Here is a 57,671-nt window from a genome sequence, read left to right as displayed (position 1 = left end):
GAAGTAGCAGGGAGGACTGTAGAGAGTCTTCTGCTGGAATTGGAGTATGACTTTAGAACTATAGCTGTGGAGCTAAATGAGGAAATAATTCCTAAGGCAACACTTGATCAGGTGATACTGAAGGAGGGAGATGTGCTGGAGGTTGTTAGCTTTGTTGGAGGGGGCTGATAAATGGTTACAAAGGAAGAATTTTATCAGGCTCTGACTAATAGGCATGGTATAGAAAATCAAAAGAAATTTGATGATGCTACCGTGGCAATCTGCGGTCTGGGAGGACTTGGTTCAAACATAGCAATATGCCTTGCTAGAGTGGGTATAGGAAAACTGATTTTGATAGATTTCGATACTGTGGATGTGACTAATCTTCATCGTCAGCAATACAAATTTAATCAGGTGGGAACGCCAAAAACTGATGCACTAAAGGAAAATCTTTTGGAGATAAATCCCTTTATCAAAATAGAGACTCATCTGGTAAAGCTCACAGAGGAGAATACTCCATCACTCATTAAGGATGCTGATGTAATCTGTGAAGCATTTGATAAGCCAGAATGCAAAGCAATGCTGGCGGATATCGTATTTACGAATTATCCCGATAAATATCTGGTATCCAGCTCTGGTATGGCGGGCTTTGGAAGTGCAAATGAGATAGTGACAAAGAAAATTACATCCAGATTTTTCATCTCAGGTGATGGGGTAAGTGATGTGAATTCGGGCATTGGGCTTATATCATCAAGAGTGATGGCATGTGCGGCTCATGAGGCCCATATGGCTCTTAGGATATTGACGGGAGAGACTCAGCCTTAGTTTATACATAATGTGAAAGGATTAAAAATGGAAAACGACAAACTGGTAATCGGTGGAAAAGAATTTGATTCAAGATTTATTCTTGGCTCAGGAAAATATTCAATGAAGCTTATCGAAGCTGCAGTGAAGGATGCAGGAGCGCAGATTATTACTCTTGCAGTAAGACGTACAAACACTAAGGAGGAAGAAAATATTTTGGATTATATTCCAGATGGGGTAACACTTCTTCCAAACACAAGCGGAGCTAGAGATGCAAAGGAGGCTGTTAGAATCGCCCGCCTTGCAAGAGAGCTTGGCTGTGGTGACTTTGTAAAAATTGAAATTATGAGAGATAGCAAATATCTCCTTCCAGATAATTATGAAACAATCAAGGCTACAGAAATACTTGCAAAGGAAGGCTTTGTGGTAATGCCATATATGTACCCAGATTTAAATGTGGCAAGAGAATTACAAAATGTTGGTGCAGCTACAATCATGCCACTTGCTTCTCCAATCGGTTCAAACAAGGGACTTGCCACAAAGGAGTTTATCCAGATTTTGATAGATGAAATCGATCTTCCTATCATCGTGGATGCCGGAATAGGAAAGCCATCTCAGGCTTGTGAAGCAATGGAAATGGGAGCCGCTGCTATCATGGCAAACACAGCCCTTGCTACAGCAGGAGATTTGACAATGATGGCATCAGCCTTCAAGGATGCTATCGAGGCTGGACGAAAGGCATATCTTGCAGGTCTTGGACGCGTTCTAACAAGAGGTGCAGCAGCTTCAGATCCTCTTACTGGATTTTTACATTAGGAGGCAGTCATGGAGAATAATTTTTTGATTGACTCAGACCTTCTCACAAAGACAGGCTTAGAGCGAAAGCATCAGATAGAGACGGACCCATCCAGCAGAATTAATCACATGGAATATCTTCCAGGGATGGATGTAATAGAATCGGATGTTCGTAAATGCGTAATGGAGCATTTTGAATCCTATGATTACAGCAAATATACAGCCAAAGATGTAAGACGTGCCCTAGAGAGCGACAGATGTACTATAGAAGATTTTAAAGCTCTTCTTTCACCTGCAGCAGAACCTTATTTGGAGCAGATGGCACTGAAGGCTCAGAAGGAGACAAGCAAGCACTTCGGAAATACGGTATATCTTTTCACACCACTTTACATTGCAAATTATTGTGAGAATTATTGCGTGTACTGCGGCTTCAATTGCTACAACAAAATAAAAAGATTAAAGCTTTCTATGGAGCAGATTGAGCATGAGATGAAGGTCATTTCTGATAGCGGTATGGAGGAAATTCTCATTCTAACAGGTGAGAGTCCTACAAAATCCGATGTGAAATATATTGGTGAGGCATGCAAAATTGCCCGCAAATATTTCAAGATGGTGGGCATCGAAATCTACCCTGTAAATGTGGAGGATTACAAATATCTTCATGAATGCGGAGTGGATTATGTGACAGTTTTCCAGGAAACCTACGACAGCGATAAATACGAGACATTGCATCTCATGGGAAATAAGAGAATCTGGCCTTACAGATTTGACTCACAGGAGCGAGCCCTTATGGGGGGCATGAGAGGTGTGGCTTTTTCTGCACTTTTAGGTCTTTCAGATTTTAGAAAGGATGCTCTTGCATCAGCTCTTCATGTGTATTTCCTACAGAGAAAATATCCACATGCTGAGATGTCCCTTTCATGTCCGAGACTTCGTCCTATCATCAATAATGATACAATCAATCCTCTTGATGTAGGAGAAAAGCAGCTTTGCCAGATTATCTGCGCATACAGAATTTTCCTGCCATTCTGCGGAATCACAGTATCATCCAGAGAGACAGCAGAATTTAGAAATGGCATTGTGAAAATCGCAGCAACAAAGGTCTCAGCAGGAGTATCCACAGGAATTGGTGACCACGAGGAAAAATATACTGGTTCTCAGGAAGAGGAGTCAGGTGACGAGCAGTTTGAAATATCAGATGGACGAAGCCTTGATAGCATGTATATAGACATTACAGCAGAGGGGCTTCAGCCAGTATTTAATGACTACGTATATGTAGGATAAAATTAGATTTTTTTATAAAGGAGATTATAATGAGCAATTACACAACACAGATGGATGCAGCAAGACAGGGGATTATTACACCAGAGATGAAGCAGGTGGCTTTGAAGGAATATCGCACACCTGAGGAGATTCGTGATTTGGTAGCAAAGGGACAGGTTGCCATCCCTGCAAATAAGCATCACAAATGCATTAATCCAGAGGGCGTAGGCAGCATGCTTCGCACAAAGATTAATGTAAACCTTGGTGTTTCTCGCGATTGCAAGGATTACAATATAGAAATGGAAAAGGTTATGGCGGCAGTAGACATGGGTGCAGAAGCAATCATGGATTTATCCAGCCATGGCAACACACAGCCATTTAGACAGAAGCTTGTGGCAGAATGCTCAGCTATGCTTGGAACAGTTCCAATCTACGACAGTGTCATTCACTATCAGAGAGACCTTGCCACACTTACAGCAAAGGATTTCATTGATGTGGTTCGTCTTCACGCTGAGGATGGCGTGGATTTTGTTACACTTCACTGCGGAATTACAAGAAAGACAATTGAGCAGATCAAAAAGCATAAGCGTAAAATGAATATTGTCAGCCGTGGTGGTTCACTTGTGTTTGCATGGATGACAATGACTGGAGAGGAGAATCCTTTCTACGAATATTATGATGAGATTCTTGAAATCTGTCGTGAGCATGATGTCACAATTTCTCTTGGTGATGCCTGTCGCCCAGGATGTCTTGCAGATGCATCAGATGTATGTCAAATTGAGGAGCTTGTTCGCCTTGGAGAGCTTACAAAGCGAGCATGGGAGAAGGATGTTCAGGTAATGGTAGAAGGACCAGGACATATGCCGATGGATGAAATCGCTGCAAATATGAAGATTCAACAGAAGATTTGTATGGGGGCACCTTTCTATGTACTTGGACCTCTTGTTACTGATATTGCACCGGGCTACGATCACATCACATCCGCTATAGGTGGCGCAATTGCGGCTCAAAATGGTGCAGCTTTCCTCTGCTATGTCACTCCAGCGGAGCATCTTGCACTTCCAAATGTTGATGATGTTAAGCAGGGAATTATTGCTTCAAAGATTGCAGCTCATGCAGCAGATATTGCAAAAAAGATTCCACATGCCATGGACATTGATAATAAGATGGCAGAAGCTCGTCAGGTTTTTGATTGGGATATGCAGTGGGAGTGCTCGCTGGATCCAGAGACAGCCAAAGCTATCAGAGCAGACCGCTCACCAGAGTTTGATGACACCTGTTCTATGTGTGGCAAATTTTGCGCAGTTCGTAGCATGAATAAGGCTCTTTCAGGTGAGTACATTGATATTTTAGGATAGTGTTGTTATCATGGGTGCAGAGTATAAATTATATAGGGAGCACCCAATGGAACATTATAAGTTTATTCAAAATACAGAATGTGAATATTTTCCATGTCACAAAACTGATAAACCAGAGGACTTTAACTGCTTGTTCTGTTATTGTCCTCTTTATTGCCTTGGGGATAAGTGCGGTGGAAATTTTAAATTTACAGAGTCAGGTATAAAATCCTGTGTTGACTGTCTTCGTCCTCATATTCGTGAGAACTACAGCGAGATTACAGGACAGCTTGGTGATGTGATGAAGCTGATTGAAAAGGATAAATCAGACAATTTATAAACTAAATATTAAATAATTATAAAATATTAGCACTCTCTATTGACGAGTGCTAATAACGGGTGTATAACATAGTTACAACAAGGGAAGGAAAAAAGAAATGCTTCCCAAACCAACCTGGCTGAACAGGAGATAAGAATCCTGTGGCAGCAACGTAACCGGGATTAAAACTATATTTCATATATAAGAGGAGGTAGTAATTATGTTAATGCCTAGTATTTTATCAAATGATTTTATGGATGATTTCTTCGGAGTACCACGTATGACAGGATTTGGTCACCACTACGACAATGATTTCGCAAGAATGATGACCACAGATGTTAAAGAAAATGAGAATGACTACACTGTAGATATGAATCTTCCAGGATTTGCAAAAGAAGATATCAAGGCTGAGTTGAAGGATGGTTATCTTACAATTAAGGCTGAGACAAATCAGAACAATGATGAGCAGGATGATGATGGAAAATACATCCGCCGCGAGCGTTACACAGGTTCATGCTCAAGAAGCTTCTATGTAGGTGACAATGTAACACAGGAAGACATTCATGCAGCCTTTAAGGACGGTGTACTTACACTTAGCATTCCTAAGAAAGAAGCCTTACCTGAAAAAGAGGAGACAAAATATATAGCAATTGAGGGATAGTTAATCATTTCCCTGGATTTGAATAAAATTAAGGGCATCCAGATTTCTGGATGCCCGATTTTTTCTAACAATACTATCAAATATTTATTAAGTGATAAAGAATAAGTAAAAAGCCTGTGCCCAAAGTGCTACGATAACAGCAACACTTAAGATGATTGCACCAATTGCTCTTGTAAGGCAGTGAGAATCTTCAATCTCAGCTGATCTCTTTGCATATGCTACGCTTGATACAATGTAATTTAAGAAAAATAATGTAACTGCAGTAAAAATAACTAATACGATAAGGTTTAACATTTCTGATATCTCCTATAAAAAACAATTCCTTAAGTCCGAAAGGTATTTTACAGGGTCAGAGATGATTGCACAATAGTTATAATTACCATAAAATATTCAAAACGCACAAATTACTATAACGATTTTGTACAAGATTGCCAACAAGCCTTCCTATCATCTACTTATTCAGATAATCGAAAGTCCCTAAATCATAGTGTTTAGAGTACATATCCTCCAAAGACTCAATCGCAAGAGAACCGCTAAACAAAAGCTTATCAAAGGAATGATTAAACTCTCCCTTGAGGTAGTCGTGGTAACTCATGTATGCGAAGACTTCCATAATAGATGCATTTGACTTATAGATAGTACTCAAATCAATGATATCTATATTAGGAAGATAGGTGTTTGTGTTCAGAGAAAAGGCTCTGACAGAAACGATAGGTCTTTCTTCTGTACTGCTGGCATGCAGGGTGGCAGCAACTTTAACTGCCTCAGCATTTCCACCGCCTACGACACAGCTTCCAATTTCCTGGAAAGTGTTAGGGGTATCTGCTACAAAATAGTTGTCATAGTCCTGAAAGGACAAAACATTTCCTGCTTTTTTTTCATGATGTTCAGCAACACTCAAATTAAATTTTTCTGCGGCACTGGCAATTTTCTGAAGTTTGCTAAAGAGAGTCATATTGCCTATGGTGATTGCAGTGTGTTTAGCATAATCTATAAGCTCAGTGAAATCATATTTCTTACTTTCTGAGAAGTCTGCAGGAGCAGGTTTTACAGCATCGATTGTGAAATCGCTGTAATTATAATCAGGATAGTTCTCTCTGACATATATCATTGCTTTTTTAAAATCTGCAAACAGACATCTGCGAAGATCAATATGTTTTACATCTTCTATATTTAAGGAATCATCTTCTTGTTCGTCCATAGCCGCTTGTATGTGATAGTTTAGCTGAGTTTTAAACATAATATCATTAATAACCATATAAATTATCCTCCACTACTAACTGAATAATAGCATATTTTGTACTGCACTTACAGAATTATCACTATATTTAGTGATAATTTATTGAAAACTACTAAAATTGAAAGAGTTTTGTTATGCAGAAATGTGAAAAATTTGTGAATAACTACACAGATATGCCGAAAAAGTGTATTATAATGATTGCCTGCATTGATGGTCCCGAGATTACAGTTAATGGTAGAGATTTATTGATAGGAGGTAAGGATTCATGAATAAAGATGATATACAGAGTATTTCGAAGTTAATTAATGATTTGGATCAGAAAGCTGCAAAAGCAGTTGTAGATAAAGATTATGATGAAGCCTTTACCATTTATCAGGAGATTCTCGGTGCCTATGAAACCTTGAGACTTGAAAAGAGCTGTGGGCGTACATTATTAAATATGGCAAACGTTATGTTGCTTAAAGGTGATACCGAGAAGGCAAAGGAATATATAGACATTGCTGCTGATATAAATGATTTGCAGAATGATTATATGGATTGTGTAAACATTCAGATTCTCAGATCTAACATGTATCTGCCATCAGCATATCGTTGCGTAGAGGTATAGGGGAAGATTTATAATAAATATAAATTTGGTGCCACATCTATTATTGGATGTGGCATTTTTCTTTGTGAGCAAGAAACTGATTGAGTGAAATTTAGTTTATTGTTACAATACTATTTATCAATAAAAATAGTATTGGAGAAGGTTGTGAAAGACTTAAAGCATTTATATTATTTTGAAAAGTTATTGGAGGATTCCTATAACGACTTATGCAGACAGGCTCAGTCTGAAGGTAAGAAAGCAATCGGACATGTTTGTTTTCAGATACCAGAGCCACTTTTAAATCTGCCAGGTTGTTTCTCCACACGTCTACGTGCACCTCGCACAGGCTCCATTGAAATGGGAACCTATTATATGAGCTCGACTTTATGTGAAGCATGTCGAGCTTACCTCGAGAGAGCAATCGAGGGAGGCTTTAATTTTCTTGACTGCATTTTGGCACCTGACGCCTGCGCACAGATGAATCGTTGCGTGGAAAATATAGAAAGACTAAAGACTAATCCAAAGGATTCATTCTTTGTTACATATTCAGATGTGCCAATGAAGTCGGACGAATCTGCTCTTAAGCATTATGTAAAGCAGATGCGTATTAGAGTACTTGAGCCATTACATGAAAATTTTGGAATAGATGTTTCTGATGAGGCGCTTCGTAAAGCGGTAGAGGAGCAGAATGAGATAAGCAGATTGATTACTGCCATTGGAGAATATCGTAAATGCGATAATCCTGTTATTACAGGATATGAGTTTGCAGTATTATGTTTGGCTACCTATTGCTGCCCAAAGTATTTGATAAAGGAAAAACTAGAGGAGACTTTAGAGGAGCTTAAAACCCGCGAGCCAGACCCAGCAGGAAAATATCGCATTCGTGTAGTGATGGTTGGTTCTGAGATTGATGACCCAGAGTTTATCCAGCTGGCAGAGGAATGCGGAGCTCTTGTGGTAGCCGACAGATTCTGCTTCGGTTCCTTACCAGGCCGACAGGAAATTGTTTTAAATGATGAGGAAGATGTTCTTACTCAGATTTGTCGTACTTATTTGGAGTGGGGCAAGTGTCCTCGTTTCTTTAATCAGGATAAGATAATGGAACGCCGTGAATACGTTGACCAGCTGGCAAAGGAATATCATGCAGATGGTCTTATTTATGAGCAGATAAAATTCTGTGATTACTGGGGTTACGAAAGAGCTTCAGCTTTTCATGTTATGCAGGAGGAGTATGTCTGGCCTGTACTTTCCGTGGACAGACCATATTCAGTGCGTTCTTCCGGTCAGCTTCGCACACGAATTCAGGCTTTTGTAGAGCGTGTGGAAATGAAAAAGATTGCAGAGAAAAAGGCTGAAAGGAGCGCGAACTAATGGGAAAAGAATATGGAAGTGAGCCACTTGGCAAAGTGCTTTATTCAGGACGTCGCCCTCGCCGCTGCAGAGAATGGCGTGGTTTTAAAGATACCTGGTACGATTACACTCGCTGGCTTTATTACCTATCAGTGCTGGCTAGATTTATGATGAAGCCAAACAATTTCAAAGGCTTCTTTAGATATCGTTGGATGAGCAATTATCTGGCAGTACCTGATTTTATGGACAGACACACAGAAGGTCTTAGAGGTACAGCCCTTAGACTTGCTCATGAAGGAATCGGCCTTATTGTCATCGATATGACTCTTTCTCTTACGGATATGTTCAAGGCTGATCCTGAAATTGGAAATGATACAGAGCTTTCAAAGAAGATGGTTATCTTCGATGAAAATATGATGAGCACTATTATGGGGGGCTTCAGAAATCTTAAATGGGTCAGCTACGAGGTTCCTGCCATCTATGCCAGCTCCTTTATGTGTCAGGAAGGCGTAATGCATTATGTGGACAAGACTCACGAATATGGAGTCCCTACAGATGTTTGCCCAATGCCCGCTGCGGAGCTTGGAGCAGCCATTGATGACGATTTGCCTAAGATAGGTGCCTGTGCAGTTCAGTGTAATACTACCTGCGATGGCAGTCTTATGGGCGGTGGACTTATGGCAAGAAGTATGGGTATACCTACATTCCAATTGGCATCGCCAATCCGTCATCGCCAGGAGAGTGTGCAGGAATATGCAGGTGAGGAAATTTTAAATGCCATTCACTTTATCGAGGAGCAGACAGGTGAGAAATTCGATTGGGATTATCTTTTTGAAAATATGGCTCGCTTCAATGATGAAACAAAGGAATTTTTAGAGTGGCTGGAAATCAATAAGACACCATATCCACAGCTGCTGGGAGCCACACTTGGTTTCTATAGATATGGTGAATATATGGCAGCCGGTGGACGTAGTCCGCTCTTTTTAGAGACAAGTAAGAAGATTACAAAACTTGCAACTGAGGCTTATAGGAATAAGGAAATGGCCTGCAAAGAGTATCGCCATCGTGCAATCCTTTGGGGTGTTCAGGCTGCGTACTATACCGCATTTCCGAATTGGCTTATGAACTGCTGGGGAATCGTGCCAATCAATGACATGCTTTGCTGCGTTTCTACAGAGATGGTCAGCACCACAGACAAACATCAGGCACTTCTAGATTTAGGTTATCTCTACGAAAATATGATTATGAGAAGCCGCTCTAATGGTGGCTATGAAACAGGTGTGGAGGACCTTTTCAGAATCTGTGAGCAGATGAACGCAGATATGGTCATCATGTATGTGCACATTGGGTGCAAATCTATGGCAGGCTACCATGGCCTTTTTGAAGAAGAGGCCAGAAAGCGCGGCATTCACTGGATTTGGGTAAATCACAATCTGATGGTACCTTATGACGGCACCCGACGTGACATGCGCACCGAGGTAAATCGCTACATGCGCACCATCCTCAAGGAAGAGCCAGTGGACCCAAGCCTGGAGGACTTTGATGATTCACTCTGTTGGTAGTTTTTATAAAATATGGTGTTTGCTAAGGTCTAAGCTTTCGGCTTAGGCCTTTTTATCGCGATAAAGATATTCAAGCTGAACACTTTTTATACTTTGTGAATTATTTTTTTATAAAGTGAAACTTTTTCACTCACCACACGTCTAATGTATGTAAGAACAATTGAAGGACGCTTTGATTATTCTTAATACTGTGTGCACAACAGGAGGCTGCTATAAATGCAGAAGCGAGACATAAATGAACTTATAGTAAGAGCAAAAAGGCGTGATAAGGATGCTTTTACTGAACTAATAAATAGATATATGCAGGACATGTACAAGGTGGCACTGGCAATTCTTATGAATGATGAGGATGTGGCCGATGCCATTCAGGAGACAATCCTAAATTGTTGGGAGAAAATAGATACACTTAGGGTTAACAAATATTTTAAAACTTGGCTTACAAAGATTCTCATGAATAATTGTTATGACATCATTAGGAATGGGCAGAATCAGGCCGAGATTCATGAATGGGATGAACCTACCTATGAGGACGACTGTAACCTAGAGCTGAAAGAAGCTTTGAGTAAGCTTGAGGAGAAATACAGAGTTATCATAGTGATGTTTTATTGGCAGGGTTATTCCATCGATGAGATTTCAAAAGTATTAGATCTCCCGGCGAATACAGTCAAAACCAGATTAAAGCGTGGCCGAGAAAGATTGGCCAGATATTACGAGATAGTTGAGTAGAAAGGAAGACAGTGATATGGATAAAAAGAAGTTAATAATATCTGATGCTGAAATTCCTACAATAGTTCAGGAAAAAGTAGACCTTGCCTTTACTCAGATTTATGAGGAAGAGGAGAGGACAATGAAAAAGAGAAGCTTTAGAATTGTTAAGACAATAGTAGCAACAGCTGCAGCCCTTGGCGTAGTGATTCTATCAGGTGTATGTATTACAAATCCTTCTTTTGCAGAAGAGGTTCCTGTTGTTGGAAATGTATTTTCGAGTATTGGCCATAAACTTGGTTTTGGTGGGGATTATGAAAAATACGCAAAACCAATTGCATCAGATTCATTAAATGATGCTGTGGCATTAAGCCAGACTGTGGATGGCAATACTGTAACTTTGCAGGATATCTATTGCGATGAGAAAGCAATGTATATAAGTATGATTATTGAGTCAAAAGAGGCGTTCCCAATTAATCAGATGTATCCTGATTTGGATAACAAGGACATGTATATGTTTTATCTATTTGATTCAAAATTAAAATATAGCTTTGAGACAGAGGATAGTAGTTATAATAATAATTCTTTAGATTATTTAAATGGAGAATTTATTGATGATAATACATTCCAGGGAGTCGTAAAGGTCGATTTAGATTATGTGCTGAATTACTACTCAAAGGATGTACTTGATAGTAGTGATTATTATACAGACGCCAATACACCAGTTTCACATTATGAGTTGCCTGATTCCTTTACAGTAGATTTTGAACTAAATGATATTGTTACTGATATTAATAATCCAGAATTTAGTAAGTTGTCAACAGAAGAACAAGATTCTCTTGGCTTTAGGAATGAATATGAAAATTGGTGGATTGATGGTCCTTGGAAGTTTTCATTTGAAGTAAACGTTGATAGAGAAAATACTACATCAAGAACCATTGCCGTTGAAGGTGTATCCGGGCTTAGTGAGATAACAGTTAGCAAGACCCCATTTGAATTAGAGTTAGAATATGATGATCCAAATGCGGATTATATTGTTGTTGCCCTTGATAAGGATGGAAAACATATGTCGGCAGTTAATAATTTGGATATGGTTCCAGTGGATGGACATGATATCTCTGAAATAACGCTTTATGTTTGCGACTACTATGATTACATGGACGAAATAAAGGGGCTTCAGTTAGAAGGTGATGGAGCAAAAGATATTTTGGATGAAAAGGCTCTTTGGAGTGGAAAGATAGAATTCTAAAAAAGGCATAAATAAAGGCTTTTTATAGACAAAATATAAAATATTTATTAATTATTAGCACTCTCTCTTGTAGAGTGCTAATTTTTGTGTTAGAACATAATTAAGAAAAGAGAAGGTACATCATCTGCCACCCTGGCGAAGGGAAGGCTAGGGAGAAAGGAGAAGATTTATGAATATCCAGAAATTTACACAGAAATCTATAGAAGCCATAAATGGCTGTGAAAAGATAGCAATGGAGTATGGCAATCAGGAGCTGGAGCAGGAGCATCTTTTAATGGCGCTGATGCGTCAGGAGAATGGTCTGATTCCTTCATTGATTAGCAAGATGAATATCGACACTACTCAATTCGTAAATGCGATAGACGCAGCTCTTAGTGCCAGAGTGAAGGTGCAAGGAGGACAGCTAAGAGTTGGTCAGCAGCTTAATTATGTGCTTACCTATGCAGAGGATGAAGCAAAGGCTATGCGAGATAGCTATGTTTCGGTAGAGCACCTTATGCTTGCCATGATTAAAAAGCCAAGCACTCCAATAAAGAACATTTTCAAGCAGTTTGGCATTACAAGAGACAGCTTCCTTGCAGTACTAGCCACAGTAAGAGGAAATCAAACCGTAAATACGGATAATCCAGAGGCTACCTACGACACACTTGAGAAGTATGGCTACGACCTGGTAGAAAGAGCAAGAGATAACAAGCTTGATCCAGTAATTGGTCGTGATGAGGAAATACGAAATGTTATCCGAATCCTTAGCCGAAAGACAAAGAACAATCCAGTTCTTATCGGTGAGCCTGGTGTTGGTAAAACAGCAGTTGTAGAGGGTTTGGCACAGCGTATTGTCCGTGGTGATGTGCCAGATGCACTTAAGAATAAAAAGGTATTCTCACTTGAGATTGGTTCAATGATTGCAGGTGCAAAATACCAGGGCGAGTTTGAGGAGAGATTAAAGGCTGTCCTTGATGAGATTAAAAATTCAGATGGCGAAATCATCCTGTTTATTGATGAATTACACACAATCATCGGAGCAGGAAAGAATGGCAGCGGTGGACTTGATGCAGGCAACATGCTAAAGCCTATGCTTGCCCGTGGCGAGCTTCACTGTATCGGTGCTACTACACTTGATGAATACAGAGAATACATTGAAAAGGATGCTGCATTAGAGCGTCGTTTTCAGCCAGTTATGGTTGATGAGCCTACAGTCGAGGATACTATCTCAATCCTTCGTGGACTTAAAGAACGTTACGAGGTATTCCACGGAGTAAAGATTACAGATGGTGCATTAGTAAGTGCAGCTACACTTTCAAACAGATATATTTCAGACAGATTTTTACCAGATAAAGCAATCGATCTTGTGGATGAGGCTTGTGCCCTTATTAAGACAGAACTTGATTCAATGCCGGCAGAGCTTGATGAAATGAACCGACGAGTAATGCAGCTGGAAATTGAAGAGGCAGCTCTTAAGAAGGAGACAGATAAGCTTTCTCAGGATAGACTAGCTGACCTTCAGAAGGAACTGTCAGAACTTCGAGACGAGTACAATACAAAGAAGGCTGCATGGGATAACGAGAAAAAGCTAGTGGAGGATGTTACAAAAATCCGCGAGGAATTAGATGACGTCCAGGGCCAGATTAAGATTGCTCAGCAAAAATATGACCTTGAAGAGGCGGCAAAGCTACAGTATGGCAGACTTCCAGAACTTGAAGCACAGCTTGCCGACGCAGAAGAAAGACTTAAGAGTCGTGATGCAAATCTTGTTCATGAGAATGTTTCTGAGGATGAGATAGCAAGAATCATTTCCAGATGGACAGGCATTCCTGTGGCAAAGCTTAACGAGAGTGAGCGAAGCAAGACACTTCATCTTGATGAGGAATTGCACAAGAGAGTCATGGGACAGGACGATGCTGTAAAGCTTGTATCAGAAGCCATCATTCGTTCAAAGGCTGGTATCAAGGACCCAAGCAAGCCTATCGGTTCATTCCTATTCTTAGGACCTACTGGTGTAGGTAAGACAGAGCTTGCAAAGACACTTGCACAGGCACTTTTCGATGATGAAAATGCTATGGTCAGACTTGATATGTCTGAATATATGGAAAAGTTTAGCGTGAGCCGTCTTATAGGAGCGCCTCCAGGATATGTAGGATATGACGAGGGTGGTCAGCTGACAGAGGCAGTTCGTCGTAAACCATATTCGGTAGTACTTTTTGATGAGGTTGAAAAGGCACATCCAGATGTGTTCAACGTGCTTTTACAGGTGCTTGATGATGGTCGAATCACTGATTCCCAGGGACGTACAGTGGATTTCAAAAACACAATCATTATCATGACCTCAAATCTTGGTTCACAGTATCTACTTGATGGTATTGATGAAGCAACTGGCGAGATCACCGACGCGACAAATGAGCTGGTAATGAATGAGCTTAGAAATTCATTCCGACCAGAGTTTCTTAATAGACTTGATGAAATCATTATGTTCAAGCCTCTTACAAAGGATAACATTGGCGGTATTGTAGATCTTATTCTTGAAGAACTTAATAAGAGACTTGAAGATAGACAGCTTAAAATTGAGCTTACCTCAGCAGCTAAACAATTTGTAATAGATCAGGGCTATGATCCAGTATATGGTGCCCGTCCACTTCGTAGATTTATTCAAAAAAATGTGGAAACTATGGCTGCAAAAATCATCCTTGGTGGAGATATTCATGAGGGTAGTACCATTACAATTGATAGCGATGGAACTCAGCTAACAGCGAAATAGTGACAATTTGACAAATATAATCAATGGACTCTGTGGATATTTTACCACAGAGTCTATTTTTATGTAGATAAGGCAATAATTGATAAATAGACCGCAAGAATTGATAATGTGTGGAATTATTAAATATGTTACGATATTATTACAAGCAGGGGAGAGAGTTATAAATAATATTTCATGGGGGATAATGAAATGAAGAAAAAATTGTTAAAGAGTTTCGCATCGAAACTCCTTGCTGTCGCATGCGCTTTTACAATGCTTGCCACAGCACCAAGCCTTACTGCAAATGCAGCACAGGCAACACTCCTTAATACCTATGGAAGCACATATGGTTATTCAGGAACATGTATTAACCTGTATCAGCTTAGAGATGCAGGTCAGCTTAATTTCTTAAAGCAGCATTACAACAGTATTACTCTTGAAAACGAGATGAAGCCAGATGCATTACTTGGCGGTTCTGCAAGACTTATCTCAGTTTCACAGGCTAAGAATCAGGGCTACTATATCCCAGATAATTACAGAGAGCAGTACGTACCACAGATTAACTTCAGCACAGTTGATGAGGTTATGAAAATCTGTTACCAGAATGGTCTGAAGATGAGAGCTCATACATTAGTATGGCATTCACAGACACCTTCTTGGTTCTTCCGTAGCAACTATAGCGGTGGAGCAGGTTTTGTTAATTCATCTGTTATGGATGCACGTCTTGAAATGTATGTAAAGACAGTTATGAACCATGTATACACAAACCAGTATGGTAGTGTTGTTTATGCATGGGACGTAGCAAATGAGATTTTACATGCAAATAACTCAGGTTGGGAAGCAGTTTATGGAAATAACAGAAAGAATGCTTCTTATGTAAAGAAGGCTTTCAACTATGCTTACGACACACTTGAGTATTTCAAGCTTACAGATTCTGTAAAGCTTTTCTACAACGATTACAACACATATATGGAAGTTAATGATGTAATCACACTTGTGAACTATATCAACCAGGGCAGAAAGGTTTGTGCAGGTGTAGGTATGCAGTCTCACCTTGGAACAGGCTTCCCTTCAGTTGATTACTATACAACAGCACTTAACTCATTCTTAAGAGCAGGTTTTGAAGTTCAGATTACTGAGATGGATATTACTAACAAGGGCGATAATGATATGGCAAATTATGCTTATCAGCTCTTCAAAAATATCAATACAGCTAAGAAGAACGGTGGCAAGATTACAAGTATTACTTGGTGGGGACTTTCTGATCAGACAACATGGATTAGCAATTCTGCTCCATTATTGTTCTCTAGACCAGGCCAGGCTAAGCAGTCTTACAACAGCGTAATCAAGGCTTACACAGATGTAATTGGTCAGCCAGGTTCAAACCCAGGTACTAGACCAACACCAACACCAACTCCAAATCCACAGCCAACACCAACTCCATCACAGAATGTAGATAAGAACTCTACAGCAAACATTGCTGATGGTTGGTATTATCTTAAGAACACACTTTCACAGAAGTACCTTACAGTTGAAGGCAACTCAGCTAAGGCTGCTACAAATGTATGCATCAGCAAGGGTACAGGTGTTGATGGCCAGAAGTGGTATGTTCAGAATCTTGGAAATGGATACATCTCACTTAAGTCTGGTCTTGGCGATTTCATGCTTGATGTAGCTAATGGCAAGGATGAGGATGGTGCAAACCTTCAGATTTACAATGCTTACGCTCATGATCCACAGCAGTTTATCGTAAAGAATACAAACAAGAGCGGCGTATACACAATCGCTACAAAGACATCTAATGGTTCTAAGTATGTTGATGTTTACGAGCACAAGACAGCTGATGGCACAAACGTATGCCAGTGGACATATTACGGAAATCCAAATCAGCAGTGGCAGTTTGAGAAGGTAAATGGTGGATCACAGGCTCAGCCAACACCAACTCCACAGCCACAGCCAACACCAACTCCTACACCAGCTCCAACACAGGCACCAGCAGAGTCAGGCCTTAAGGCTACTGTAACAATCAACAGCTGGGGAAGTGGTTACACAGCTTCAGTAAAGGTTTCAAACAATACAGGAAAGACTGTAAATGGCTGGACAGTAAAGCTCAAGAAGAGCGAGGTTAAGATGGACTCAAGCTGGAGTGCAAATGTTAAAGAGTCTGGCGATTACTATGTAATCACTCCAATGGATTGGAACAAGACACTTGCAAATGGACAGAGCGCAGAGTTCGGCTTTAACGGAACAGGTAGTGTTTCAAACAACGTTAGCGTTGATGTTCAGTAATAAATAATAGTAACTAGATAATTAGTATCTTCCCTGCTTGTACTAACTATTAAATAATTGTGATATCGTGAGGGATATTGTATGAATAAATTTATTAAGAAGTTCTTTTGCCTTGCGATTACTGGAACAATGCTTTTCAGTACAGCGGTTAGTGCTGAAGCAGCTACTGTAATCAACGGCAGCTACGTTAAAGGAGATAATGAGAATAATCCTCTTGTAACTCAGAACTATGGAGCAGATCCAGCAGTTCTTGTTTACAACAACAGAGTGTATGTATATACAACAAATGATAGCCAGGAATATGAGGCTACTCATGCACAAAATTCATATGGAAAAATTAATCAGTTAAACTGCTATTCTTCATCAGATATGGTTAACTGGACTGATCACGGTCAGATTAATGTAGGTGGTAGCAATGGTGCTGCCAGATGGGCTAGCAATTCTTGGGCTCCTACAATTTGCTGCAAGAGAATTAATGGAAGAGATAAGTTTTTCCTTTATTTTGCAAACAATGCAAGCTCTATTGGCGTTCTTACAGCAGACAGCCCAACAGGTCCATGGCGTGATCCACTTGGACATGCTTTCATTACAAAAGCAACTCCAAACTGTAATGTAGAATGGCTTTTTGATCCAGCCGTTTTAGTAGACAGTGATGGAACAGGCTACCTATACTTTGGTGGTGGTGTTCCAAGAGGACAGGATGCAAATCCAAAGACAGCAAGAGTTATCAAGCTTGGAAACGATATGATTAGTACAGTAGGTACTGCTGCTATGATTGATGCTCCTTATCTTTTCGAGGATTCAGGAATTAACAAAATTGGCAACACATACTACTACTCATATTGCTCAAACTGGAACTGCAGAAACGGATTTAGAAATGCAACAATTCAGGTTATGACAAGCCGTAACCCTATGGGACCTTTCACATATCAGGGTGAAATTATGGCAAACCCAGGCTCATTCTTCAATGGTTCGGCTGGTAACAACCACCATCAGATTTTTGAGTTTAAGGGAAATTACTACATTGCTTATCATACAATGACAGTACAGAATGCCGTAATGAGCAATCTTGGTTACAGAACAACTCAGATTGACAGAGTTAACGTTTCTGGTGGAAGAATCCAGACAATCAAGCAGACAATGTCTGGTGTTCCTATGAATCCTTCAGTAAACCCATACGAGTGGGTACAGGCTGAGACAATGTTTACACAGGCTGGAATCAAGGTTCGCGGTAATGGCGATGGTTCTGCATGGGTAACAGATATTAACAATGGTGATTTCACAAAGGTTAAGGGTGTACAGTTCTCTAAGGGTGTTAAGTCTATCACAGCTACTGTTCAGAGTGGCGGAAATGGAAGCATCGAGGTAAGAGAGGGCTCACAGTCTGGTACATTACTTGGAACAATTAATGTTTCAAATACAAGTGGTTCCTTCAAGGATTTCACAGCTAACGTAAGAAATGTAAACGGAGCAAAGGATATTGTTCTTGTATTTCGTGGCTCATTTGCATTTGATAGATGGAAGGCAAACACAGATAATGGCGGAAGCGAAGCTCAGCCTACACCAACACCTACACCAACACCATCACAGAATGTAGATGCAAATACTACAGCAAACATTGCAGATGGTTGGTACTATCTCAAGAATACACTTTCACAGAAGTACCTTACAGTTGAGGGAAACTCAGCTAAGGCTGCTACAAACGTATGCATCGCTAAGGGTACAGGTGTTGATGGACAGAAGTGGTATGTTCAGAACTTAGGAAATGGTTACATTTCACTTAAGTCAGGTCTTGGCGATTTCATGCTTGATGTTGCAAATGGTAAGGATGAGGATGGCGCAAATCTTCAGATTTACAATGCGTATGCACATGACCCACAGCAGTTTGTAGTAAAGAATACAAACAAGAGTGGTGTATACACAATCGCTACAAAGACATCAGCTGGTACAAAGTATGTAGATGTTTACGAGCACAAGACAGCTGATGGCACAAACGTATGTCAGTGGACATATTATGGAAATCCAAATCAGCAGTGGCAGTTTGAGAAGGTAAATGGTGGTTCACAGGCTCAGCCAACACCTACACCAACTCCAGCTCCTACAGCACAGCCAACTACAACACCTACACCAGCTCCACAGCCATCTACAGAAAGTGGTCTTACAGCTAAGGCTACTGTTAACAGCTGGGGAAGCGGATACACCGCAAACATTAAGGTATCTAACAATACAGGTAAAACTGTAAATGGTTGGACACTTAAGATTAAGAAGAGCGAAGTAAAGATGGATTCTAGCTGGAACGTAAATGTAAAGGAATCAGGCGATTCTTATGTACTTACACCAGTAGATTGGAACTCATCTATTCCAAATGGCGGAAGCGTAGAATTTGGATTTAACGGCTCAGGCAATGTTGGAAGCAGCATTAGCGTTGAGGTTCAGTAAAATTGTTATCAAAGAGGCTCAAGTTTAAAGGCTTGAGCCTCTTTTTTGAACAAAAAATATAAAATGTTTCTTTACATGGCGTAACATAAATGATAAAGTGTCCTTCGGATGGTATTCGAAAGAAACTATACCTTTTAGCTTCTAAATTTTAAAAAGGTGCGCCCGATGGCATGCTCGTATCATTTTGAACGAGACTGTATCACCCCCGGATAAATAAGGAGGTGTTGCCCATGAAGGTTGGATTTGTAGGTGCTGGAAAAGTAGGCTGTTCTCTTGGCATGCTTTTTGAAACAACACAGCACAATCTTGCAGGCTATTACAGCCGCACGTCTTCATCCGCGGAAAGTGCAGCGGATTTTACCAAATCAAAACATTTTCAGAATTTAGAGACATTAATTGAAGAATGTGATACGGTGTTTATCACTGTTCCAGACGATTCTATTTCTACAGTTTGGGATAGCATAAAACACATGTCTATCGCTGGAAAAATGATATGTCATTGCAGCGGTTCTTTATCTTCGAACATCTTTAAGGATATTGAAGAGACTGGCGCATACGGTTTCTCGGTCCATCCATTACTGGCTGTATCAGATAGATACAGATCATACCAGGAGCTTCCAAAAGCATTATTTACAATTGAAGGAGATGCAGCCCACATCGCTGATATTAAGGCCCTATTAGAGAAAAGTGGTCTTAAATATTCAGTTATAAATGCAGATGTGAAAACACGTTACCATGGTGCAGCTGTTATGTGCTCAAATCTTGTTGTTGCACTGATTCAGGCTGCAGAAGATGAACTTCGTATATGCGGATTTTCAGAAGAACTATTAAGTGATGCTATAGCGCCACTTTTGACAGGTAACGTAAACAAGGTCCTAAAGGTGGGAACCAAGGATGCATTAACCGGTCCTATAGAGCGAAATGATATGAGGACAGTGGAAAAGCATCTTGATACCTTTGAGGGAATAGATAGGCAGGTGTATAAAACCCTGTCACTTAAGACCCTAGAGGTGGCAAAGCATAAGCATCCCGAAAGTGATTATAGTGATTTGGAGCTTCTATTAACAACCCAGGAGGATTAGGAGAATAATGAAAAACACAGTAACAACTCTTCAGCAGATGAAGAAAGACGGAGAAAAAATAAGCATGCTTACCTGCTATGATTACTCAACAGCATGTCTTATGGAGGAATCAGGTATTAATGCCATTCTTATCGGCGATTCCCTTGGAATGACAATGATGGGATATAGTGACACTCTTCCAGTTACAGTTGATGATATTATTCATCACTGTGCTTCGGTTTCAAGAGGTCTTAAGGATACATTTCTTGTGGCAGATATGCCATTCATGTCTTATCAGACATCAGTATACGATGCAGTAAAGAACGCAGGACGCCTCATCAAGGAAGGTCATGCACAGGCTGTAAAGCTTGAGGGTGGTGCCTCAGTTTGTGAGCAGATTCGTGCTATCGTAAATGCGGATATTCCAGTAGTTGCTCATATCGGTCTTACTCCACAGTCAATTAATGCCTTTGGTGGCTTCAAGGTACAGGGAAAGAATGTAGAGCGTGCAATCCAGATTCTTAAGGATGCAAAGGCAGTAGAGGAGGCTGGTGCATTCATGGTTACTCTTGAGTGCGTTCCAGAGGAGCTTGCAACACTTATTTCTCAGGAGCTTACAATTCCTACAATCGGTATTGGTGCAGGAAATGGCTGTGATGGTCAGGTTCTTGTATATCAGGACATGCTTGGAATGTTCTCAGGATTTAAGCCAAAGTTTGTAAAGCATTTTGCTAATATCGGTGAGGAAATGAAGCGTGCTTTCAAGGAGTATGATTCAGAGGTTAAGTCTAAGGCGTTCCCATCAACTGAGCACAATTTCAAGATTGATTCAGAGGTTATGGAAGAGGTTCGCAAGGCTGCAGCCACAAAGGAATTTACAGTAACACTTGAGGATGAAAGGGTAAAGGCATAATTATGATTAAGGCAGCAACAATTAAGGAAGTTAAGGATAATGTTAGAGAGTGGAAGAAGCAGGGCTTAACAATTGGTCTTGTTCCAACAATGGGGTATTTACATGAGGGCCATGCAAGCCTGATTAAACGCGCACGTGAGGAGTGTGATAAGGTAATAGTTTCTGATTTCGTAAATCCGATACAGTTTGGACCAAAGGAAGATTTAGCTACATATCCTAGGGATTTCGACGCTGATTGTGAATTATGCGAAGGTCTTGGTACTGATTTGATTTTCCATCCAGAACCATCTGAGATGTATCTTGAGGGATTCCATTCTTATGTTGGTGTGGATACATTATCAACAGAGCTCTGCGGAAAGAGCCGTCCTATCCACTTTAACGGAGTATGCACTGTTGTCAGCAAGCTTTTCAATATTACAGAGGCTGATAAGGCATACTTTGGTCAGAAGGATGCGCAGCAGCTTGCAATCGTAAAGCGTATGGTTCGTGATCTTAACTTCAACATCGAAATCGTAGGTTGTCCTATCATCCGTGAGGAAAGCGGTCTTGCAAAGAGCTCACGTAATACATATCTTTCTGAGGAAGAAAGAGAGAAGGCACTTGTTCTTCACAAGGCTCTTACAGTAGGTGAAGAGATGGTTCGCTCAGGTGAGAAGGATGCAAACGTAGTAAAGAAGGCCGTTACAGATATTATCGAATCAGAGCCACTTGCCAGAGTTGATTATGTGGAAATCGTAGACTGGAACGAGCTTCAAAAGGTGGATAAGATTGATGGTCCTATCCTTACAGCAGTGGCTGTTTATTTTGGAGACAAGGTACGTTTGATTGATAACTTCATTGTTGAAGAAGCTGTAAAGTAAGAAAGGTATTAAGATTATGAATTTGACAATGCTTAAAGGCAAAATACACAGAGCAACAGTAACACAGGCTGAGCTTGATTATGTGGGAAGTATTACTATTGACGAGGATTTGCTTGATGCAGCAGGTATCCTTGAATATGAGATGGTGCAGATTGTTGATGTAGAAAACGGAAATCGTTTTGAGACTTACACAATCGCAGGTGAGCGCGGAAGCGGTGTGATTTGCCTTAATGGTGCAGCGGCTCGTTGCGTATCAGTAAACGACCATGTAATCATCATGTGCTATTGCAGCATTCCTGCAGAAGAAGCCAAAGGCCACAAGCCTAAGGTAGTTTTTGTAGATGATGCAAATAAAGCAGCACGCATTACAAATTATGAAAAGCACGGTAAGCTTGGCGAGCAATAAAATAGCAATATAAATAATTAACGGCTTCTTGATATAGGTTATGTGATTGAGTAAAATTCTAATCATAAATAAATATATTAAGAAGTCGTTTTATTTATGTGCAAAAACGGCTATCTCATTTAGGAGAGTTAGATGAATTTATTTGATATTATTGGTCCAGTTATGGTAGGACCATCCAGCTCACACACTGCTGGCGCAGCCAAGATTGGAAATGTGTGCCACAAGCTTATGGGTGAGGAAATCAAAAAAGCAGATATATATTTGCATGGCTCCTTCGCAAAAACAGGAAAGGGTCACGGCACAGACAAGGCGCTAGTGGCAGGTCTTTTGGGACTTGATGTAGATGACATCAGAATTCCAGAGAGCTTTACAATTGCTAAAGAGCAGGGCTTAGAGTTTGCCATTAATACCATTGATTTAGGTGATGTACATCCTAATTCTGCGAAGGTTGTTATGCATGGCGTTAGCGGAGTAGTAGTTACTGTTGTTGCAGCATCCCTTGGCGGTGGAAGAATAGAGGTATGTCAGCTCGATGGAGTGGACGTAAGCTTTTCTGGTGAAAGCCCTACTCTTATCGTTCATAATGTTGACCAGCCAGGATATATTACTGAGGTTACAAGCCTTCTTGGAAAGCAGGGAATCAATATTGCCACCATGCAGCTTCATAGAAAAAATCGTGGTGGTGAGGCAGTTATGGTTATCGAATGTGATGATGAGGTTCCAGTTGAGACAAGACAGGAATTAGAGAAGCAGGAAGGCATTATGAAGGTGTCATATTATTCACCAAGATAGAGGTAGTTTATGTTTGATTCTATAGAAGAGATTTATAAAAAAGAGCAGGAGTCTGGCACTCCTTTTTGGAAGATAGTTCAGGCGGATGATTGCAGAGAACGTGCAGTATCTGAGGAAGAGTCTTTCGCAACCATGAAGAAAATGTACATGGCAATGAAGGAATCTGCTTTGAATTATGATTCGCATATACGAAGTAATAGCGGCTTGGTTGGCGGCGAAGCTGGCCAGCTGAGAAAATATTTGGATGAGGGACAGCCTCTTGTTGGAGAGTTTACAGGACGTGTCATGGAGCTAGCTCTTAGAGTAGCAGAGGGCAATGCCTGCATGAAGCGAATTGTTGCAGCTCCTACAGCAGGCTCCTGCGGAGTAGTTCCTGCAGTGTTTATTGCAACTCAGGAAAAGCTGGGATTATCTGACGACAAAATGACTGAGGCCCTTTTTGTGGCAGCAGGGGTAGGAGCTGTTATTGCAAAGCGAGCATCTCTTGCAGGAGCAGAAGGCGGTTGTCAGGCAGAGATTGGCTCGGCCTCATCAATGGCTGCAGCAGGTCTTGTTTATTTAAAGGGTGGTAATGGCAAGCAGAGCGCTAATGCAGCAGCATTAGCACTTAAGAATCTTCTTGGATTGGCCTGTGATCCTGTTGCAGGACTTGTGGAGGTTCCATGTGTTAAGAGAAATGTTTGTGGCGCCATGAATGCAGTCACATCAGCAGAGCTTACCATGGCAGGAATCGAAAGCAGAATTCCTGCAGATGAGGTATTCGATGCAATGAATTCCATTGGTAAGAGCATGAGCCCTGATATTAGGGAGACCGGAAACGGAGGTGTTGCAGCTACGCCTACTGGAATGAAAATAGCAAAGTCTATTTAAGCTCAGGTGCCGAAGCACGATATATAATATCAGTTTCTATGTAAGTCTTTTTAAAAGGTATATAAGGATTGGCGATGCGGGAAAGTAGTAATTCCGCAGCCGTGTAGCCCATGGAGCTGCTGTGAATCTTTACAGTGGTAAGGCTAGGCTCGGTGAGGGTTGACTCTGGAGCATCGTCGAATCCGCATATACGAACTTCTTCAGGTATTTTCTTGCCCAATAATCTAAGGGCCTTCAGCACGGACATTGCCAAAAAGTCGTTGGCACAGAAAAATAAATCAGGCATAGCAGGAAGCGCGGCAATCTGCTGGCTTAGCCACTGTGCATCTGAATAAGGAGAGCTATCCTCTGCTAGAATGCAGCTATTTGCATCAACAGAAAGGTGGTTATCTGCAAGTACAGAAACATAAGCCTGCCATCTTTCATAGAAGGATTGGCAATGATATCTGTCTCCTACAAAAGAAATCCTTTTATTTCCAGCTCCAATCATAGAATCAAGCATATGGTATACGCTTGAAAGATTTTCCATCAGCAAAACATCAGCATTAATATTGCATTTTTGCGCGATAGGTGTATCCACAAAAAGAAGTGGGATATCCTGTTTGCACAGAAATTCACTGTATTCAGTTGAAAATAATTCCATGCAGATGATGCCTGCAATGTTTTCTAAATTGATGTTTGCAGGAAAGCATAGGTTATTTATTTCGTAATCACGAATTATATTGATGGAAAGCTTGTAGCCAAGTGAATCTATTTTGTGATGAAAGGCTTCCAGCATTTTTGTTCCAGAATGGGAATTACCTGGAAATGCCTGTGTGAATAAAGCAATTTCAGATTTGGCACCAGGTGTAAGGCTTGGCGATTCTGAAAGTGGTGCAATTGAATCGGCTGATACAAACTGCTTGTAGCCCATAGCAAGTGCGGCCTGGCAGATTTTATTTCTGGTGTTGGCAGATACATTGCCTGTGTTATTTAAAGCTCTTGAAACAGTATTTCTTGATAGTCCAAGTGAATCTGCAATTTCCTGAAGGGTAACACGGTTACTCATTATATTCTCCTAAGTATTTTTAGTTACATTTATAGTACAGGAATATCAAAAATGTGTCAAATGCACCATTCTGAAAAATACTAGTGTGCATTTTATACAAAATCAAACCTTGAAAAATCAATGGTTTCTACAAAAATGTGATACATTTGCGCAAACTAATTGATACATATGCACCATAATGATAGTATAAATGTAACATTCGAAGGTGCAGTAGCACCAAAAGGAGGGTATATGAGGAGAATAATCGTTATGCTTTTGCTTGGCACCCTTAGCCTAAGCTGTATTGGCTGTTCTGCAGGGACATCAGAAGCAAAACAGGAAGCGGAGGAACAGTATTTGGGAGAGAGCATAGATAACCATGTAGTTTTTCCTGCATCAGTCGAGGGATTCGTAGGTGATACAATGCCATTTTATGATGATGGTACCTACAATATTTTTTACCTGGCAGATCAAAGAAATGGTAAGCAGGGATATCATCCTTGGGCAATGATGCAGACAAAGGATTTTGTTAATTATGATGACAAGGGAGTTGTAATTAATTACGGAGAGACTATTAAGGACCAGGATATTGCACTTGGTACAGGTAGTGTGATCAAAGATAAAAACGGAAAGTATCACGCTTTCTATACAGGTCACAATGATGCATATGAACCAAAGGAAGCTGTAATGCATGCCATTAGCGATGACCTTGAAAATTGGGAGAAGGTACCAGAGGATACTTTCTACGCAAACGAGAATTATGCAAAAAATGATTTCAGAGATCCATACGTTTTATATATGGAGAATGAGGATTGTTACTGGATGCTTGTTACTACCAGAAGCAACAATACTGGTGTAATTGCAAAGTACACTTCAAAGGATTTAAAGACCTGGAAGGATGACGGGGTATTCTTTGAAAACGATATGGATACAGATTCAAATATGGAGTGCCCAACACTTCTTAAGTATAAGAATAAATGGTATCTTTCATTCTCTGATCAGTGGCCAAACAGAATTGTTCACTACAGATTTACAGATGATTTAAAGGCTGGCTTTAAGAAGCCACAAAGAGATTTCTTTGATGGAAATGGTTTCTATGCTGGAAGAATGGAAACAGACGGAGAGAGACTTTTTATAGTAGGTTGGAACGGCACAAAGGTAGGACATGCTGATGATGCTGAATACGACTGGGGCGGCAACATGGTTACACATGAATTAATCCAGGCAAAGGACGGAAGCCTTAGCCCTGTGATGGTAAATGAAGTGGAAGCCAGCATGACAAATAGTCTTGCAGTAGCTCCTGAAAAGATGACTGAGTCAATAAAGTCTGATGATAATACTTTAAATTTTGCCGGAGAAGAATACGAGGTGGCAGGCTTCAAGAAGCTACTTGGAAGCTACATCGTTAGTGGTAAATTTAAGAACTTTGATGAAAACGGAATGTTTGGATTTGCCTTTAATTTAGATAGCGAAAATGTAGGCAAGCTTAATATCGTTTTCAATGCTGCAAACAAGCGTATCGAATTTTACAACACAGACAATATCATGGCCGAGGTTCCACAATCATATGTTGATTATGATTTTGGAAAAATGGATGAGCTTGATGTAAAAATGGTTATCGCCGATGGTGTTGTTTCAATGTATGTAAATAACGATATCGTATTTACGGAGCGCATGTATCTTTCACAGGGAATGGAATGGGGCATCTTTAGTGTAAAATCAAAGGTTTCTGTGGAGGATTTGAAGGTATATAAGTAAGGGGGAATTGAAATGGTTAATAATGTGGTTAAAAAGCTAATCACAAAAAAGGCTCTTATAGCTTTGGCTGGTGTTGCTGTTGTGGGAGGCGGCGCAGCAGCGGGAATACATTTGGCAGGGAATCTTAGCGAAGATGGAATGCTAGAGGAAAAAGGACTTACATTTTTATCTGCAAAATGGCCAGAGGTTTTTGATGTTGAAGGATATGTGGAGCCAGAATTTGTGGATGTTCCAAATCGTACAAATAACGCATTTAATGTAAGCGATTTTGGCGAGCAGGGAAAGAATGGCTGGTTTTATCGATATGGTTCTGCGCAAAATCCTAGTCGCTCACAGCGCCTGGAAAATTTTGATGGAGAGAAATATTCACAGCGCGGTGTAAGCGGTCTTGAGGTTAAAAATAATTTCATCCATACTTCTGAAGCTGCTGCTCCTATTTTAGAGTGGCGTGCTGCAAAGGATGGAAAAGTAAATGTTAGTCTTACATATGTAAAATCTGTAAATGGCGATAAGAATCCATCATATCCTGACGGCGTTACCGTATATGCGTATAAAGGTGACGAGATGTTGGGAAGATATGATGTGGATGTCAGTACAGAAACAGAAAAAGTTCTTGAGCAAAAGCTTGAGGCGCTGGATGTGAAAAAGCTAGAAAGTCTTTATTTTGTAGTAGATGCCAAGGCTAATAATGCTTATGATGGTGGTTCGCTTTATGTATCAATTAATGATGTTGACAATAAAGGACTTCAGGCAACAGTGGACCATGAGCGCAAAAACAACAATGCGAATAACTTCGAAGATTTTGGCGCGGAGGGACACAGAGGATGGACATATCTTCACGGCAAGAGCGTTAAAGATGCAAGCATTGTTTCTACATTTAACGGCAAGGAATACCTAAATGCCACATCACCAAATCTCACAATGAGCGAGGGGTTTATTCATCCATCTATAAATGATAATGCGATTCTTTGCTGGCAGCCAGCTGTGGATGGAAATATCGAGCTTAGAATGAAATATTCAAAGTTCGAGCAGAACGATGGAAATCCTAAGTATCCAGATGGTGTTACCGTCTCTGTTTATAAGAATGGGGAGAATTTATATACAAAGAAAGTAGCTGCTCCTTCAAAGGGAACCAATGAAATCAAGTTCCGTGATAAGGACATAAATGTAACGACTGCGGATAAGTTATATTTTATGGTGTCAGCTGATGGTAACGCATCCTATGATGGTGGCGCCTTTGATATTTCTATTTTAGATAGAAATGGTGCTACCACCGAGAAGGATGTAAAAATCGATGAGACCGAAACCAGACAGAATTTTGCGGATATAAAGTATGATTTTGGTGAGCAGGGCAACAATGGTTGGTTCTTCCAGGAGGGTTATGAGGACGACCCAACAGATACCCTGAATATGACAAACTTCGAAAAGGATGAAGACAGATATTTTGATGATAGCTATCTTGAAATAAAGCGTGATTTTGTAAACACAGGCAAGGGACGTTCTGCTGTAATCAAGTGGAAGGTGGCTCAGACAGGAAAGGTTAAAATCGATGCTTCTTATACAAAGTTTAAGAACGAGGATAAGAATCCTAGCTGGCCTGATGGAACAAAGGTAACTATTTTCCATAATGATACACCTCTTGTTTCAGAGGAATTTGCACCAGACCGTATAAACGAAGTGACAAAGCGTCTCGATGTTTCAGAGGTTGATGTTGCAAAAGATGATTTCATAACAATGGTTGTAAATCCTAAGGAAAACAATGCTTATGATGCTGGTAAGTTTGAATTTTCAATTAAGGGAATCACACCACTTACCGGTAAGACTGAAAAGGATGTTGTTTCTTATTCAGATAGCAGAAGCAACAACTGCTCAACAGTTGAAGATTTTGGCTCACAGGGAGCAAACGGATTGTGCTATCAGTCGGGCTATTATCTTGACCCACTCTACGCTGTTAATCTTGAAACCTATGCGAAGAATGAAAAATATACAACAAAAGATGGCGTAGAAATTAAGCGTGATTATATCATGCCTGGTAACAAGGGGCGTTCAGCAATTGTAAAATGGGTTGCCAAGGAAGAAGGCTGTGTGGACATCATGACCACATACACCAAGCATAAGAATCTTGATAAAAATCCAGATTGGCCAGATGGTGTTAATGTTTTCCTGATGAAGAATGGACAGGTTCTGAAAAAGGAAGAGTTTGCTCCAGAGGTTTCAAAGGAAGTAAAGAAAGAATTAAACTGCAATGGCGTTTATGTTAAGGCAGGTGATTGCATTTCACTTATGGTGGATGGTAAGGAAAACACAGCCTACGATGGTGGAAATTACACATTCGTTGTTGAGGATGCTGATTACAAGACCACAAAAATGGTGAACAATAGTGACAGCAACTATGCAAACCTCAAGGTTGATTTTGGTGAGCAGGGTAACAATGGCTGGTATTACTTAGAAGGTCCATCTATCAAAAAGGCAGAAATACTTACAAAGAAAACAGATGACGGAAGCGGTTATGTTTCGCGAAAGGCAAAATGGCTCGAAGTAAAGAGAGATTATGTACAGCCTAGATTAAACGCTCATGCAATGTACAAGTGGGTAGTAGCTGTTGATGGAAATATCGATATCAACGGAAGCTATGCAAAATTTGGTAACGAAGATCCAAACATGGATTGGCCAGATGGTGTTGTTGTTTCGGTATACAAAAATGACAGCGAGCTTCTCAAAGAGGTTGTGACCTGCCCAAGAGGTGAAAAGAATAAAACTGTTAAAAATATTCAGTTCAATAAGCTTGCTGTTAAGGCTGGAGATATTCTTACATTTGATATTGGCTGCAATAAAAACAGTGCATGGGACGGCGGATGTCTTGATATCGACATAGCAGATTCTGATGTGCTTAGAGTGTCAGTTGGCGATGAGGAGCGTTCAAACAACACATCACTTGGTGCGCTTACAACTCCACTTGCACAGGGCCAGGACGGCTGGTGGTTCCTTGAAGGAAAGAGCATTGATTCAGCCAGATGTTTGATGAAGACAAATGATGATTGCTCTGCATTCCTATCTTCAAAAAATGAAGGTCTTGAAATGAAGAAGGATTATGTACATCCAGCAAAGGATGCAGCAGCTATTTACCAGTGGGTTGTCTATGCAGATGGCAAAATTGATGTGCTCGGAAATTATGTGAAGTACGGCCAGAATGATGGAAATCCAAGCTGGCCAGACGGCGTAAAGGTACTGGTTTATGTAAACGATACTGTAGTTGTAACAGAGGATGTTGAAGCTCTCAGAGGCGACGGCAATGACAACTCTGTAAACTTCATGCTTGAGGGTGTAAATGTCTCAAGAGGAGACAAGATTTCCTTTGTAATTGATGCAAAGGATAACAACGCCTGGGACGCTGGTAGACTTTCAGTAAACATTTATGATGCAAGTGATGTTCCAGAAGAGGAAGCTAGAGAAAACAAGACAACTCTTGCAGATGATTTTAGCGGTGTTCAGGGAGAAAACGGCTGGTACTACGGTATGTGCGATTGGGATGGAAAGAACTTTGAAAGACTTCCATTCGATGAAGAAAATAATCGCTACTACAATGGTGGTAAGCCAGAGCTTAAGCCTGATTTTGTAGAGCCAGGAAATGGCAGAAATGCAGCATACATGTGGATGGCTGCCAAAAATGGAAGAATTGTTGTGGATGGAAGCTACACTAAATTCGCAAACAGTGCAGATCCTAATGCAAATGGTGTTTGCATGAGAATCTTCATTAATGGTGAAGAAAAGAAATGGATTGGTGGAGACATCCAGGGCAACTTTGGCGAGGACCGCACAGTTACATTCAAGGAAATATACACTGTTCACAAGGGCGATGCAGTAATGTTTGCAATCGATCCTGATGGTAATGATAGCTATGATGGTGGTCGACTCGAAGTAAAGATTTATGATGCAGACATACCTGAGGAATCAGAAGAAAATACTTCTGAGGAAAATGAACCAGGCACTCCTGATTCAGATGATTCTGATGCGAAGTCTGAGGAAGAATCTGAGGGTGAGTCAGACAGTGAGTCGGAGGAAGAATCTGAGGAAGAATCTGGCGAAAAAAACGATGATAGTATTAATGAGAATTCCGAGGATAAGCCAGAGGAAGAAATATAATTTATAGTAAAAGAAGTGTGGAAGTTGACGAGATAGTTAGCTTCCACATTTTTTTAAGTTTTAGTATTATTGTCCATAAAAATATAACGTCTATCCGTTATAGTGGTATTTGAATATATTACGAATAAGCGTTATAATATGTTTATCAGAAACCCAAAGAGGTAGATTTTATGAATGATAAGTTTATCGAGATTGTAAAATCAAGCGGGAAAACAGCATATAGAATTTCAAAAGAGACAGGGATTCCATACACGACTGTAAATGAGCTTTGTAATGGAAAAACGAACATAAACAATGCAATAGCTGAAACAGTATTAAAGTTAGCAATATATTTGGAATGTAATATTGATGAATTGCTAAATGATTTTAGTATTCTCGATGGTTATGCAGGGAAATATAAGGGATATTCTTTTAAGTGGAAGAGTTCAAGTGATGGAATAGAGCTTTTGGTTAAGGAAGATGGTCAGTATAGGGCTATTTACAAAGAAGACCGCATAATTATTGATAGCGATTACAATAAGACAAAAGAGATACTAACAAAAGTCATAATAGATGCCTATGATGAACAGGCTCAAGCGGAGAAACTATTATGGGAACATATTATTTAAAACATAAAAACGATATATGTGGCACCATTGTTATTGATGACTCTGGACGTGTTGTAGCTTATCAGGATAACAATAATGGTTTATCACCATATTTGGGAAACAGCACAGTAGAGAACATAAAAAAATGGTGGATGATGAGGGCTATTCCTGCCAGCAGAGATACTATAAAGTCTTTGATCAACAGTCTTGAAGTAACTACGTCAGAGGAATACCTGGCTAAGAATCTTGCTTTAAGTGTTACTGATACATATTGGATTTGTCCTGTAAATATGGATCTAAAGTATGAGGATATCAATTTCTTTAATCTGAAAGAGTATAACGAGGGTAAAATACCGTATCATAATAGCACATCATATGATCCAAATGCTTCTCTTGGTGGCCAGATGGAAAAGTATTGGGATTTGAGTGAATCTATTCCAAGACTTGTAAAGGAAAGTTATAAGTATAATGGTCAGCAGAGTGTAAATGAAGTTGTAGCAACCACTTTATATCAACGACAAAACAATGACATACCATTTGTAAGGTATGAATGTTCGTTGGCTGAAGATGGTGGTAGGATAAGTGTTTGTGATGCATTTACATCCAAGGATGTTGAGCTGGTTTCAGCATATGAAGTTCTTTCATCTGCAAAGGTTCAAAACGACACATCGAATTACGAAGCTTACATAAAGATTTGTATTGATAATGGGATAGAAAGAGGGCAGATTCAAGAGTTCATGGATTTCCAGACATCAATGGATTTCATTCTCAGTAACACTGATGAGCATATGATGAATTTTGGAGTTATAAGAGATACCAATACCATGAAGCTTATTGGACCAGCCCCAATATTCGATTCAGGTAATAGTATGTTTTATGCAGACTTGATGAAAAGACCTTTCACTAGGGTGGAAATGCTTGGAAGAGAGATTACTTCATTCTATAAGAATGAAGAGAAAATGCTTTCCCATATCAAAAATAAAAACATTGTTAAGATGGACTTGTTACCATCCCCTGCGGAGATTAAAGAGTTTTATTGTAATAATGGTCAATCTGAGGAAAGAGCAGAGCTTATAGCTAAAAACTACTATACAAAGCAGGTTATGTTTAAAGATTTTCAACAGGGAAAGACAATTTCTTTGTTCTCAGAAAAGAAAAATGTCAGTGAAGTAGGATTTAAGAATTGCTTACAGTAGTAACAAAAAGATACAAATCAAAAGATATACTTACTGCACTGGATTGTTTTTGGGAAGCGCATAACTATATTCAAAAGGAATGATAGGACGACAACAGTATTATAACTTCATATTTGTCGAATGGATTAGCTACAATAGGAGACCAGCTAGAATGAAAAGAGTAATAGTATCAGCAATGACATTATTTTTTATTGTATCGTTCATTGGATGTGGTACGAATAACAAAGAAGGTACAAATATAATAGGTGGAGCAGATGAACCATCATCAATAGTTCTGGAATCAACAGTAGGTGGTAACGAGTCTTTTTCAAAAGAAGAATTTGATGCAGATAATATTCAGATAAATAAACTTCCTCAGAAAATCTATGATTATTCTGAAGAGAATGCATTGGATTTTGAAAAGTACTATGTAAGACTAGAGGTTAAACCATCTGAGGATTTAAAAATATATGGAGTTGGGGACAATGAGCAGAAAACAGTTCTGCTAGTGTATAAAGATAAATATTTTTACACAGGATGGGAGACAGATCCTGGATTGGAAATATATAGTTATTTAATTTCTGATTTAGATGGGGATGGCGAGGATGAAATTGCAGTCTGCACAAATGAAGATGTTCATCATACTAGTCTCTATGTAGTCGAATTGTCTGATGAAAACTTATGGAAATACCAAAAGTTGGATTGTTATGATGAGAACATAGATAAGTACATTTGGGAGAACTTATCATATACCTATGATAAAGAAGATAATGCAATTGTATTTGTTTCACGCAATGGGAAAAATACAATTAAATATTCAGGAGATGCTTTACCTGATAATTGTGCCGAGATATTAGCAGCAGATAATGTTGTACCTGAAACATTGAATGAGCGAAGAATGTATCTAGGCGGACAAAACGAAGTCGATTTGGTAATGGATGTCTCCGTGGATTACGTACAAGGAACTAATTATGGTGAAGCGATTATAAAGCTTTCTTATGATGAGGATGGAATCACGTTCAGTGGTTTTGATTTTCTAAATAATACAGACCTAAGCTATTAATGGAGGAATTGAAAATTCGTGTTTGTGGAAACAACGACCTATTGCTTCTGCTCATCCTCAAGTTGCTTCTTTTCTCTATGTCTGTAATAGATTCCTGTAATCAACTCCAAGGTAGCGGCAATAACCCAAACCCAAACTAGAAGTTCTTTCCCATTAAAGAACCATATAACTGCATTTAGATAAAAAATAAATGCTATGATTAAAATTGATGTACTACCCTTCCACTTTTTCATTATCATTCTCTCATTTACTTCAATAATATACCATATAATAGCACTAGCGTAATAACAAAGCACTACATTGTGATTTATTATATCAATGGTATAATAAACTCTGTTCGTAAAATCAAAAAAGCAATTGGGAGAATAAAATTTATGACAACAAGAAAAAATAAAAGAAAAAGGAAAGCTAGAGGATTTTCAATCTGTTTAATCATCATAGCGCTCTTATTGATAGTTGGCTGTGGCCTGTATATTCTAAAGGAAAAGAAAACTGAAGAGACTGAATCAAATACGACTCCTATAGCAACCTCCGAAAGCAGTGAAACCGTTCTTGAAACCCAAAACGACGAAGAAATTAAAGAAGATTTATTTGGTCTATTCTTAGACGGCAAAATAGATGCAGAAGCAATTTCCGAAGAAGGTATAGAAGTGCCTATAAATGCTTCTAATCTTGATCTTGAAGGTGATGAATGGGATTCTTATCACTTCTATGACTACAGAGATGTTAATAATGATGGCGATGCGGAATTAATGCTCTCTGGTCCTTACGGTTATAGTTTCTATGATATTAGAGATAATAAGGTTGTTCTTTTCGAGGATGGTCAGGGTACGGGCGCAACCTGCATATTGGCCTATTACAAAGACGCATACTGGATTGTTCAAGCCCACGCTTGGGAGGACTATGATGATTTTAGCATGTACAGATACGAAGGTTCTACTCTAACTGAAACACTAAGATTCGGTAGTGATGCAGATGAAAATGACGAAAAGTATTTCTACCGTAGTCTTCCTAACAGTGATGAAATCGAAAAAATCTCAGAATCAGAATACAACGAACTAATTGACTCTATTCTTCAGGACTAAAAATCAAAACTATGACCTCTATCACATTATGTGATGGAGGTCTAATTTTTTCTTACGGTTATATTCCGGGTGTTATACCAAGGATAAATTTAGGGAACTTTATAACCGTATTAGGACAAAAAAGTTCCCTAAAATTTCTTGTGCTTTAGGGAACTTTTTGTTACTATTTAGATATAAAAGTTCCCTAAAGGAGATTTTAGATGGATAGTAATTTTAATGTAATCCAAAAGTTGTTACAGGAAAGAGCTGATTATCAGGCACGATTGAATTTGATTCCCTACGATGGCTCGCCTGAAGTAAAAGAAAATAGTAGTGGCAAATACTTATATATTCGTAAAAGAGTAAATGGCAGATTAACCTCTACGTATGTGGATGTTTATTCTGATGATTTGTATCAGTTATTGCTTCGTAATACAAAAGAAGCTAGAGAACTCAAGAAGCAGATTCGAAGAGTTGATAAAGAGCTAGCTGCAAATGGGTATACTCAGAATGAACTTTCGCCTGAAGTGATTTCAAATCTTGATTTTGCACGAGCGAATATGAAGTCCAATATATATGATCAGGCTGTATTGGAAGGTGTTGCCACAACATTTCCGCAGACGGAAGAGATTATTGAGAATGGTACAGTTAATGGTATGACAGCTGACGATGTACAAAAAATTCTTAATTTAAAGCATGCGTGGGAATTTATTCTTGATAATGACGTGATTCAGGCTGATAGTAATTATTATTTATTGTGTCATATAGCAAAGCTTGTAAATGAAGGATTTTTCCATGATGGTGGAAGAATAAGGGGAGTACCAGTTTCTATTGGTGGAACTAAATATGTACCGCCATTACCAATAGAATCGCAGGTAATTGAAAGAATAAATGATATTCTTAAAAGTGGTATGAATCCGTTAGATATTGCTATTGAATTGTGCATGTATTGCATGAGAACTCAGATATTTGTGGATGGAAACAAGCGAGCTTCAGTAATATTTGCTAATCACTATATGATAAGTCATGGCTTGGGCTTAATTGTCATTCCAGAAAATTACGTTCCAGAGTTTAAAAAGAAACTTGTTGCTTTCTATGAAAGTGCAGACATTACTGAAATTAGTGATTTCCTAAAAAAATACTGTTGGAAAAAGATGAAATAAGTAAATCGTAGTTGTAGGGGGAAGATAATGTTAGAAGTAAAATGTTCAGATGATTATTCAGTTATTAAAAATCTGTTTACTGAGTATTCCCAAATAAAAGGAGCAGAGGGATGTGTTGCGAATACCGCGGTAAAGGTTATCCAAGAAGCTTCCTTAATTCTATGATAGAACAAGCACGTATATTAGGTTATAAGTTGTTGACATTCGCTACTAAGCCAGATGTAATGAAGACGGCATATGAACTATATAAGCGCATGGATTTTGAAGAAACAGGAAATGACAATGGCGTTGTATCGATGGAAATGTCATTGTAGGTAACAAGAATAACCAAGGTTTGTCGATGCGACCTCTGTCACAGAAAGTGATGGAGGTCTAATTTTTTCTTACGGTTATAGTCCTGGAGTTATACCGAGGATTTGGTGGTTATGTTTAGTGTGAAGTATTGATGTCCTTCTATTAAAAATTTATCACATTTAGTTGCTAATATATACAAAGGTACTCAGTAACACATATAGGAGTAAGATTATGAATAAGAAAACTAGAAAAGCTTCAAAGGAATTGACAATAGTAGCAAATGTAATATTCACATGTGGATTAATTATAGGTTCAATAGTTGTTATTCTTGGTGTATTTTCCATTACAACAGGTCAAAATAGTAACTTTAGTGGAGTCCTGAGTTTAAGTGGAATTAGTGCGATTATTGTAGGAATAATTATAATGCTATGGCATTACGTTCTTTATGCAGTATTAGAGGGATTCTCTGCACTTGTAGCAAATTCGGATCGAGGAGAAACAATAAATGCTATGTATGAGTTAAATGATACTTTGAAGAAATATATGGAATCAAATAAATAAGAAGATAAAACTTGTTAGAGGCTCAATTTTTTGAGCCTCTTATAATTTGATAATTAGTTTGTAGGTATGTATCCATCATGGTATACATATTTTCACTTCAATTGGTAGTAGAAGATGGAGGTATAATCACTTATCATATGCTCTTGAAAAATGATTAATAAAATTTTTAAATTCATCGTTTTCGTCCTTGACGAAAGGGCAAAATTGCTGTTTTCCTCTTGTTCTTTGTTTTTCAAAGCTTTATATATTTTTAATGAATTTACATTTTGGGTAATTAGAGCATCCATAAAATCTATTTCCAGCATATATTCCGTTTTTTGCTTGCCTTAATACTAAAGTTCCTCCACATCTAGGGCAAATATCTCCCTGCTGTTTTTCCTGTATTTTTTGAATATGGATTTTTTTCTTTTCCTTAGATGCATCCGTAAGCGGTAGAAGAGTATTATAAAAAGTTTTTATTTCCTCCTTGCTATAGCGAGTAGGAGTGTTATCCCAAATTTTTTTAATTAGTTTCTTTAGTTTTTTCTCATAACATATATAAACATTATCTTTGCTTACATTAACATCTTTTAATTCGCAGTTACCACCAAACACTATTATGGATATAGCTGATATATCGCCCAGATAATGTTTTAAGGCTGTTATATGAGTATTATTTTGCCATACCGGGTTATAAAACTTGTATTTCTCAACTTTACTGCCACCATACCAATTTTTCCCAGCATAAAGTGTACTGGTCCATTGTTGGCGCCTATCATCTCCAAAGATATAACCGCTGTAGTTTTTACTTTCAATTACAAAGAAACCTTTACATGTTATATATAACAAATCTATCTCTGATGTCGAGCCGTCAGCTCTTGGGACATAAATATTCCTTAAGCAATAACCGTCATATCCCCAGAAGTTGATACTATTTAAATCTTTTTCTATTTTTTGTTCGCCTTTTTTGCCAATTGCTTCTGGTGTATGAGATATAGCACTTATAAAAGAAACTACAAAAATTAATAGAATAATTACTAATATTTCCATAGATAAAACCTCATAACTAGTAATTAATACATTTCGTTAAAGCAATTATATTATCAATCGATGGTAAAAATGTGATGCATAAAAACTGATAAGAGTAAGTATGTACAGTAATTTAGTTGGTTTCGCAGACGACTCGGTGCTCTAATTACTACAATTAATAAGGTTAATAGATGCATTGCGCTTTTTAGCAATATCAAGGATTATTCCTGTTCCATGATATTGCTGAAAAGCGTAAATTTTTGAAAAAGTGATTATAAAACCGACCTACCATTTATTGAACAGGTGAAAACATTATAAACCCCTGTTTTGGCCCGTAAAGCATTTCGCAAAAATATAAATTGTTTAAATTTGCGAAATGGAAAATATTTATGAAAGTTAAGCTAGAAGACATTATTGAAGCACTGGAGATAGAATATTAAAGTAACAAAAAAAGGCTGCTCACTATGGACAACCTTTTTTGTTATGTGAATATTAATCTTTAGTGGAACCTCTTAAGATAAGATTTGCCTCCGTATATACGGTACGATAATTCAAATCTGGCTGCTCAATTCTTGATACTAAAAGATTGGCAGCAGTGAATCCCATAATCTGGGAATGAATGTGGCAGGTGGTGAGTGCAGGAGTCATTACCTTTGACTCAGCAGAATCATCGAAGCCACAAATCATAACATCCTCTGGGTATGAATGCTTTTGAATTTTGAGACAGTTTACAAGATCGATAGCAACGAAATCATTTGCGCAGATAAAAAGCTCTGGTAATTTCTCGAGCTTTGATAGCTCTTCGAAAAGGCAAGCAAAATATTCTGGTCCATGCTTGTGAATATCTGTGAGACAGTATTCCTCGTTAATATCTAATCCATTTAAGAACATAGCATTTCTAAAAGCTACATATCTTTCAAAGAAAGATCGACAGTGATTTGATTCTCCTATGAATCCTATTTCTTTTACACCGCGTTTTTTCATCTCAGAGATGAGAGTGAATATGCCAGTGGTATTGTCCATAAGAAGAACATCACCAGCAAGCTGATGGCTATAGCTTCCAACAGGAGCATCTACAAATAAAATAGGAATGTTTAAATCGCAAAGCATTTCACAGTACTTTTGATTAAACATTTCGACACAGATGATGCCTTGAGTTCTTTCCTTATTAAAGCTGGCTGGAAGACTAAGGTTTTCTACATTCTCAGGTGTGATTCTCTGCATTGTAAGTCCATAGCCAAGCTGTGTTATTTCATATTGAAATTTATCAAGCATAGTAGATGCAAAATGTGAATTGTCTAGAAATGTGCCACTGAAAAAAGCAATATCTCCAGTTGCTAAAGGTTTTTTTGCTGAGGCCTTATCTAGGAAATCTTCCATAGAATTAGCATATGAGAATTGCTTATATCCCATCTCAACAGCTTTTGCTAAAACCTTTTCTCTGGTGGCATCTGCTAAGATACCTGTATTATTGATAGCCTTTGAAACTGTATTTCTAGATACCCCGAGGGCATCTGCAATATCTTGAATGGTGACTTTATTCGCCATAATAATCCCCCAAACGTAGTTGAATTTTATTGTCCTAACTATCATAAAATGTAAAAATCATTTTGTCAAATGTAAAAATGTGAAAAAATTATGATACATTTGAACAAAAGTAAATAGCCCATTCTGTATACATTACACAAACCTGAAATAACAATTGCGACATATGTAAAAATGTGTTATATTTAACTCATCGAAAAACTTGTGCAAATGCACAAATGCACAAACAAGTGCAACATAAGGAGGAGAAATGAAGACGAAGGCGAAAATGCATAACACTTGGTTGTATGTGATGCATCATTGGAGATTATATGTGTTCTTTTTAGGACCAGCATTATTACTGACTATAATTTTCAGATACTTACCAATGGGTGGTATATTAATTGCTTTTGAAAAGTATAGTCCATTCAAAGGATTCTTAAATAGTGAGTGGGTTGGTTTTGAATATTTCAGGCAATTTCTTACATCACCAGATTTTATGACATATCTGGTAAACACTTTGAAGCTTAGTGTGTTCGGATTATTGTGGGGCTTCCCAGTACCAATTATCTTAGCACTGCTACTTAATAGAATAGAGAGCGCACGAATCAAACAGAAGATTCAGTTGGTACTCTATATGCCAAACTTTATCTCAGTTATCGTACTTTGCGGTATGGTTAGAATTTTCCTTTCAGTAACAGGACCACTTAATATGTTACTTGGAACTACAATCAATTTCCTAACATTACCAGAAGCGTTCAGACCAATTTACATTATATCTGGTATCTGGCAGGGTGCAGGTTGGGCATCAATTATGTACACTGCAGCACTTGCAAATGCAAGCCAGGAACTTAAAGAAGCTGCTCAGATTGATGGAGCAAACATCTTCCAGCAGATCAAAGCAGTTGAGTGGCCAGCAATTAAAGATATGGTAGTTATCCAGTTTATTCTTCAGGCCGGAAACATCATGAGCCTTGGCTTTGAAAAGGCATACGCATTACAGACAGATTTGAACTTAGGTGCATCAGAAATCATTGCTACCTATGTATATAAGAAAGGTCTTCTGGATGGAAACTATAGTTATTCAACAGCCGTTGGTTTGTTCAACACTGTTATCAACCTTATCTTATTAATAGTTGTTAATAAGGTGGTTGAAAAGATGAATGACGGACAGGGACTTTAATTGGAGGTTATGATGGAAACAAAGAAGAAAAAAAGTAAATTCGCCAAGTATTCACTAGGCGATAAGACATTCTTACTTATTGGATATATACTTTTGGGTCTATTCGTTCTTGCGATTATCGTACCTATGATTTACATCGTTATCGCATCATTTATGGATCCAATCACTCTTCAGAATAAGGGTCTTACATTCGATTTAGAAAAGTGGACACTTACAGCTTATGAAAGAGTTATTTCAAATGCACAGATTTGGGTTGGCTTTAAAAACTCAATTCTTTATTCAGTATTATTTACATTTTTATCTGTGTTTATCACAATGCTTTGTGCTTATCCAATGTCATTGGAGGAGTTCAAGGGAAGAAAATTCTTTAACACCATTTTTATGATTACTATGTTCTTTGGTGGTGGATTGATTCCTACATATTTGTTGATAAGCAAGATGGGCTTACTTGATAGCATGTGGGCAGTAATTCTTCCTGGAACATTCTCAGTTTGGAATATGATTATTGCCAGAACATATTATAGAGGTATCCCTTCAGAGTTAAGAGAAGCTGCAGAAGTAGACGGAGCTAATGAACTAACCTTTTTCTTCAAAATCCTTTTGCCAGTTTGTGCTCCTGTAATTGCTGTTCTCTGTCTATGGCAGTTCGTTGGAATGTGGAATAGTTATTTCGACGCTATGATATATCTTAATTCTGCTTCAAAACAACCTTTGCAGTTGGTTTTAAGATCTATACTGATTCAAAATCAGCCAGATCCGGGAATGATTGCTGATATGCAGTCGACAGCTCAGAGAGCACAATTGGCAGAACTACTTAAGTACGCAACCATCATTATTTCAAGTTTACCACTTTTAGTAATGTATCCATTCTTCCAGAAGTACTTCGATGCAGGTATCATGGTTGGTTCAGTAAAGGGTTAATAAGTAAATAGCAGCAAAAGCTGTTATATAAATAGGAGGAGAACAAGAAAATGAAGAAGAGAAATGCAAAACGTATTGTAGCTGCAGCTCTTGCAATGACAATGGCATCATCGATGTTTGTCGGCTGTGGCAAGGGTGGAAACAGCTCAAGCAATGCAGACAAGGTTGACGCAAGCAATATCACTTGGCCACTTGCAGAGCAGGTAACAATCACAGGAACAATCAGCTATCCTGTAGGAACAGAGGAGAATCCTAACAACCGTACAATCTTCAAGAGACTTGAGGAAGAGACAAACGTACACGTTGATTGGACAGCAATCTCATCTGATCAGTGGGGTGATAAGATTTCCCTCAATATGTCAAATGTAAACACACTTACAGATATGGTATTTAATGCTGGTTTTGGTGACAACGACTTAATCAGATATGCAGATCAGGGCGTTATCGTTCCAGTTGAGGAATACATTGACAACAACATGCCAAATCTTAAGGCAGTATTTGATAAGTACCCAGAGTACAGAACAATGTGCGAGGACGAGGATGGACACATTTGGGCACTTCCTTGGATTGAGCAGCTTGGTAGCGAAAAGACTGCTATCCAGACAGTTGGTAACAATATGACATTCATCAACCAGAAGTGGCTTGACTTCCTTGGACTTGAGACACCTACAACAGTTGATGAGTTCGAGCAGGTACTTTTAGCATTCCAGGAGCACGCTTCAGAGCTTCAGAAGGAATTCGGTATTGATGGTGACATCATTCCTATGTCTTGCATCGTAAACGATCAGGATCCAAACCTTCTTACAAACGGTTTTGGCGATGGTATCGGTGATGTAGATATGGGTCAGCATATTGCAGTAACAGATGACAAGAAGGTTATTTGTACAGCAACAACTGATGGTTTCAGAAAGGGTACAGAATGGCTCCACAAGCTTTACGCTGAAGGCCTCATCGACCCAGAGTGCTTTACTCAGGACTGGGCTACATACGTAGCAAAGGGTAAGTCACACAGATATGGTGTTTGCTTCTCTTGGGATGTTGCTAACATCGATAACATTACAGACTATGTACCACTTAAGGCTTTAAAGGCTGATACAGTAAACGTTACACCACAGAACGGTTCATTCACATCAGGTTTCGACAGAGGTCGTTGCGTAATCACAAGTGTATGTAAGAATCCTGCATTCGTTTGCGCTTGGCTTGACAAGATGTACGATCCATTCCAGTCTCCACAGAACAACTGGGGAACATATGGTGAGGACGATGATTTCGATATCTTTGAATTAGGCGAGAACGCTGATGGCGAGAAGATGCTTAAGCATGCACCACTTGGCGATGCTTCTCCAGTAGAAGTACGTGAGGCTGAGTGCGTTGGTGGTCCTCTTGCAATCTTAGATGAGTACTACGGAAAGTATGTAACTTGCCCAGATGATGCTCAGTATCGTCTTGATTGGATTAAGGATTACTACACAGATGATATGCATGGCAAGTATGTATACCCACGTGTATTTATGAACTCTGAAGATACAGAGAAGCTTTCAGCAATCCAGGCAGACTTAGTAAGCTACCTTAACTCAAGCAAGGCTGAGTTCATCAGAGATGGTATCACAGATGATTCTTGGAATGCTTACCTCAAGCAGGTAGATGATTATGGTGTAGCAGAGTACCTTGATATTTATCAGAAGTACTTTGACGATTTCTACGCTAACTAAAAGTATTTTGTGGGCGCTTTTATAAGTTGCCCACAAAGTTTTTATAAACAAGCTATAACTTAGGAAGGAATTTAATTAACTATGAACAGTCAGACTCTTCGCGAAGCAAGAAAATACGAAGAAGCACAGGAAAAACTTATTGCAAAAGAAACCCGACCAAAGTTTCATTTAACACCACGTGTTGGTTGGATGAATGATCCAAATGGTCTTTGCTATTATGAAGGCAAATATCACATGTTTTATCAGTATCATCCATATGATGCCCACTGGGGCCCAATGCACTGGGGTCATGCAGTAAGTACTGATTTACTTCATTGGGAGTTCCTTCCTGCAGCTTTAGCTCCAGACGAATTCTATGATAAGGATGGAGTATTTTCTGGAAGCGCTATTACACTTGAGGATGGTAGACATCTTCTTATGTACACAGGTGTTATGAAGCGCACAGTAGAAAATGGACAGATGAAAGAATTCCAGACACAGTGTGTTGCTGTTGGTGATGGAATTGATTATGAAAAATACGAAAACAACCCAGTAATCAATGCTGACTTAATTCCAGAGGGCTCTAGCAAAACTGATTTTAGAGATCCAAAGATTTGGAAGAAGGCAGATGGTACATATAGAGTACTTGTAGCTAATCGTGCAGCAGATGGCAGCGGTCAGCTCTTATTATTCAAGAGTAACGATTGCTTTAAATGGGAATTTGAAAAGGTTTTCGCGTCTAATAAAGGCAGATATGGTCTTATGTGGGAGTGCCCTGATTTCTTTGAATTAGATGGCAAGGGAGTACTCCTTACAAGCCCACAGGATATGCTTCCAGAAGGCTTCGAATTCCATAATGGTAATGGAAATATCTGCATTATTGGTGGATATGATGATGCTACCGATTCCTTTACAGAGGAAAAGGTTCAGGCTGTAGATTATGGTATCGATTATTACGCTATGCAGACTGTTGAAATGATAGATGGCAGACGTGTAATGATTGGTTGGATGCAGAACTGGGATACAGCAGGTGCTCACGACGCCAGAGAGCCTTGGTTTGGACAGATGGCTCTTCCAAGAGAAATCTCTATCAAAGATGGAAGATTACGCCAGTGGCCAATCAAAGAATTAGAGGCTATGAGAAGCGGCAAGGTTGAGTACAACAACTTTGAAATTTCTGCAACAACAGATTTAAAGGACAGAGATAGCGAGTCAATTGACGGAGCAATTTCTCTTGAAGGAATCAATGGTCGTTGTGTAGATTTAGAGCTTGAAGTAAGACCAAAAGATGTTGATGCAATGTTTGACAAGTTTGTCATTTCTATTGCAGCAGATGAAAAATATCATACCGATATTGTTCTTAGACCTAAGGAGAATATCGCAAAAATCGATAGAAAGTTCTCTGGTAGCAGACGAGCAATAGTGCACCAGCGTAGAGCTCATATTCCTTGGAATAAGGATTCTATTAAGCTTAGAATTGTTATGGATAGATACAGTATGGAAGTATTCTTTGAGGATGGTCTTTATGTAATGACAGCTTCACTTCCTACAGATGTATCATGCGATGGAATCTTCTTCAATACAAATGAAGATGCAATTCTTAACATTGTTAAATACGATTTATAAAAAGCGCTTAGGGAGATTATTAAATGGTTGATGTAGTTGCATTAGGAGAGCTATTAATAGACTTTACTGAAAATGGTATAAGCGAGCATGGAAATCCAATACTGGAGGCAAATCCAGGTGGAGCTCCTTGTAATGTGCTTGCAATGCTCCAAAATTATGGCAAGTCCACAGCCTTTATTGGCAAGGTGGGAGACGATAATTTTGGTCATATGCTTTCAAATACTGTAGCAGGTCTTGGCATTAATGTAAGTGGATTAAAGTATGACAAGGATGTTCATACTACTCTTGCATTTGTTCATACCTATGAGGATGGTGACAGAGATTTTTCTTTCTATAGAAATCCTGGAGCAGATGTTATGCTCTCAGCTGATGAAGTGGATACTGACCTTATTAAGAGCGCAAAGATTTTCCATTTCGGTACCCTTTCAATGACACACAAGACTGTGGAAGAAGCAACTATTAAGGCTTTGGATACTGCAAAAGAAAGCGGTATCTTAGTAAGCTTTGATCCTAATCTTAGACCACCACTTTGGTCAGATTTAGAAATCGCTAAAGAAAAAATGGATTTTGGATTCCGTAAATGCGATATTCTTAAAATCTCTGATAATGAAATAGAGTTCTTTACTGGAGAGACAGATATCCTTAAAGGGGCTCAGATTATTAAGGAAAAATATGGAATAAAGCTTGTATGTGCCACACTTGGTAAAGATGGCAGCTATGCCTTGTATGGTGATACTGTTGTAGAGTGTGCTCCATTTTTAAATCCTAATACTATTGAAACAACAGGTGCAGGAGATACATTCATGGGGTCAGTTATCAATTCTGTTCTTGAGGTTGGAATAGACAATTATGATGAGGCTTCTCTTAAAGAGATGTTAACAACAGCAAATGCAGCGGCTTCTCTTATTACTACGCGACGTGGAGCTCTTAGGGTTATGCCTTCAGTAGAGGAAATACATAACTATATAAAAGCTGCAAAATAGAATTATTAGAGATGAAAATTTGTGCACTACGGACAAATGTCTCCCGGGGACAAACTTTTTATTGTAATATGGATTGAATTATAGTATAGTATCAAAGGTGATTACTTTAGCTTACTAAAGTGAAAGCTTTTGATACTATTTTTATTTTATGAATAGAACGTTTGTGCTATAATGTTTGTGCTAATAATTCGAAAAAATAGGAAGGTATCACATGGATCTTTTTGATTATATGAGGCAGGAAGCAAAGAAAAAGGAGTCGCCACTGGCAGCTCGTCTTCGACCTACCACACTTGATGAGGTAGTAGGCCAGCAGCACATCATTGGCAAGGATAAGCTCCTATATCGTGCCATAAAGGCAGACAAGCTTTCTTCTATCATATTTTATGGGCCTCCTGGCACAGGCAAGACTACTCTTGCTCAGGTTATTGCCCATACCACAGCAGCGGAATTTACATCTATAAATGCCACCACATCGGGAAAGAAGGACATGGAGGCCGTGGTGGAGGCCGCAAAGCAAACGCTCGGGGCTTACGGCAAAAAGACTATCTTGTTTATAGATGAGATTCATAGATTCAACAAGGGACAGCAGGATTACCTGCTTCCATTTGTTGAAGATGGCACTATCATCCTTATTGGTGCCACCACAGAAAACCCTTATTTCGAGGTTAACGGAGCTCTTCTATCAAGGTCTATCATCTTCGAACTGAAGCCACTTGAGGCAGATGACATTAAGACTTTGATTATGCGAGCAATCACCGACAGCGAAAAGGGACTGGGAAGCTATGATGCAGTCATTGATGATGATGCACTTGATTTCCTTGCAGACATTGCCAATGGCGATGCCAGAAGTGCCCTTACAGCTATCGAGCTTGGTGTGCTCACTACAGACAGAGCCGAAGATGGAAAAATTCATATTACAATAGATGTGGCCAGCGAATGTATCCAGCGAAGAGTTATCAAATACGACAAAGATGGCGATAACCATTATGACACCATCTCTGCTTTTATAAAGAGTATGAGAGGCTCGGATCCTGATGCAGCAGTTTATTATCTAGCTAGAATGCTATACGCAGGAGAGGATCCAAAGTTTATTGCCAGACGTATTTGCATCTGCGCATCTGAGGATGTAGGAAATGCAGATCCTATGGCACTTGTAGTTGCCACCAATGCATTTCTTGCAGTGGAAAGGATAGGTATGCCGGAATCACGGATTATTCTTTCACATGCAGCCACATATGTAGCCTGCGCACCAAAGTCAAATTCAGCCTACGGAGCTATTGATTTGGCTATGGCAGAGGTGAAGAATAATACCACGCGACCAATACCTACTCACCTTCAGGATGCTCACTACAAATCAGCTGGAAAGCTGGGGCACGGCATTGGCTACGAATATGCACACGATTTTCCAAATCACTTTTCACATCAACGCTACTTACCTGAAGGTTTGGAAATCGGTGATTTCTATCGACCAGGAAATCTGGGATATGAACAGGTTATCAATGAGTACTTGGATAAAGTACGTAATGATAAATAAATTAGGTAATAAAGGAAGGACCATGCAATGAAAAAGTACAGCGAAATGTCATTACAGGAATTAGAAGCAGAGAAAGAGCAGCTCTTTAGTCAGTACAAAGACTGGCAGCGCAAAGGCCTTAAGCTCGATATGAGTAGAGGAAAGCCATCAACAGAGCAGCTTAATCTTTCTATGCCTCTTTTAGATATTCTCGATGGCAAGTCTCTTATGAAGTGCATGAACGGAGTAGAGACTAGAAATTACGGACAGCTTGAGGGCATCGTTGAAGCACAGCATCTTATGGCAGAGATTATGGATTGCCAGCCAGAGCAGGTTATCGTAGGAGGAAACTCATCACTTAATCTTATGTTTGATGCAGTGGCTCGCGGTTACATGTTTGGTTTCGGTGGATGTACACCATGGTGCAAGCTTGAAAGAGTAAGATGGTTATGCCCAGTACCAGGTTATGACAGACATTTCGCTATTACACAGCATTTTGGTTTTGATATGATTAACGTCCCAATGAACGAGGACGGTCCAGATATGGATGTTGTAGAAGGCTTAGTTGCAGCAGACGACAGCATCAAGGGTATCTGGTGTGTACCTAAGTATTCTAATCCACAGGGTATCGTATATTCTGATGAGGTTGTTAGACGTATGGCTAATCTTAAGCCTGCAGCTAAGGACTTCAGAGTATTCTGGGATAACGCATATGCGGTACATCATTTATACAAGGAAAAGAAGAAGATTTTAAATATTCTTCACGAGTGTGAGGAAGCAGATAATCCAGACTTAGTATTTGAGTTTGCATCTACTTCAAAGATTACATTTGCAGGGGCTGGAATTGCTGCTATCGCTTGCAATCATAGAAATCGTGAGGAGCTTAAGAAGACACTTACAGTTCAGACAATTGGATTCGATAAGGTAAATATGATTCGTCACGCAAGATATTTTGCAGATGTAGAATCAGTTGATAAGCACATGGAGAAGCATGCTAAGATTCTTCGTCCTAAGTTTGAGCTTGTTATCAAGACAATGGAAAGAGATTTAGCTGAGCCAGAGTGTGGTAGCTGGATTTCACCAAAGGGTGGATACTTCATCACATTTGAGGCACCAAAGGGAACAGCTACTCGTATCGTAGATTTGGCTAAGGAGGCAGGCGTTGTTCTTACACCAGCAGGCGCTCCATTCCCATACCACATGGACCCTAACGATTCAATCATCCGTTTTGCTCCATCACTTCCACCAATCGAGGAGCTTGAGCAGGCAGCAGATGTATTTACAGTATGTGCTAGAATCGCATATGTTGAGAAGCTTATTAATATGAAGGCTGTATAAGGACTTGTAAATAGAAAAGTGAAACCACATAAAGATGTGGGATTGAAAAATTATAAATTGAGCTTTTGGATAATTGAGTGTATAATACTCATAAAGAAAGCACCCACTCCAAAGTGGATGCTCCCGAAAAAGGACTTAATTAGCTCTCAGTGAGAGCCGCCTCTTTCGTTTGCCGACGAGAGAGGCTTTATTTTTTTCGCTTGTTGTTTCTCTTATCGAGAAAGCTAAGCAACGCAAGCAGGAAACCACAAGCAGTAAAGAGTAATGCTAACAGTGTTAGCATAATCATTATCAATTCGTAGTCTGACATGTGCGCCACCTCCCTTCCAAAGTGACATCCAGCAGTGTGGAGCACCTTATAGATTGGCTCGGGAGATTTCCACCTCGTCGTGGGTACTTTCTGCGGTTAACCCGCGTTAACAATCTAGCACATATGTTCTACTTTCTCAATCGAACATCACATAATTCCGCGTATTTTATAAAGTACAAATCCACAACGGTATGTTATTGTAATTTTTGTGACAATATTTCTTTTGTCCGTCGTTTGATGCTATAATTTTAAATAATAGAAAACTAATGAGGAAGTATTAGTATTGAGCTTACTAGATAAACTATTGCCACGTGGAATTAAGAATAAGAAAGAGGTGGCAAAGAACGAGAATTTAATAAAGCTACATGAATTGTATGATGCATTAAGTGGTTTGTTGGAATGTAACCGATATATTTCAAAACGTGAGTATGTGCCTTTAATAAATAATTATGTGAATACAATTCAATTTTTTGATGCCATTAAATCAGGTAATATGGTAGAGCAATTCTGCGTTAAAAATGCGGAAGATTCTATTTATGTAAATAAAGCGATACATACATATTCGGAAATAGATAAGCTTATAGATGAGCACAATGAGGAGTTTATTGTTAATTCGTTGGATTCAGAAAAGCAATATCTTGATGAGGTTTTAAAACCAATAGATGAAGCAATAATACTTGATGATGATCAAAGACGAGTGGTTTTATCTGATGAAGACTATACATTGGTAATCGCTGGCGCTGGTGCAGGTAAAACAACCACAGTAGCTGCTAAGGTTAAGTATTTAGTAGATAAGCAAGGTGTTAATCCATCGCAAATTCTAGTTGTATCTTTTACTAATAAAGCTGTCAATGAGTTGAAAGAAAAGATTCAAGGTCAGCTAGGTATTCAATGCCCTATTGCAACCTTTCATTCTACGGGTAATGCAATAATTCATAAGAATTCTCCAGACGAGAAACTTAATATAGTAGATAATACAAAGCTTTATTTTGTGATAAGGGATTATTTTAGAAATTCCATTATGCGAAATGAATCAGTTGTAAATAATCTGATTATGTTTTTTGCTTCATATTTTGATGCTCCATATGTTGGAGAGGATTTTAATGGTTTCTTTAATAATATTGCTAAGGCTAATTATTCAACGATGAGAAGTGATTTGGAAGAGTTTAAGCGTAACGTAATTGATGCAAGAACCAAAAAATCAGTCACTATTCAAAATGAATTTCTACGCTCTCATCAAGAAGTGGAAATCGCTAACTTTCTTTATTTAAATAATATAGATTATGAATATGAACCATTATATCCATATGACATCTTGTATTCTCGTAAGCCATATACACCTGATTTTGTAATTCATCAAAATGGAAAAACAGCTTATATAGAGCATTTCGGAATATCAGAGGATGGAAAAAATGACAGATATAGTGAAGCAGAAATTGAACGATACAAAAAACAAATAAACGATAAAATATTACAACACCGCCAGCATAATACATTGTTGATTTATACTTTTTCAAAGTATAACGATAATAGACCACTAGTTATTCATCTTAAGGAACAGTTGGAAGACCATGGATTTATTATAAAGCCTCGGCCAAATAAAGAGGTAATGGAATTATTGGTGGCTGGAGAAGAGAATAGGTATACAAGAAGGCTTATTACACTAATTTGTCGTTTTATATCAAATTTTAAGGTGAATGGTTATAATGCAGATGAATTCAATAGAATGTATCATTCCACCCAGAATGTTAGAAGCAGACTTTTCTTGGACATATGCAATGATTGTTACTTGGAATATGAACGATGGCTCAAAGAAAATAAAGCTGTTGATTTTGAAGACATGATAAACGAGTCTGCTCGTATTCTTAAAGAAGTAAAGGATATGAAGCAGAAGCTAGACTTTAAATACATTATTGTTGATGAATATCAGGATATATCTCGCCAACGATTTGATTTAACTAAGGCATTAGCAGATGTAACTGATGCTAAAATCATAGCTGTAGGTGATGATTGGCAATCTATTTATGCATTTAGTGGCTCAGATATTACATTGTTTACTAAATTCGCAGAAAAAATGGGATATGCTAAGCAACTAAAAATAGTAAAAACTTATCGTAATTCTCAGGATGTAATAGATATAGCTGGTGGTTTTATTCAGAAGAATACATCGCAGATTTCAAAGAGATTAATTTCTCCAAAGACAATTGAAGACCCAGTATTAATATATACATATGATGGTAAAGCTAAAGCTAAGAACAATGAAAGAAGGAGTGGTTCAAATTATGCTCTAGCATATGCTGTTCAGACTTGTATTCAGGAATTAATTAAATACAAAAAGAAAGAAGGAAAGAAAGTTGGCACTATTTTACTGTTAGGGAGATATGGATTTGATGGAAATAATTTGGAACGAACCGGATTATTTGAATTTCAATATAAAACCAGCAAGGTGAAAAGTGTAAAATATCCTAATTTAAATATTACCTTTATGACTGCCCATTCATCAAAAGGACTGGGATATGATGATGTTATAATCATTAATGGTAAAAATGAAACATATGGCTTTCCATCAAAGGTAGAGGATGATCCTGTTTTATCATTTGTCCTAAAAGGCGATAATAGTATAGATTATGCCGAGGAACGAAGATTATTTTATGTTGCGATGACAAGAACAAAAAATAGAGTATTTGTTGTTGCACCAGAGCAAAATCCTTCTGAGTTTTTACTCGAATTAAAACATGATTATAAGAGTGTTCGATTAAATGGTAATTGGGATGAAAACTATGTTGCTAAAACCAATCGTAAGGCTTGTCCAATTTGTGGATATCCAATGCAGTTAAAGTATAAACCTGCATATGGATTGCCTTTATATATTTGTACAAACGAGCCAGAAGTGTGTGGCTTTATGACAAATGATCTTAAAGCTGGCAAACTAGCAATCCAAAAATGTGATCAATGCAGAGATGGCTATTTGATTGCTAGACGAGCAAATAATGAATATTTCCTGGGCTGTACTAATTACAAAAAGGACGGTACTGGTTGTAATCGAATGATGTCTAAGGAGTATTATTATAGGGGTATGGGCTATTCTCTAGATGAGGGTGATATAAGGCAACATTCAGTGCAGAGGTTGAAAACCTACGCAAGTTGTATTGATAAGCAGGCTAAGATGTTCCCATCTGAATATGTTAAGATAAAAAAACTAGAAACAGATTCAGTAGCTTATCAAGGGTTTGACTTAAATGAAGTAATATATATTATCGTAAATGCGAATCAAGAAATTAGTGAGAAAAAGTTTTATCCCTTAGAAACTTTATGTGATTATTTAATTGGGTTTGAATCAAACGTAATGTTTGATGATAAACTTCATATGCTTGAACATTTTGGCAAATTAAAAGAGTTAGGTGAAGAAAATGTACAAGTTATACTAGAGTGGATGCTTAAGGAAAATCTTCTCCTTAAAACAAGGGAAAATGTTCCAGTTATTCACTCTACATATGAGGGATTACATTATTCAGAGATAATTACTAAGAGTAAGATACTAGAGTTAAAAAAATATCTTGAACAGGAGGTTGTATTATGGAGATAGATATTAATAAGTTAGATACTGCAATCCTATATTTACAACGAATTGCGGATGGTAAAAATCCAGTGAATAATATGCCAGCTGAAAGTGATTCTGTCTTGAATAACCCTAATGTAATTAGATGCATGTATTTTACAAAAGAGATTTTGGAGGAGGTTAGAAGGAATGGTGGAAATATTGGAAAGAAATCTTCAAAAAAAGACTTGCCACCATTTCCGACAGATGTATTAAAGGACTATTTATATAGAGCAGACAAACCAATTACTAAATTTGTTGAGCAAATGAATGAATTAGTTGATTCAAATATTTATCAGAAAATTAGTTACAAGGTAATATCAGATTATCTAAAAGAAAATGGATATCTTATGGCTGTGGATATGCCTGATGGAAAGACTAACAATAGAGCTACAGAAAAAGGAAATGCCATAGGCATTATTTCTGAAGAAAGAACATCCACATCAGGCAAGCCTTACATTGCTACATTATATACAGAAAAAGCACAATCTTATATTATTGAACATATAAATGAGATATTAGGTTGACATAGTTGTTGTAAAAATGAAAATGTGGCCGGTATTTAGGAGGACTGGGATGAAAGAGAATATGAAAGAAGTCACATTAGGAAGCACAGGCATTAAGGTTCCACAGAACGGATTTGGAGCTCTTCCAATCCAAAGAGTTTCAGTTGAAGAAGCAGTAAAACTTCTCAGAAAAGCATATGATGGAGGTATGAGATTTTTCGATACAGCCAGAGCATATAGTGATAGTGAGATAAAGCTGGGGGAAGCTTTTGGAACTGGCTATGTTAAAAGGGAAGAAATCGTAATTGCTACAAAAACAGCAGCAAAGACTCCAGATGATTTTTGGAAAGATTTGGATACATCCCTTACAAATCTTAAAACTGATTACATTGATATTTATCAGTTTCATATGATGGGAAAGTGCTACAAGCCTGGAGATGGAACTGGAATGTATGAGTGTATGGTAGAGGCTAAGCGCCAGGGAAAGATACGTCATATTGCTGGAACCGCACATAAGCTTGGGGTTGCTAAAGAGCTTATCGAGTCTGGCTTATATGAAACAGTACAGTATCCTATGAGCTATTTGGCTTCAGATAAAGAGATAGAGCTTCTAAAGCTTTGCAATGAAAACAATGTGGGCTTCATTGGGATGAAGGGCCTGGCAGGTGGCCTTATTACAAATTCCAAGGCTGCTATGGCTTTCATCAGCCAGTTTGATGGAGCAGTTCCAATCTGGGGAATACAAAAGGAATCTGAGCTGGATGAATGGCTATCATATATGGATAATACACCAGAATATGATGCTGAAATAGCTAAGTTTATTGCGGATGAGAAGAATGAGCTTAGTGGAGAATTCTGTCGTGGATGTGGCTACTGCATGCCTTGTACAGTTGGTATCCAGATTAATCAGTGTAACAGAATGATTCTTATGCTTAGAAGGGCACCTAGTGCCGGATGGCTCAGCGAGCACTGGCAGGCAGAAATGGAAAAAATCAACGACTGTATTGAGTGTGGAAAATGCATGACCCACTGCCCATATGAACTGAATATTCCTGTACTTCTTAGAAAGAACCTGGAGGACTATAAAGAGGTCCTTGCAGGAAATAGAAAAGTGCAGTAATCAAATACGTAAGATGATGAGTTTAGTCAGCCTGTACATACAGCTGGCTAAACTCTTTTTTGTCTAAGTATACAAGCATCAGTGCCGCAATAACAGCAACCATAGTCATAGCGATGGAGAATGCCCAGGCGTATGAAGGGCCGAAGGCGTCAAACATTCTTCCGCTGCCGAACTGTGTGATGCCCTGCATAAAAGCACCGGCGAAGTTTGTTACTCCAAAGATACGTCCGCGGTGGCTCTCTGGTACACGTTCGGCTAGGAAAGCTCCCATCATGATAGTGGTGAGGATTTCGCCGAAGGTGAAGAGGGCGATAGAAATATAGTATCCTCCGATGATACCGAAGGACATTAAAAATGCTGCAAAGCTGATAGCCTGAAGGATTACACCTAAGGCGAATTTTTTGGTTAGATCAACCTTTTCAAAAATCATTGTGATAATAGGTGTAAACAATACTACTAAGAAACAGTTTACACTAGTGATAGTTCCATATATTATAGAGCCTTTCTCCGGAAAGGCTTTTGCTATGTCTAAAGGCATAAGGCATCCAAATTGAGAGTACGCGCCCTGATAAAATGCCAAAGAAATGATAAAGGCAATTAGCGCACCGCTATTTCTGATAATGCTCCAGATGTTTAGGCCATCGTCAGCGGATTCTTCTACATCCTCTGTAGGAGCTTCCTCCAGCTTTTCATCTTTTACGTACAGTCCAATTAATACTGTTGATACACTGATAGACAGACCACTGATTACAAAACACAGCCAGAGATAATTATTGAAAAGCAATCCAGCTAATGTAGGCGAGAGGATAAGTCCGATATTGGCTCCTAAATATAATAAAGAAAATGCTTTTTCTCTTTTTTCTGCAGGTGTAATATCAGCAACCAGAGCCTGATATGCAGGGCCTTCCAAAGTCTGGAAAAAAGCGCCTACCAACAGTACGCAGATGGAGAATATTGAAAGAGGCAGGAAACCACTGATGACAAATAAAACAATAGACACAATGTCACAGTAAATAATGACATGCTTCTTATTGAACCTGTCAGCCACATGTCCACCCAAAAGATTTGCAGGTAAAAATAAAATGCCAGAGCAAATAGTAAAAAGCGCAGTTTCAGTGGCATTGAACCCAATTTTCTTATTAAGAATAAGTGTTAGCATAGGCCAAATCATGGCACCCAAATTGGTGACAATTCGACCTATAAACAGTATGTAATTAGCTCTACGTAAACCCTTATATTGGCTGAATAATTTCATCTTGTCTCCTATTTGTGCTTCGTATTTACGATATTTATTGGATTATATCTGATAAAAAACTTGATTACAAGTAGTGCCAGCGGGGGGGCAGCGTAAATTTGTACTCGGAAATCACAGAAAAGACTATCCCTGTGTTTTATGATAAGAATTAGATTTGTTATAATCTTACTCTTTTTCTCTTTTAAAAGGAAGCCCTGCTTCGCAGGCCTCTAATTAAGTGCACAAAGCGTACTTTACTGTACGACAAATAATCCTTCGTTTGCTTGTTGATATTTTATCTGCCTTGAAATGGGTGTCAAGGACTTCAGCCTTCGGTGCGTAGCATCCTTGACTCCCATTTCTGGGCAGATACACTGTAAATCAAGCAAATGAAAGATTAGGTTTGTGCGAAGCACGTTTATTAAAGGCAACACCGTCAGGTGTTGTTTCCTTCTAAAACCAACTTCTTATATAGTAATAATCATGATTTTTATTGATTTCATCTTCCAAATATTTAGGCAAAGCTGAATGAAAGCACTCTATGTATTTTCCATACTCCTTATCAGAAAAGGTACGATCTCTTTTATTGGCTGTTACCATCTTTGTAGCAGATATTTCTAATTCTTCTGTGCCAGCTGCTTTAGAAAGTACTTCCTTTTGATACCTTGCTAATTCAAGCATGTTTCCTGAATTATACGTATATTCTCTGAATCTAGCCATTTGAGATGCTCCATGATGACTCCATCCTAACGGGTCTGTACTCATTCTAGATGACAACACATGGTAAACATGCCCCTCAGTACTACTTCCAACCACATTTTCTAATCTAGATAGTCTTATTTTTGCAGCCGACCAGTTTTTAAGGATGTAATCTGAACTAGATTTTATTCTATTCACATCCGACTCAGATTTTGCGTAATCCAAAAGTCTTTCTACAAGTCTGTTGAAATCATCTTTTGTAGCCTGCCGTATTGTTTTTCTTATTTCTCTTTGCGCATCCCAAGATGTATCTAACATATGGCTTGTCATCTTAAAAATGTACTTACTAAGATGAAATTCATCTAGGACATATTTAACCCCAGCTATGTGATTTAGTCCTTCCTTAATCCAGCTACCTCCGTCTGCGTTAAGATATATTTTCTCTAAACACTCTGTATCATAAAAGTTTTCTATATATTCAAAAACTTCCTTCCATAGTTCTTTATTATCTTGCTCTGTCCCTCTACAAAAATAATGAGTTCCTATCAAGCAATTACGTTTGCTTCCTGGAGCTTCAGGTTCAATCCCTTCATAAACATATATGATTTTATTTATCGCCCCATTATTCTTTCGTCCCATGGAATTTACAACTAAATCCCCCTTAGTCTCTTTAAACTGAAGAGCGTAATGATCTTCATCTGCATCTATGTACAAGTACTTTACTTTTTTCTTTTCCCTAGGAATTTCCAGCTTGGGAAATCTGGTTTTATGTAGTAGTTCTTTTACAGCCTCCTTACTTATGGCATCTTCACTACAAATACTTTGACCTGCTCTACGGTAAGAAGTCTGAGTTGCTTCTTCATAAACTTTTGCAATTGCATCCACACTTAGGTGCTGATTCTCTGTTAGACCAAGAGCTTTATCCAACAGGTAACACATAACCTCTTTACCGTCTTCAGTTTTGAGATCTTTAGAAGTAAATAACGTCTTGGTGTAATTTATCGTTCCTAAAGATGTAATAAGAGACTTATTATCATGTGTTTCAACCACCCAATGTTTCTTTCTTTTATCACTTTCACGTATAAGTTGATCCATTTCCTCAAGTGTCTCTTCAATAAAAATACGGCCTAGTTTCCTTACCTCACTTTCAACATTTAGTATAAACTCAGCTAAATCTTTTGGGTTTTGATATAACTCTTTTTGTATTTCTAAAAATCTTTGAATGCACACTTCTCCAAAATACTGTATACTCTTTTGCATAAAAGAACATCCTCCCTTGATAAAGTTTTTTTCGCAAACCATAACCTTATCACAAGAAGGATGTTCTTTTTGTATTTATTCTATTTTTTCCGACTAAAAGTTTACTCTAGC

Annotated in this window: 52 protein-coding genes (2 of these 52 only partly in view); 43 read left to right on the top strand and 9 right to left on the bottom strand. The window is 38.6% G+C overall.

Going from position 1 to position 57,671, the window contains the following annotated elements:
- Positions 1 to 50: the final stretch of a bifunctional hydroxymethylpyrimidine kinase/phosphomethylpyrimidine kinase gene (thiD, locus tag BMZ41_RS10720; protein ID WP_242870667.1), read on the top strand. It extends 826 nt beyond the left edge of the window; 50 of the gene's 876 nt are visible here — the last part of the coding sequence; its start codon lies off the left edge, out of view; it ends in the stop codon at positions 48 to 50.
- Positions 1 to 168 carry the 3' portion of a sulfur carrier protein ThiS gene (gene thiS, locus BMZ41_RS10715; protein WP_028246147.1) on the top strand. Its footprint begins 27 nt before the window's first position, so 168 of the gene's 195 nt are visible here — the last part of the coding sequence; its start codon lies beyond the left edge, outside the window; its stop codon occupies positions 166 to 168. Before thiD ends, thiS begins: the two co-directional genes overlap by 77 nt.
- Before the next feature lie 3 nt (positions 169 to 171).
- A complete protein-coding gene (thiF, locus tag BMZ41_RS10710; RefSeq protein ID WP_090529546.1) occupies positions 172 to 804 on the top strand; it encodes a sulfur carrier protein ThiS adenylyltransferase ThiF in 633 nt (210 codons plus the stop codon).
- Between the two features lie 27 nt (positions 805 to 831).
- Positions 832 to 1,599 (top strand): thiazole synthase, encoded by a 768-nt coding sequence (locus BMZ41_RS10705; RefSeq protein WP_090168721.1) that lies wholly within the window; start codon positions 832 to 834, stop codon positions 1,597 to 1,599.
- 9 nt (positions 1,600 to 1,608) lie between these two features.
- Entirely contained in the window at positions 1,609 to 2,862 is a 1,254-nt protein-coding gene (thiH, locus tag BMZ41_RS10700) for a 2-iminoacetate synthase ThiH (RefSeq protein ID WP_090168725.1), read from the top strand.
- 29 nt (positions 2,863 to 2,891) lie between these two features.
- Positions 2,892 to 4,199 carry a phosphomethylpyrimidine synthase ThiC gene (gene thiC, locus BMZ41_RS10695; protein WP_090168728.1) on the top strand — a complete coding sequence of 436 codons (1,308 nt, stop codon included), beginning with the start codon at positions 2,892 to 2,894 and terminating at the stop codon, positions 4,197 to 4,199.
- A 46-nt stretch (positions 4,200 to 4,245) separates the two neighbouring features.
- Entirely contained in the window at positions 4,246 to 4,518 is a 273-nt protein-coding gene (locus BMZ41_RS10690) for a cysteine-rich small domain-containing protein (RefSeq protein WP_090529543.1), read from the top strand.
- Positions 4,519 to 4,717: 199 nt separating this feature from the next.
- Positions 4,718 to 5,158, top strand: a complete 441-nt coding sequence (locus BMZ41_RS10685; protein WP_090163574.1) for an Hsp20/alpha crystallin family protein — start codon at positions 4,718 to 4,720, stop codon at positions 5,156 to 5,158.
- Positions 5,159 to 5,245: 87 nt separating this feature from the next.
- Here the strand turns inward: BMZ41_RS10685 and BMZ41_RS10680 are convergent, their stop codons facing one another.
- Positions 5,246 to 5,452, bottom strand: a complete 207-nt coding sequence (locus BMZ41_RS10680; protein WP_090529540.1) for a hypothetical protein — start codon at positions 5,450 to 5,452, stop codon at positions 5,246 to 5,248.
- Between the two features lie 157 nt (positions 5,453 to 5,609).
- Entirely contained in the window at positions 5,610 to 6,416 is an 807-nt protein-coding gene (locus tag BMZ41_RS10675) for a hypothetical protein (protein ID WP_090529537.1), read from the bottom strand.
- A gap of 116 nt (positions 6,417 to 6,532) precedes the next feature.
- Between BMZ41_RS10675 and BMZ41_RS15940 the strand changes: the two genes are divergently transcribed.
- The 15 genes from BMZ41_RS15940 to sdaAA all read left to right on the top strand — a co-directional run bounded on the left by BMZ41_RS15940 (position 6,533) and on the right by sdaAA (position 24,211).
- Positions 6,533 to 6,667 carry a hypothetical protein gene (locus BMZ41_RS15940; protein WP_255405332.1) on the top strand — a complete coding sequence of 45 codons (135 nt, stop codon included), beginning with the start codon at positions 6,533 to 6,535 and terminating at the stop codon, positions 6,665 to 6,667.
- A complete protein-coding gene (locus BMZ41_RS10670; RefSeq protein ID WP_090529534.1) occupies positions 6,664 to 7,005 on the top strand; it encodes a tetratricopeptide repeat protein in 342 nt (113 codons plus the stop codon). The genes BMZ41_RS15940 and BMZ41_RS10670 overlap by 4 nt, the downstream gene beginning before the upstream one ends.
- Before the next feature lie 144 nt (positions 7,006 to 7,149).
- Entirely contained in the window at positions 7,150 to 8,355 is a 1,206-nt protein-coding gene (locus BMZ41_RS10665) for a 2-hydroxyacyl-CoA dehydratase family protein (protein ID WP_090529532.1), read from the top strand.
- On the top strand, positions 8,355 to 9,896 hold the full coding sequence (locus tag BMZ41_RS10660) for a 2-hydroxyacyl-CoA dehydratase family protein (RefSeq protein ID WP_090529530.1): 1,542 nt from the start codon (positions 8,355 to 8,357) through the stop codon (positions 9,894 to 9,896). The genes BMZ41_RS10665 and BMZ41_RS10660 overlap by 1 nt, the downstream gene beginning before the upstream one ends.
- Positions 9,897 to 10,112: 216 nt before the next feature.
- Positions 10,113 to 10,622, top strand: a complete 510-nt coding sequence (locus BMZ41_RS10655) for an RNA polymerase sigma factor (RefSeq protein ID WP_090529527.1) — start codon at positions 10,113 to 10,115, stop codon at positions 10,620 to 10,622.
- A gap of 16 nt (positions 10,623 to 10,638) precedes the next feature.
- Entirely contained in the window at positions 10,639 to 11,850 is a 1,212-nt protein-coding gene (locus BMZ41_RS10650; RefSeq protein WP_090529524.1) for a DUF4179 domain-containing protein, read from the top strand.
- Between the two features lie 169 nt (positions 11,851 to 12,019).
- Entirely contained in the window at positions 12,020 to 14,602 is a 2,583-nt protein-coding gene (clpB, locus tag BMZ41_RS10645) for an ATP-dependent chaperone ClpB (RefSeq protein ID WP_090529521.1), read from the top strand.
- A gap of 189 nt (positions 14,603 to 14,791) precedes the next feature.
- Positions 14,792 to 16,870, top strand: a complete 2,079-nt coding sequence (locus BMZ41_RS10640) for an endo-1,4-beta-xylanase (RefSeq protein ID WP_090529518.1) — start codon at positions 14,792 to 14,794, stop codon at positions 16,868 to 16,870.
- 81 nt (positions 16,871 to 16,951) lie between these two features.
- On the top strand, positions 16,952 to 19,309 hold the full coding sequence (locus BMZ41_RS10635) for a family 43 glycosylhydrolase (RefSeq protein ID WP_090529516.1): 2,358 nt from the start codon (positions 16,952 to 16,954) through the stop codon (positions 19,307 to 19,309).
- A gap of 230 nt (positions 19,310 to 19,539) precedes the next feature.
- Positions 19,540 to 20,391, top strand: coding sequence for a Rossmann-like and DUF2520 domain-containing protein (locus BMZ41_RS10630; RefSeq protein WP_090169941.1), 852 nt, complete (start codon positions 19,540 to 19,542; stop codon positions 20,389 to 20,391).
- A 7-nt stretch (positions 20,392 to 20,398) separates the two neighbouring features.
- A complete protein-coding gene (panB, locus tag BMZ41_RS10625; RefSeq protein WP_090529513.1) occupies positions 20,399 to 21,283 on the top strand; it encodes a 3-methyl-2-oxobutanoate hydroxymethyltransferase in 885 nt (294 codons plus the stop codon).
- Positions 21,284 to 21,285: 2 nt separating this feature from the next.
- Entirely contained in the window at positions 21,286 to 22,143 is an 858-nt protein-coding gene (panC, locus tag BMZ41_RS10620; RefSeq protein ID WP_090529510.1) for a pantoate--beta-alanine ligase, read from the top strand.
- A 16-nt stretch (positions 22,144 to 22,159) separates the two neighbouring features.
- Positions 22,160 to 22,549 carry an aspartate 1-decarboxylase gene (panD, locus tag BMZ41_RS10615; RefSeq protein ID WP_090529507.1) on the top strand — a complete coding sequence of 130 codons (390 nt, stop codon included), beginning with the start codon at positions 22,160 to 22,162 and terminating at the stop codon, positions 22,547 to 22,549.
- A 132-nt stretch (positions 22,550 to 22,681) separates the two neighbouring features.
- Positions 22,682 to 23,341 (top strand): L-serine ammonia-lyase, iron-sulfur-dependent subunit beta, encoded by a 660-nt coding sequence (gene sdaAB, locus BMZ41_RS10610; protein ID WP_090529505.1) that lies wholly within the window; start codon positions 22,682 to 22,684, stop codon positions 23,339 to 23,341.
- Positions 23,342 to 23,350: 9 nt separating this feature from the next.
- Positions 23,351 to 24,211: an L-serine ammonia-lyase, iron-sulfur-dependent, subunit alpha gene (gene sdaAA, locus BMZ41_RS10605; protein ID WP_090529502.1), complete on the top strand. Its 861-nt coding sequence runs from the start codon at positions 23,351 to 23,353 to the stop codon at positions 24,209 to 24,211.
- Here the strand turns inward: sdaAA and BMZ41_RS10600 are convergent.
- On the bottom strand, positions 24,204 to 25,259 hold the full coding sequence (locus BMZ41_RS10600) for a LacI family DNA-binding transcriptional regulator (protein WP_090529499.1): 1,056 nt from the start codon (positions 25,257 to 25,259) through the stop codon (positions 24,204 to 24,206). The genes sdaAA and BMZ41_RS10600 overlap by 8 nt on opposite strands.
- Before the next feature lie 231 nt (positions 25,260 to 25,490).
- Here BMZ41_RS10600 and BMZ41_RS10595 point away from each other — a divergent pair, with 231 nt between their 5' ends.
- The 5 genes from BMZ41_RS10595 (at position 25,491) to BMZ41_RS10575 (ending at position 33,964) form a co-directional block, all read left to right on the top strand.
- Entirely contained in the window at positions 25,491 to 26,996 is a 1,506-nt protein-coding gene (locus tag BMZ41_RS10595) for a glycoside hydrolase family protein (RefSeq protein WP_242942054.1), read from the top strand.
- A gap of 12 nt (positions 26,997 to 27,008) precedes the next feature.
- Positions 27,009 to 31,139 (top strand): hypothetical protein, encoded by a 4,131-nt coding sequence (locus BMZ41_RS10590; RefSeq protein ID WP_090529493.1) that lies wholly within the window; start codon positions 27,009 to 27,011, stop codon positions 31,137 to 31,139.
- A gap of 170 nt (positions 31,140 to 31,309) precedes the next feature.
- The gene (locus tag BMZ41_RS10585) at positions 31,310 to 31,747 is read left to right on the top strand and encodes a helix-turn-helix transcriptional regulator (RefSeq protein ID WP_090169928.1); all 438 of its coding nucleotides are present in this window, start codon (positions 31,310 to 31,312) and stop codon (positions 31,745 to 31,747) included.
- Positions 31,729 to 32,922 (top strand): HipA domain-containing protein, encoded by a 1,194-nt coding sequence (locus BMZ41_RS10580; RefSeq protein WP_090529490.1) that lies wholly within the window; start codon positions 31,729 to 31,731, stop codon positions 32,920 to 32,922. The genes BMZ41_RS10585 and BMZ41_RS10580 overlap by 19 nt, the downstream gene beginning before the upstream one ends.
- Positions 32,923 to 33,073: 151 nt before the next feature.
- On the top strand, positions 33,074 to 33,964 hold the full coding sequence (locus BMZ41_RS10575) for a hypothetical protein (RefSeq protein WP_090529487.1): 891 nt from the start codon (positions 33,074 to 33,076) through the stop codon (positions 33,962 to 33,964).
- A 38-nt stretch (positions 33,965 to 34,002) separates the two neighbouring features.
- On the opposite strand, the gene BMZ41_RS10570 is transcribed toward BMZ41_RS10575, so the two are convergent.
- On the bottom strand, positions 34,003 to 34,197 hold the full coding sequence (locus BMZ41_RS10570) for a hypothetical protein (protein WP_090529484.1): 195 nt from the start codon (positions 34,195 to 34,197) through the stop codon (positions 34,003 to 34,005).
- Positions 34,198 to 34,338: 141 nt separating this feature from the next.
- Between BMZ41_RS10570 and BMZ41_RS10565 the strand changes: the two genes are divergently transcribed.
- The 5 genes from BMZ41_RS10565 (at position 34,339) to BMZ41_RS10555 (ending at position 37,046) form a co-directional block, all read left to right on the top strand.
- Complete coding sequence (locus tag BMZ41_RS10565) at positions 34,339 to 35,049, top strand: hypothetical protein (RefSeq protein ID WP_090529480.1); 711 nt, start codon at positions 34,339 to 34,341, stop codon at positions 35,047 to 35,049.
- Positions 35,050 to 35,249: 200 nt separating this feature from the next.
- Positions 35,250 to 36,191 (top strand): Fic family protein, encoded by a 942-nt coding sequence (locus tag BMZ41_RS10560; protein WP_090529477.1) that lies wholly within the window; start codon positions 35,250 to 35,252, stop codon positions 36,189 to 36,191.
- A 27-nt stretch (positions 36,192 to 36,218) separates the two neighbouring features.
- Positions 36,219 to 36,356 carry a hypothetical protein gene (locus BMZ41_RS15665; protein ID WP_177184210.1) on the top strand — a complete coding sequence of 46 codons (138 nt, stop codon included), beginning with the start codon at positions 36,219 to 36,221 and terminating at the stop codon, positions 36,354 to 36,356.
- Complete coding sequence (locus BMZ41_RS15660) at positions 36,353 to 36,505, top strand: hypothetical protein (protein WP_177184209.1); 153 nt, start codon at positions 36,353 to 36,355, stop codon at positions 36,503 to 36,505. The genes BMZ41_RS15665 and BMZ41_RS15660 overlap by 4 nt, the downstream gene beginning before the upstream one ends.
- A gap of 211 nt (positions 36,506 to 36,716) precedes the next feature.
- Entirely contained in the window at positions 36,717 to 37,046 is a 330-nt protein-coding gene (locus tag BMZ41_RS10555; RefSeq protein WP_090529474.1) for a hypothetical protein, read from the top strand.
- Between the two features lie 240 nt (positions 37,047 to 37,286).
- Here BMZ41_RS10555 and BMZ41_RS10550 read toward each other — a convergent pair whose 3' ends face one another.
- Together BMZ41_RS10550 and BMZ41_RS10545 are read right to left on the bottom strand one after the other, a co-directional pair.
- The gene (locus BMZ41_RS10550) at positions 37,287 to 38,075 is read right to left on the bottom strand and encodes a nuclease-related domain-containing protein (RefSeq protein WP_090529470.1); all 789 of its coding nucleotides are present in this window, start codon (positions 38,073 to 38,075) and stop codon (positions 37,287 to 37,289) included.
- A gap of 471 nt (positions 38,076 to 38,546) precedes the next feature.
- Entirely contained in the window at positions 38,547 to 39,602 is a 1,056-nt protein-coding gene (locus BMZ41_RS10545) for a LacI family DNA-binding transcriptional regulator (protein ID WP_090529467.1), read from the bottom strand.
- Positions 39,603 to 39,849: 247 nt separating this feature from the next.
- On the opposite strand from BMZ41_RS10545, the gene BMZ41_RS10540 reads away from it, so the two are divergent.
- The 7 genes from BMZ41_RS10540 (at position 39,850) to BMZ41_RS10510 (ending at position 48,833) form a co-directional block, all read left to right on the top strand.
- Positions 39,850 to 40,761 carry an ABC transporter permease gene (locus BMZ41_RS10540; protein ID WP_090529464.1) on the top strand — a complete coding sequence of 304 codons (912 nt, stop codon included), beginning with the start codon at positions 39,850 to 39,852 and terminating at the stop codon, positions 40,759 to 40,761.
- Positions 40,762 to 40,773: 12 nt separating this feature from the next.
- On the top strand, positions 40,774 to 41,682 hold the full coding sequence (locus BMZ41_RS10535; protein WP_028246112.1) for a carbohydrate ABC transporter permease: 909 nt from the start codon (positions 40,774 to 40,776) through the stop codon (positions 41,680 to 41,682).
- Positions 41,683 to 41,732: 50 nt separating this feature from the next.
- Positions 41,733 to 43,394: an ABC transporter substrate-binding protein gene (locus BMZ41_RS10530; RefSeq protein WP_090529461.1), complete on the top strand. Its 1,662-nt coding sequence runs from the start codon at positions 41,733 to 41,735 to the stop codon at positions 43,392 to 43,394.
- Positions 43,395 to 43,475: 81 nt separating this feature from the next.
- Positions 43,476 to 44,999, top strand: coding sequence for a glycoside hydrolase family 32 protein (locus BMZ41_RS10525; RefSeq protein WP_090529458.1), 1,524 nt, complete (start codon positions 43,476 to 43,478; stop codon positions 44,997 to 44,999).
- 23 nt (positions 45,000 to 45,022) lie between these two features.
- Positions 45,023 to 45,982 carry a carbohydrate kinase family protein gene (locus BMZ41_RS10520; protein WP_090529455.1) on the top strand — a complete coding sequence of 320 codons (960 nt, stop codon included), beginning with the start codon at positions 45,023 to 45,025 and terminating at the stop codon, positions 45,980 to 45,982.
- 211 nt (positions 45,983 to 46,193) lie between these two features.
- Positions 46,194 to 47,516, top strand: coding sequence for a replication-associated recombination protein A (locus BMZ41_RS10515; RefSeq protein WP_090163608.1), 1,323 nt, complete (start codon positions 46,194 to 46,196; stop codon positions 47,514 to 47,516).
- 27 nt (positions 47,517 to 47,543) lie between these two features.
- Positions 47,544 to 48,833, top strand: a complete 1,290-nt coding sequence (locus BMZ41_RS10510) for an aspartate aminotransferase type Ic (RefSeq protein WP_072915377.1) — start codon at positions 47,544 to 47,546, stop codon at positions 48,831 to 48,833.
- A gap of 187 nt (positions 48,834 to 49,020) precedes the next feature.
- Here the strand turns inward: BMZ41_RS10510 and BMZ41_RS15935 are convergent, their stop codons facing one another.
- The gene (locus tag BMZ41_RS15935; RefSeq protein WP_255405331.1) at positions 49,021 to 49,143 is read right to left on the bottom strand and encodes a hypothetical protein; all 123 of its coding nucleotides are present in this window, start codon (positions 49,141 to 49,143) and stop codon (positions 49,021 to 49,023) included.
- A gap of 283 nt (positions 49,144 to 49,426) precedes the next feature.
- Here BMZ41_RS15935 and BMZ41_RS10505 point away from each other — a divergent pair, with 283 nt between their 5' ends.
- The 3 genes from BMZ41_RS10505 to BMZ41_RS10495 all read left to right on the top strand — a co-directional run bounded on the left by BMZ41_RS10505 (position 49,427) and on the right by BMZ41_RS10495 (position 54,367).
- Positions 49,427 to 52,729, top strand: coding sequence for a UvrD-helicase domain-containing protein (locus BMZ41_RS10505; RefSeq protein ID WP_242942053.1), 3,303 nt, complete (start codon positions 49,427 to 49,429; stop codon positions 52,727 to 52,729).
- On the top strand, positions 52,720 to 53,268 hold the full coding sequence (locus BMZ41_RS10500; protein WP_090529453.1) for a hypothetical protein: 549 nt from the start codon (positions 52,720 to 52,722) through the stop codon (positions 53,266 to 53,268). The genes BMZ41_RS10505 and BMZ41_RS10500 overlap by 10 nt, the downstream gene beginning before the upstream one ends.
- Positions 53,269 to 53,329: 61 nt before the next feature.
- Complete coding sequence (locus tag BMZ41_RS10495; RefSeq protein ID WP_090529636.1) at positions 53,330 to 54,367, top strand: aldo/keto reductase; 1,038 nt, start codon at positions 53,330 to 53,332, stop codon at positions 54,365 to 54,367.
- A 22-nt stretch (positions 54,368 to 54,389) separates the two neighbouring features.
- Here the strand turns inward: BMZ41_RS10495 and BMZ41_RS10490 are convergent, their stop codons facing one another.
- Both BMZ41_RS10490 and BMZ41_RS10485 read right to left on the bottom strand, forming a co-directional pair.
- Positions 54,390 to 55,622: an MFS transporter gene (locus BMZ41_RS10490; RefSeq protein WP_090529450.1), complete on the bottom strand. Its 1,233-nt coding sequence runs from the start codon at positions 55,620 to 55,622 to the stop codon at positions 54,390 to 54,392.
- Positions 55,623 to 56,054: 432 nt separating this feature from the next.
- A complete protein-coding gene (locus BMZ41_RS10485; RefSeq protein WP_090529447.1) occupies positions 56,055 to 57,560 on the bottom strand; it encodes an ISLre2 family transposase in 1,506 nt (501 codons plus the stop codon).
- Positions 57,561 to 57,671: the final 111 nt, after the last annotated feature.

Origin of the sequence: Pseudobutyrivibrio sp. UC1225, assembly GCF_900115215.1 — a bacterium.
Taxonomy (GTDB): domain Bacteria; phylum Bacillota; class Clostridia; order Lachnospirales; family Lachnospiraceae; genus Pseudobutyrivibrio.
This window is presented reverse-complemented; position numbering and strand designations above follow the sequence as displayed.

Excerpts from the sequence above, each read along its gene's own strand:
- BMZ41_RS10595 (WP_242942054.1), top strand. The coding sequence starts at position 25,491 with ATGAGGAGAATAATCGTTATGCTTTTGCTTGGCACCCTTAGCCTAAGC.
- BMZ41_RS10650 (WP_090529524.1), top strand. The coding sequence starts at position 10,639 with ATGGATAAAAAGAAGTTAATAATATCTGATGCTGAAATTCCTACAATA.
- BMZ41_RS10530 (WP_090529461.1), top strand. The coding sequence starts at position 41,733 with ATGAAGAAGAGAAATGCAAAACGTATTGTAGCTGCAGCTCTTGCAATG.
- BMZ41_RS15940 (WP_255405332.1), top strand. The coding sequence starts at position 6,533 with ATGCAGAAATGTGAAAAATTTGTGAATAACTACACAGATATGCCGAAA.
- thiF (WP_090529546.1), top strand. The coding sequence starts at position 172 with ATGGTTACAAAGGAAGAATTTTATCAGGCTCTGACTAATAGGCATGGT.
- BMZ41_RS10565 (WP_090529480.1), top strand. The coding sequence starts at position 34,339 with ATGACAACAAGAAAAAATAAAAGAAAAAGGAAAGCTAGAGGATTTTCA.
- BMZ41_RS10680 (WP_090529540.1), bottom strand. The coding sequence starts at position 5,452 with ATGTTAAACCTTATCGTATTAGTTATTTTTACTGCAGTTACATTATTT.
- BMZ41_RS10570 (WP_090529484.1), bottom strand. The coding sequence starts at position 34,197 with ATGAAAAAGTGGAAGGGTAGTACATCAATTTTAATCATAGCATTTATT.
- panB (WP_090529513.1), top strand. The coding sequence starts at position 20,399 with ATGAAAAACACAGTAACAACTCTTCAGCAGATGAAGAAAGACGGAGAA.
- BMZ41_RS10640 (WP_090529518.1), top strand. The coding sequence starts at position 14,792 with ATGAAGAAAAAATTGTTAAAGAGTTTCGCATCGAAACTCCTTGCTGTC.
- BMZ41_RS15935 (WP_255405331.1), bottom strand. The coding sequence starts at position 49,143 with ATGTCAGACTACGAATTGATAATGATTATGCTAACACTGTTAGCATTA.
- BMZ41_RS10690 (WP_090529543.1), top strand. The coding sequence starts at position 4,246 with ATGGAACATTATAAGTTTATTCAAAATACAGAATGTGAATATTTTCCA.
- BMZ41_RS10545 (WP_090529467.1), bottom strand. The coding sequence starts at position 39,602 with ATGGCGAATAAAGTCACCATTCAAGATATTGCAGATGCCCTCGGGGTA.
- BMZ41_RS10575 (WP_090529487.1), top strand. The coding sequence starts at position 33,074 with ATGAAAAGAGTAATAGTATCAGCAATGACATTATTTTTTATTGTATCG.
- BMZ41_RS10535 (WP_028246112.1), top strand. The coding sequence starts at position 40,774 with ATGGAAACAAAGAAGAAAAAAAGTAAATTCGCCAAGTATTCACTAGGC.
- BMZ41_RS10635 (WP_090529516.1), top strand. The coding sequence starts at position 16,952 with ATGAATAAATTTATTAAGAAGTTCTTTTGCCTTGCGATTACTGGAACA.
- BMZ41_RS10540 (WP_090529464.1), top strand. The coding sequence starts at position 39,850 with ATGAAGACGAAGGCGAAAATGCATAACACTTGGTTGTATGTGATGCAT.
- panD (WP_090529507.1), top strand. The coding sequence starts at position 22,160 with ATGAATTTGACAATGCTTAAAGGCAAAATACACAGAGCAACAGTAACA.
- BMZ41_RS10515 (WP_090163608.1), top strand. The coding sequence starts at position 46,194 with ATGGATCTTTTTGATTATATGAGGCAGGAAGCAAAGAAAAAGGAGTCG.
- BMZ41_RS10670 (WP_090529534.1), top strand. The coding sequence starts at position 6,664 with ATGAATAAAGATGATATACAGAGTATTTCGAAGTTAATTAATGATTTG.
- BMZ41_RS15660 (WP_177184209.1), top strand. The coding sequence starts at position 36,353 with ATGATAGAACAAGCACGTATATTAGGTTATAAGTTGTTGACATTCGCT.
- BMZ41_RS10685 (WP_090163574.1), top strand. The coding sequence starts at position 4,718 with ATGTTAATGCCTAGTATTTTATCAAATGATTTTATGGATGATTTCTTC.
- BMZ41_RS10500 (WP_090529453.1), top strand. The coding sequence starts at position 52,720 with ATGGAGATAGATATTAATAAGTTAGATACTGCAATCCTATATTTACAA.
- BMZ41_RS10675 (WP_090529537.1), bottom strand. The coding sequence starts at position 6,416 with ATGGTTATTAATGATATTATGTTTAAAACTCAGCTAAACTATCACATA.
- sdaAB (WP_090529505.1), top strand. The coding sequence starts at position 22,682 with ATGAATTTATTTGATATTATTGGTCCAGTTATGGTAGGACCATCCAGC.
- BMZ41_RS10630 (WP_090169941.1), top strand. The coding sequence starts at position 19,540 with ATGAAGGTTGGATTTGTAGGTGCTGGAAAAGTAGGCTGTTCTCTTGGC.
- BMZ41_RS10590 (WP_090529493.1), top strand. The coding sequence starts at position 27,009 with ATGGTTAATAATGTGGTTAAAAAGCTAATCACAAAAAAGGCTCTTATA.
- BMZ41_RS10495 (WP_090529636.1), top strand. The coding sequence starts at position 53,330 with ATGAAAGAAGTCACATTAGGAAGCACAGGCATTAAGGTTCCACAGAAC.
- BMZ41_RS10525 (WP_090529458.1), top strand. The coding sequence starts at position 43,476 with ATGAACAGTCAGACTCTTCGCGAAGCAAGAAAATACGAAGAAGCACAG.
- panC (WP_090529510.1), top strand. The coding sequence starts at position 21,286 with ATGATTAAGGCAGCAACAATTAAGGAAGTTAAGGATAATGTTAGAGAG.
- thiC (WP_090168728.1), top strand. The coding sequence starts at position 2,892 with ATGAGCAATTACACAACACAGATGGATGCAGCAAGACAGGGGATTATT.
- BMZ41_RS10490 (WP_090529450.1), bottom strand. The coding sequence starts at position 55,622 with ATGAAATTATTCAGCCAATATAAGGGTTTACGTAGAGCTAATTACATA.
- BMZ41_RS10580 (WP_090529490.1), top strand. The coding sequence starts at position 31,729 with ATGGGAACATATTATTTAAAACATAAAAACGATATATGTGGCACCATT.
- BMZ41_RS10585 (WP_090169928.1), top strand. The coding sequence starts at position 31,310 with ATGAATGATAAGTTTATCGAGATTGTAAAATCAAGCGGGAAAACAGCA.
- BMZ41_RS10550 (WP_090529470.1), bottom strand. The coding sequence starts at position 38,075 with ATGGAAATATTAGTAATTATTCTATTAATTTTTGTAGTTTCTTTTATA.
- BMZ41_RS10520 (WP_090529455.1), top strand. The coding sequence starts at position 45,023 with ATGGTTGATGTAGTTGCATTAGGAGAGCTATTAATAGACTTTACTGAA.
- BMZ41_RS10485 (WP_090529447.1), bottom strand. The coding sequence starts at position 57,560 with ATGCAAAAGAGTATACAGTATTTTGGAGAAGTGTGCATTCAAAGATTT.
- BMZ41_RS10555 (WP_090529474.1), top strand. The coding sequence starts at position 36,717 with ATGAATAAGAAAACTAGAAAAGCTTCAAAGGAATTGACAATAGTAGCA.
- BMZ41_RS10560 (WP_090529477.1), top strand. The coding sequence starts at position 35,250 with ATGGATAGTAATTTTAATGTAATCCAAAAGTTGTTACAGGAAAGAGCT.
- BMZ41_RS10655 (WP_090529527.1), top strand. The coding sequence starts at position 10,113 with ATGCAGAAGCGAGACATAAATGAACTTATAGTAAGAGCAAAAAGGCGT.
- BMZ41_RS10705 (WP_090168721.1), top strand. The coding sequence starts at position 832 with ATGGAAAACGACAAACTGGTAATCGGTGGAAAAGAATTTGATTCAAGA.
- clpB (WP_090529521.1), top strand. The coding sequence starts at position 12,020 with ATGAATATCCAGAAATTTACACAGAAATCTATAGAAGCCATAAATGGC.
- BMZ41_RS10600 (WP_090529499.1), bottom strand. The coding sequence starts at position 25,259 with ATGAGTAACCGTGTTACCCTTCAGGAAATTGCAGATTCACTTGGACTA.
- BMZ41_RS15665 (WP_177184210.1), top strand. The coding sequence starts at position 36,219 with ATGTTAGAAGTAAAATGTTCAGATGATTATTCAGTTATTAAAAATCTG.
- BMZ41_RS10660 (WP_090529530.1), top strand. The coding sequence starts at position 8,355 with ATGGGAAAAGAATATGGAAGTGAGCCACTTGGCAAAGTGCTTTATTCA.
- BMZ41_RS10510 (WP_072915377.1), top strand. The coding sequence starts at position 47,544 with ATGAAAAAGTACAGCGAAATGTCATTACAGGAATTAGAAGCAGAGAAA.
- sdaAA (WP_090529502.1), top strand. The coding sequence starts at position 23,351 with ATGTTTGATTCTATAGAAGAGATTTATAAAAAAGAGCAGGAGTCTGGC.
- thiH (WP_090168725.1), top strand. The coding sequence starts at position 1,609 with ATGGAGAATAATTTTTTGATTGACTCAGACCTTCTCACAAAGACAGGC.